The following is a 57,671-nucleotide window of genomic DNA, read 5'->3' as shown; positions in this document are numbered from 1 at the left end:
ATCGAGCTGCGCGGTATCGGTATCATCGACGTCAAGACACTGTTTGGTGTCGAGAGCGTAAAAGATACCCAGTCCATCGATCTTGTCATCAAGCTCGAGGAGTGGGACAAAGAGAAAGAATACGACCGTCTGGGCCTGGAAGAAGAGTATATTGAGTTCCTTGGAAACAAGGTTGTCTGCCATTCCCTTCCGATCCGTCCGGGCCGTAACCTGGCGATCATCGTAGAAACCGCTGCTGTCAACCACAGACAGAAGAAGATGGGCTACAATGCCGCACAGGAGCTGTACCGCCGTGTACAGGCTAACTTAGTGAAAAAAAGAGAGGAGAAGTAAGAAAATGGCAAACTATGTATTTGGAATCGATGTTGGGGGTACTTCAGTAAAATGCGGACTGTTCCAGACAGACGGAACTCTGTTGGAAAAATGGGAAATCCCGACCCGCACCGAAAACGGCGGAAGCGAAATTCTGCCGGATATCGCAAAAAGCGTAAAAGCAAAAATGGCTGAGAAGGGTATCGCGGCAGATGATGTTGCCGGTGTCGGCATTGACGTACCTGGCCCGGTTAATGACAAAGGTGAGCTTTCCATCGCAGTCAACCTGAACTGGGGATATAAAAATATCGTAAAAGAGCTTTCCGACGAACTCGGCGGAATGGCAGTAAAAGCAGCAAACGACGCAAACGCAGCAGCTCTCGGTGAGATGTGGGCAGGCGGCGGAAAGGGAAGCAAGAACCTGGTTATGGTTACCCTTGGAACCGGTGTCGGCGGCGGAATCATCGTGGACGGCAAGATCGTAGCAGGTGCTCACGGCGCAGGCGGCGAGGTTGGTCATGCATGTGTTGAGCCGGAAGAAGAAGCGGTCTGCAACTGCGGAAACCACGGATGCCTCGAGCAGATGACATCTGCAACCGGTATCGTTCGTCTGGCAAAGAAATATCTGGCATCCCATGATACTCCGTCTTCTTTAAGAGAAAGAGGAGAGTCCATCAGTGCAAAAGCTGTCTTTGATGCATTAAAAGAAGGCGATGCAGCAGCAGAAGCAATCGTTCAGGAGTTCTCCGAGTACCTCGGAAGAGCACTTGCAGTATTCGCATGCGTTGTTGACCCGGAAGTTATCGTAGTCGGCGGCGGTGTATCCAAAGCAGGCCAGATCCTGATCGACGGCGTAGCTAAATACTACCGTGAAGCAGCATTCATCGCATGCAAAGATACCCCGATCGTACTCGCTTCCCTTGGAAACGATGCTGGTATCTACGGCGCAGCAAAAATGCTGATTGACTAATTGATTCAGATGGAAAAAGAAGTATAGAAAAACCGGTCCTGCTGGCATATGCCAGAGGGCCGGTTTTTTGTGTATAGACTGACTGAAAAAGTTATTCGGAAGAGCCGCTCTCTTCGGACTGCGGCTGTACTTCCGATATCTCCGCCGGGGTATCCGGTTCTGACGGTGCATCAGGGGTCTCCGGTGTGTCAGGAGTCTCCGGTGTGTCAGGAGTCTCCGGTGTATTAGAAGGCGGATCGGCAGGTGTTTCGGTCGGAGCCGGAGTTTCCTGCGGTGCCTCCGTCGGTGTCGGGGTTGTCTGCGGAGTTGATGCTGCGGAAGGGGTTCTGGTCGGCGTCGGTGTTGAGGCCGGCGCGGTGTAGTGGCCCTTGCAACGCTCGGTCGGCAGATCGGATACCGCAAAGTATTCGGTGATGGACGGGCAGCTTGAGCGGGCGAGCAGGCCGGTCTTCGTACAGATCGTTGCCTCCTGTACTGTTGCGGAAGTTTCGAAATCCATATCGGCAAGGCCTTCGTGGATTTCATTCATGACCTTTGCCCAGAGACGTTTGTGGAATTCACGGTCGCTCTCCGGAAACTCCGCGTGTGTATCATACGTTGCCCAGATGGCAGCGGTATAATATGGTGTAAAGCCTGCAAAGACGAGATCCTTGGCCTCGTTCGTCGTACCGGTTTTTCCGGCTGCGTGCATATTGTCGAGGCGGGCGGCAACACCGGTACCTTTTTCCAGAACATCCTCCATGACATTGGTGAGGAGGGAGGCAGTGCTTGCCTTGAAGACCTGCGTTGCCTTGTTTTCTGTGTTGTCAATTAAAACATTTCCCTTGCTGTCGGTAACCTTTGTGTAGAACACCGGCTTGCGGTACTGGCCGCCGTCTGCGATTGCCGCGTAGGCTGCCGTCAGTTCGAGATCACTGACACCGTAGGTGATACCGCCGAGAGCCAGCGGCTGGATTATATCGTATTCCTCGGAGAGTTTGGAAAAACCAAGCTTCTTCAGATAATCAAAGCCGACCTTCGGCGTAAGCTCGGTCAGTACCTTGACGGCCGGGATATTGATGGAATTGATGATCGCCTGGCGGACGGTAACATCACCATGGTAGGTAAGATCCGAGTTCTGCAGCGGTGTGCCGTCACTGTAGTTGAACGGCTCATCCTTAATTACCGTAGCGAGTGTAATCTTTCCAAGGTCGAGCGCCGGTCCGTACGCGGAAAGAATCTTGAACGTGGAACCCGGCTGGGAATAATTATCGGTTGCGCGGTTGAAGGTAAGACTTGCTGTTTTTTCGCCGCGTCCGCCGACGATGGCTTTCACGTAACCGGTGCGCTGGTCCATAACGGTCATGCACGCCTGCGGCTGCGGGGTGAAGCTGCTGCGCTCGGCAACAATCGTATCGCCCTCCTGCATGATAGCGGCTTTGTACTGGTCGATATAGCTCTGTGCCTCCTCCTGGGAGTCAAAGAGCAGATCGAAATTCGGATCGCTGTTGCGGAAGTAGAGCTGCAGCATCTCTTTGCTGTAGTTCTGTACCTCGCCGTCTGCCTGCTCTACGGTGAGCGCCCAGTCGAGACCGATCTGCGTGTTCGCCGGGAAGTTCTCCGGATTCTGGAATTCCGTATCGAGGATTGACTGCATGTAGGAATCCTGTGTGGTATAAATTTTGAGGCCGCCGCTGTAGACAACGTTCTTTGCCTGCACTTCGGTGTAGCCTTTCTGTACCATCAGATCGTTGATCAGGTTGGTGATGACTTCATCGATAAAGTAGGAGTACGGCGCGCTCTCCGCCTGGGACTGCGTGTGCATGGCGATGCGGTCGTAAACGTTGTCGTTCATGGCAATGGTGTATTCTTCTTCGGTGATGTAGCCCTGCTCTTTCATGTTGTTCAGGATCTTGTCGCGGCGCTGCTGGTTTTTCTCCGGGTGGTTTTTCGGATTATATGCCGTCGGCGCCTTTGGAATTGCGGCAAGAACGGCGCATTCAGAGAGCGTCAGATCTTTTGCATCCTTTCCGAAATACGTCTGCGCTGCCGTCTGGACACCGTAGCAGCCGGAACCTAAGTTGATCGTATTCAGATAATTTTCCAGAATAACGTCTTTGGCGTTTTCACCCTCTGCGGTCAGTGTTTTTTCCAGCTTCAGCGCCAGGTACTGTTCCTGGATCTTCCGCTTGAAGCTCTGCATCCGCGTCTCTTCCATCCAGTCAGTGAAAACATTGTTTTTTAAGAGCTGCTGTGTGATCGTGCTGGCGCCCTCGGTAAAATGAAAGCCGTGGCTGACGCCGACAACGAAAGCACGGATGATACCGCTCGGATCGATGCCGTTGTGCTCATAAAAACGGGCATCCTCAACCGCGACGATCGCGTGCTGCATATCGAGCGGAATCTCCTCAATCGAAATCGAGACACGGTTTCCCTGAGCCCCGGTCAGCTTCTGTACCTGGTTGCCGTCAGCATCGTAGATAAACGACGCGTTGCCGAGCGGCATGATATTTGCCTCCGAGATATCAGGGGCACTGTCAATCACGCCGCGGACAGCGCCGATCACAAGCCCGGCACCGCAGACGAGAACGACAAGAAGAAGACAGAACGCGATGCGCAGCGCCGTCACGCCGGCCGTCTTTTCAATCTTTCCGTAATGGGACCGCAGATCTTCACGTTTGTCTTCCAGATGACTTTTTCCAAAGTGCATATAGAAAATCCTCCTTATGTCATGTTCCTGCAAAACTGATTTAGTTCAGTAATCAATGGTGTTCCTGCCCTGCAAAAAGCAGGGTATACTTATTTTTATTATACCAAATAAAGGGCTGGAATAAAAGTATTTCTGAAAAGAATGCTGATTTTTCAGAAATGATATGGTAAGATAGGTACATATTTGGATGAAGGAGTAAGGACATATGATCGATCAGTTTCGGACGGTTTACCGGGGTGGAACCGGGGAAATCGTGGAGAAGAAATCACGTTTTATTGCGACGGTGCGTCTGGTGGAATCTGAGGAGGAGGCACTTTCCTGCCTGGAAGCTCTGCGGAAAAAATACTGGGATGCGCGGCATAACTGTTTTGTGTATATTATTGGAGAAAATCAGGAGACGGTGCGCTGCAGCGATGACGGGGAGCCTTCCGGCACGGCAGGGCGGCCGATGCTCGATGTGGTACAGGGAGCAGGCCTCCGCAATGTGCTTGTTGTGGTGACGCGGTATTTCGGCGGTACGCTGCTGGGAACGGGCGGCCTGGTGCGCGCGTACTCGCAGGCGGTGCAGGAGGGGCTGGCAAACAGTGTTCTGATTGACGAGATCTGCGGCGTGCGGCTGTTGATTGAGACGGATTACAACGGCATCGGTAAAATCCAGTATCTGCTCGGCCAGCGGGGGATTCCGATTCTGGAATCCGAGTACACCGATCAGGTGAAAATCCGCGTTCTCGTTCCGAAAACGGAGGTGGACCGTCTCTGCGCGGAGATTACCGAGGGGACGAACGGAAAGGCAAAACTGGAAAAAGAAGAGGAGCTGTACTTTGCGCAGAACGACGGAGAGCTGATCTTCGGGGATGAGCTGACGCAGTATAAGAATCTGGAGGCAGAAGAATTAGGATAAAGGAGGATGCGACATGAGGTTTCCGGAAAATCTGAAAAAGGGCGGAACGATCGGCTTTGTGGCACCATCGTTTGGATGTACGACAGAGCCATACAAGTCCGCGTTTGCAAATGCACAGAAAAAATGGAAAGAGATGGGATATCAGCTGGATCTTGGGCCAAACTGCTATGCAGAGCACGGCATCGGAATCAGCGCGGCACCGGAGGAGTGCGGAAAAGAGCTGACGGAATATTATGTCAGTGAGAAGAATGACTGTCTGATTTCCTGCGGCGGCGGAGAGCTGATGTGCGAGGATCTCGATTACGTGGATTTTGAAAAGATCAGAAAGGCACCGGAGAAATGGTATCTCGGCTATTCTGACAATACGCATTTTACGTATCTTCTGCCGACCCTCTGCGATACGGCGGCTGTTTACGGTCCGTGTGCGAGTGATTTCGGCATGGAGCCGTGGCATAAATCCGTAGCGGATGCGTTTGGCGTACTGACGGGAGAAGTGCGTACCGTCCGCGGCTATGAGGGATGGGAAAGAGACGATGCGAAGGGCAGAAGCGAGGAAAATCCGTATCTGCCGTACCAGATTACAGAACCGCGCGTTCTGCGCCGCTTCCCGGATGCGGACAGTGCATTTGAGGGACGGCTCATCGGCGGCTGTCTCGACTGTCTCGTCAATATTCTTGGAACGAAGTACGACGGAACGGTTGATTTTGTGGAAAAATATAAAGAGGACGGTTTTGTCTGGTTTCTGGAAGCGTGCGATCTGAACGTCTTTGCGATCCGCCGCGCAATCTGGCAGATGGAGCACGCCGGCTGGTTCCAATATGTGAAAGGCTTTCTGATTGGCCGCCCGCTGCAGTTCGGACAGAAATTCGGGGAACTCGACCAGTACCGCGCCGTGACGGATCTGCTTGGAAAATACAACGTGCCGATCGTGATGGATCTCGACATCGGACACCTTCATCCGGCGATGCCGCTGATCGTCGGAAGTTATGCGAAGGTGGCCGTGGAAGGAAATGAGATTGAAATTAAGATGGAGTGCCGTTAGAACGCTTTTGAAAAATATTTTCTCGAGCGGCAGGGCAGAGCCTGTGGGAAAATGTCTGCGCGCGTAGAAGAACTATCGGCGCATCCGGCAGATGCCGCGGAGCTTTTTGACATCGAGAATCGTGACCGTGCCGCGGGAGAGTGCGACGATGCCGTCTTTCTCGAACGACTTTAAGGTGCGGGAAACGACCTCTCTGGCACTGCCGAGGTTCCGCGCGATCTGTTCGTGCGTGGTGGAGAGCACCGGGGAACCGGTGCGGATGCGTTCATCCTCGAGATATCCGGCAAGGCGCTGGTCAAGCCGCGTAAAGAGGAGCTGGCCCATCGCCCACATGACTTCGGAAAAATGCTCCGTTGTTTCCCGGTAAATGTAGTTTTCAACGTAAATATTCTGATTCAACAGTCTGCGGAACGTGCTGGCCGGAGTGATGAGAACTTTCGTCTCCTCCTCGGCCTCAATCAGAATATCAAAGCTGATTTCCTGCATCGCACAGGAGGCAGACAGCGTGCAGACTTCGCCGGGACCGGTGGTAAACAGGGTAATTTCCCGCTGCTCGCCGGACTGGATAAAGATGCGGAGCTTGCCGGAGAGGACAAGCAGAACGCCGAGACAGTCATCGTCACAGCTGTAGAGAAAATCGCCGCGCTGATACGTCGTCAAGACGGAAGAGAGCACGAGTGTCTGCTGTTCATCGGCGGTAAGCTTTGAATAAAATGGATAATGCTCCTGAAAACAGGATTCCAGAAAAGATGACATAAATAAAACTCCTTTCGGAAGAAAAACGTTCTTTTGTAAACTACGGCAGCAGCCGTTTCTTCCATGATAGAAAAGAACGGAAAGAAATGCAAGAAAAAACGTATCGGTTTTTGTGCCGATACGTTTTTTCTTGCATTTCCAATATTACGCTGTTTATTTTACAGAGTTAATCAGTTCTTCCAGCTCCTCATAGGAAACGGCGCCGACGTTTTTCTTTACGAGTTCGCCGTTTTTGAAGAAAGCGAGGGTCGGAACGCTCATGACTTTAAATGATCTTGCCAGCTCCGGTGCTTCGTCAACGTCTACTTTGTAGAACTGGATCTCCGGCATATCCTCAGCTGCCTCTTCGATGACCGGGGCGAGCATTTTGCACGGTCCGCACCAGGTAGCAAAGAAATCAACAACGGCAACGCCAGGTGCTGCCTGCAGAGCTTTTTCAAAGTTTTCGGATGTAACATGAATTAATGACATAATAGAAGTCCTCCTTTTTTAAAACGGGATTTTTTATTTCCCGGTAAGTGTTTTTCTGTTGTGACTGTAGAATACCACAGCAGAACGGGAAGTTCTGTGACTAAGTCACAAAATGATTTCTTATTTTTTATTTCGGTTCTTTTCCCTGGCGGAAGCATTCGATCATTTCACCGGTCAGACTGATGAAGTTCGGCGTCTCCGGAAGAGAATCGCGGTCAAACCATTCGGCAACGGAGAGTTCCTCGCGGTCGAGGGTAATGGACGGATCGCCGTCCACATCGCAGTAAAATCCGGCGAGCAGCGAGCCGCTGAAGGACCACGGCTGACTCTTATAGTATCTCAGATTTTTGACCTTTAATCCGACTTCTTCCATGACTTCACGGTGCACCGTCTGTTCCAGCGTCTCACCGACCTCGGTATAGCCGGCCACGAGGGCGTACTGGCGGTGGCTGCTGTGGGAAGGTGCGTACTTCGTGAGCAGCAGGCGGTCACCGTCGGTGATGGCAACGATGACGCTCGGGCAGATGACCGGATAGGAGAGCGCGCCGCAGGAAGGGCACTGCATCGCGCGTTCATTTCCAGGCGCATGCATCTTCGTTCCGCAGCGGCCGCAGTAGGTGTGGTCGGTGTACCAGGTGTGGATCTGGTAACCGGTGATACCGGCAAACCCGAGCCATCCCGGAACGGCGCTGCGAAGAATTAGTGTATTTTCGTATTTCCAGATGCCAAATTCCGGAAGCTGCGGACTGCGCAGTTCATAATAGTCCGTCTCATCAATGCGGAACAGAAATTTTGCCTTTTCTTTAATCTCCGGAAAAACAGCTGCAATTTCCGCAATGGAAGGGTAGCAGATCTCGGGATCTTCGAAATTGCACAGAATTGTATGATGACCGTAAATTAAAACAAGATCCGTATCGTTCGGAACAGAAGGCTGGTAATCTACATAATATTTATGCGGAGCAATGTCCTGAATCATAAGAATTCCTTTCTTTGGTAAAAAAGTTTTTGGAAAAACAAAAAACCGAAATTCCTGTGAAGAAATTTCGGTAATAAAAAGAGCGCGAGACGGGATTCGAACCCGCGACCCCAACCTTGGCAAGGTTGTACTCCACCCCTGAGCCACTCGCGCATATACATCCTTTTGGATGAAGCGGGTGATGGGAATCGAACCCACGTATCCAGCTTGGAAGGCTGGTGTTCTACCATTGAACTACACCCGCAGATGATGGGCACTGATTTTTTTTCTCTGTCTTGTTGACTGCCGTGCCTCACTGACAAAACGTATTCTACAGGAAAGCTGAGAAAAAGTCAACCCCTTTTTTGAAAAAAATTAAAAAATTTTCAAAACACTGAAAAAGGAGAAAATTCAGGGTGAAAGGGGCGTGAAAATGTCCGCAAAGATCAGCCTTGTTCCAGAACGGGAAATGTACTATAATAGAAAAACGGAAAAGCAAAAAAGGGGGAATTTCCCTATGCAGGAAAATGGAACAGAACTTCTGGTTTGCTGCACCGGTTGTCAGAGCTGTATGCCGTGCATGGTAAAAATCAACATCCCGGGTTTGTTTGCGCTTTACAACCGGACAGCGACGGAAGGCGTCGAAGCGGTTCGTGCAGAGTATGAGCGTCAGGACAAACGTGCCGATGACTGCATCAACTGTTATCGCTGTGAAAAGCAGTGCCCGCAGCACCTCGGGATCGGCATTCTGATGCAGGATATTGCGGAAACCTTCGGAGAATAGGAAAAAAGGAGCATCTGTGCAATTTAAAGAAGCATTCTAATCTTTCTATAAAATATTTTGGGAAAAACTGGACTTATCTGAAAAATTTGATATAATAGAAAGGTAGTGACAGGGAAATTTTATGCTAAAATCTGGAAAGAAGAGCCCTGTCAATTCTTATGGGAGGAAAAATACATGGATGCCATTGATTATAAGATTCTGAAGATATTGCAGAAAAATGCCCGCGAGACGGCTTCCAATATCAGCAAAGAGATTCATTTATCGGTTTCTGCAGTCATCGAGAGAATCCGTAAAATGGAAGAAACCGGAGTGATTAAAGAATACACCATTATTGTAGACGAAAAGAAAACGGGAAATGAGATGACCGCGCTGATGGAAGTCAGCCTGGAGCATCCGAAGTTCTTTGACAGTTTTGCAGATGCGATCCAGAAACTGGAGTACATCGTATCCTGCTATTATCAGACCGGAGATTTTGATTTGATTATCCGCATTTCCTGTCACTCATCCGACGAACTCGAAGAAATCCACCGCCAGGTGATGAGCCTTCCGGGCGTCGATGCGACAAGAACGCATGTAGTGCTGAAAAATGTAAAAAATATCTATTCCGCCATCCGCAGACCGGACAAATAAAAACCGGCACAGCCGGAATCTGATACGAGAGCGTGTCTGAAAATAATCCGAAAGAGTTTTCAGGCACGTTTTGGCGTCTCAGAAAAAGTACGGAAAGAAAGAAGGAAAAAAGTGAACAGATACTTACGCTGTTATGTAGAGATTTCACTCGAAGCGATCGGGCATAACATCAGAGAAGTGAAAAAAAGACTACCGGAGGGCGTGAAACTTCTTGGCGTTGTAAAAGCGAACGCCTACGGCCACGGTGCCGTTCCGGTAGCATCTTATCTGGAAAACCAGGTTGATTATTTTGCAACCGCAACCATCGAGGAGGCTGTCGAGCTCAGAGAAAACGGCATTTCCGCGCCGATCCTGATTCTCGGCTACGTGTCCCCGTCCCAGTACGGCGACCTTGTGGAATACGACATCACTCAGACGATCGACAGCTACGCACAGGCACTTGCCCTCGAAAAAGAGGCAGCACGCCAGAACCGGAAAGCAAAAGCACACCTTGCGGTCGATACCGGCATGACGCGGATCGGCTTCCAGGTGACGGAGCACGATGCGGATGAGGCGGCAAAAATCGCGGATCTTCCGCACATCGAGCTGGAAGGTATGTTTACGCATTTCTCCTGCGCCGATCAGGAAGACAAGACGTACTGTTCGATGCAGATGGAAAAATATGATAAGATGACGGCACTTTTAGCAGAGCGCGGCGTGACGATTCCGCTTCGCCATATCTGCAACTCCGCCGGAATCATGGAATTTGACGATCACCGCTTTGAGATGGTGCGTTCCGGTATCATCACCTACGGCATTTACCCATCCGAGGAGGTAAAAAAAGAGCGTCTCGATCTGATCCCGGCGCTTTCCTGGAAGAGCCATGTCATCCATGTGAAGGAAGTCGGCCCGGGCATCGGCGTCAGCTACGGTGCCACGTATGTGACCGAGAAACCGATGACACGGATCGCAACTGTTTCAGCCGGCTATGCAGACGGCTATCCGAGAGCTCTCTCGAACCAGGGCTGTGTGCTGATCCACGGGAAAAAAGCACCGATCATCGGAAGAATCTGTATGGATCAGATGATGGTGGACGTGACCGACATCCCGGATGTGCAGGTGGAGGACGTTGTAACGCTTGTCGGAACCGACGGGGATGAGACCATCACGATCGAAGAGATCGCCAATCCGGCGGCACGTTTCGATTACGAGATGCTCTGCGATATCAGCAGCCGTGTAACAAGGGTTTATAAATAGTTATCCAAAATAGAAAAATCAAAGTCTCCGAAGACGGAAAAAAGCAGAATCTGCTGACCGTTTCGGAGACTTTTTTGTGTTGGAACAGGTTTTCTGGATTATTTAACCGGTGCGGGTTGACAGGCGGTGCCGGAGTATGGTAGGATACCAATTAGTTTAGCGTAGTACAGTGATAGCATGATCACGTAGAAAAGGAGAAGATTATTATGAAAAAGAAAATGGTTAGCATTTTGACAGCAGCCTTTTGTGTATCTGCCCTGCTGGCTGGCTGCGGCTTTGCAGACACAGCAAAAACATCTGCCTCATCAGCAGGAGCAGCATCCTCTTCCGCAGACGGAACGACAACCTTTACCGTGGGCTTCGATGCAGAATACCCGCCGTATGGCTACATGGACGATGAGACCGGCGATTACACCGGATTTGACCTGGAGCTCGCCGAGGCAGTCTGCGAGATTTACGGCTGGAAGCTGGTAAAAACCCCGATCAACTGGGATGCGAAAGATACCGAGCTGAATTCTGGTGCGATTGACTGCATCTGGAACGGCTTTACCATGAACGGCAGAGAGGACGATTACACCTGGTCCGATCCGTACGTGGACAACAGCCAGGTGATGGTCGTATCCGAGAATTCCGGCATCAACAGCCTGTCCGATCTGGCAGGAAAGACGGTTGGTGTGCAGGCAGCATCCGCAGCACTCGATCTTTTACAGAGTGAGGAAGAAGGCGGTCAGAAAGAACTCGCCGATACTTTCGCCGCTCTGCAGCAGTTCCCGGATTACAACAATGCGTTTGTAGAGCTTCAGGCAGGTTCCATCGATGCGGTTGCCATGGATATCGGCGTTGCCAAATATCAGCTGGAAAGCCGCGGAGAAGGATACAAAATCCTCGACGAGCACCTGAACTCTGAGAAATATGCGATCGGATTCAAAAAAGGAAATACCGAGCTCTGCGATAAAGTAAACGAAGGCCTGCAGCAGGTTCTGGCCGACGGAACATTCGACAAGCTCGCAGAAAAATACGGAATCGCAGACATGGTGTGTCTGGAGAAAAAAGGAGAGTAAAGCAGCATGAAGTTGTCCATAATTCTATCACAGCTTAGTACCGGAATGGCGGGAACGATCTCGATATTTGTCCTGACGCTCGTATTTTCCCTGCCGCTCGGTCTGCTGATCGCCTTCGGGCGTATGTCGAAAAACCGGATTGTGAGCGGAATTTTCCGGCTCTATATCTCCCTGATGCGCGGCACGCCTCTGATGCTGCAGCTCATGGTGGTTTACTTCGGACCGTTCTATCTGTTCGGTATGAACATAGGAAAATGGCGCTTTCCGGCGATTATCACCGGATTTGCCTTAAACTACGGCGCCTATTTTGCAGAAATCTACCGCTCCGGCATCGTTTCGATGGATCGTGGACAGTACGAGGCAGCAAAGCTTCTTGGTTATTCGAAGGGACAGACGTTTGTCCGCATTATTCTGCCGCAGGTTGTGAAACGGATTCTGCCGGCGATCACCAATGAGGTGATTACGCTGGTCAAGGATACGTCGCTGGCCTTTTCCATTTCCTATGTGGAAATGTTCACGATCGCAAAACAGATCGCGGCGGCCAAGACCACGATGGTTCCGTTCGTCGCCGCCGGTATTTTCTACTACATCTTCAATTTTGTCGTGGCGTGGGTGATGGAACTTTTGGAAAAGAAATTTTCTTATTATCATTAACTATAGAAGAGAGCGGAAAACGATATGATTTATCTGGAAATGAACCATGTAAGAAAGAGCTTTGGGGATCTCGAAGTGTTAAAAGATATTTCCCTCAAAGTAGAAGAGGGCGAGGTGCTCTCGATCATCGGCCCGTCGGGATCGGGAAAATCGACGCTGCTGCGGTGTGCGGCGATGCTGGAGACGATGGAGGGCGGTGACCTGACATATCTTGGCGAGCAGGCAGTCACCATGCAAAATGGAAAATCCGTTTATGCAAAGCCGGCCGTGCTGCGGAAAATTCAGGAAAACTTTGGAATGGTATTCCAGAGCTTCCACCTGTTTCCACATTATGATGTGATGAAAAACCTCTGCGATGCGCCGATTCATGTGCAGAAACGCAATCGTGCGGAGGTGGAAGCACAGGCAGAAGAGCTGCTGCAGAAAATGGGACTCACAGGAAAAGAAAAGGCGTATCCGTGTCAGCTTTCCGGCGGTCAGTGTCAGAGGGTTGCGATTGCGCGTGCGCTGATGCTGAACCCGAAGGTGCTCTTTTTTGATGAGCCGACTTCGGCGCTCGACCCGGAGCTGACAGGCGAGGTGCTGAAGGTCATCAAATCCCTTGCGGAGATGAATATGACCATGGTGATCGTTACCCACGAGATGAATTTTGCCCGGGAGATTTCCAACCGCATCATCTTTATGGACCAGGGCGTGATCGCCGTGGAAGGAACGCCGGACGAAGTCTTCGATTCCGAAAATGCCAGAATGCAGGGCTTTTTGGGAAAATTTCGTGAGAAGTAACGACGTTGCACTTGCCTAAAAAAACAACATGCGTTATACTAGAGCGTGGTTGAAACGTATTTCAAACACGCTCTTTATACGCCCCGTTCTGTTTTTGGGGATGAAAAAGAGCGGGGATAAAAGAGAAACCGAATACACATTTTGACAAGAAAAGGAGAATCGTGTCTATGAGCGGAACTGACAGATATGTAAGCCCTCTTTCCGAACGTTATGCAAGCAAGGAGATGCAGTACATCTTCTCCCCGGATATGAAATTCCGTACCTGGAGAAAGTTATGGATTGCGCTGGCTGAGACAGAAAAAGAACTGGGACTTTCTATTACAGATGAGCAGATCGAAGAACTGAAAGCAAATGCCGAGAACATCAACTACGATGTGGCAAAAGAAAGAGAGAAAGTCTGCCGTCATGACGTAATGTCCCATGTGTATGCCTACGGCGTACAGTGTCCGAAAGCAAAAGGAATCATCCATCTGGGAGCAACCAGCTGCTACGTAGGCGACAATACCGATATCATTGTCATGAACGAAGCCTTAAAGCTGGTGAAGAAAAAACTGGTGAACGTTATCGCTGAGCTGGCAAAATTTGCGGATACCTACAAAGACCAGCCGACCCTTGCCTTCACCCACTTCCAGCCGGCACAGCCGACCACCGTCGGAAAACGTGCAACCCTGTGGATGCAGGAGTTCTTAATGGATCTTGAAGATCTCGAGTACGTACAGAGCACCTTAAAGCTGCTCGGCTCCAAAGGAACAACAGGCACACAGGCAAGCTTTTTAGAGCTGTTCGACGGAGATCAGGAGACCATCGACAAGATCGATCCGATGATCGCTGAGAAAATGGGCTTCAAGAACTGCTATCCTGTTTCCGGACAGACGTATTCCAGAAAAGTCGATACGAGAGTATTAAACGTTCTGGCAGGCATTGCGGCAAGCGCAACAAAATTCTCCAACGACATCCGTCTTCTGCAGCACTTAAAAGAAGTTGAGGAGCCGTTCGAGAAAGGACAGATCGGATCTTCCGCCATGGCATACAAGAGAAATCCGATGAGAAGCGAGCGTATCGCATCCCTGTCCCGTTATGTGATCACCGATGCATTAAATCCGGCCATCACCTCTTCTGTACAGTGGTTTGAGAGAACCCTCGATGACTCTGCAAACAAGAGACTTTCCATTCCGGAAGGCTTCCTTGCCATCGACGGTATCCTGGATCTGTGCATGAACGTCGTAGACGGACTTGTGGTTTATCCAAAGGTTATCTTAAAACACATGATGGCAGAGCTTCCGTTTATGGCAACTGAGAATATCATGATGGATGCGGTAAAAGCAGGCGGCGACCGTCAGGAGCTGCATGAGAGAATCCGCGAGCTGTCCATGATCGCCGGAAAACATGTCAAAGAGGAAGGCCGCGACAACGATCTTCTGGATCTGATCGCAGCGGATGAGATGTTCCATCTGACCAAAGAAGAGCTGGAAAAGACGATGGATCCGTCCAAATACACAGGCCGCGCATCCGTACAGGTTGACGCATTCCTGAAGAACGTAGTTAATCCGGTGCTTGAGGCAAACAAAGAGGCACTTGGCATGACTGCGGAAATCAACGTCTGATGCGTTTGATAAACAGAAATAATAAAAAAACAAATTTTATAAGTAATAATAAGTTTTACTTATGAAGAAAACATGGTATACTATGCATGAACGGCCGAAACAAAGAGGCCGCAAGTATACGTTGAATTAGGAGGATGTCACATGATTAAGGCAGTAGTAGGAGCAAACTGGGGAGACGAGGGAAAAGGTAAGATTACCGATATGCTCGCAAAAGAGGCAGACATTATTGTCCGTTTCCAGGGTGGTGCGAATGCAGGCCATACCATTGTAAACAACTATGGAAAGTTTGCACTTCATACCCTTCCATCCGGCGTATTTTACAGCCACACAACAAGCGTAATCGGAAACGGTGTTGCACTCAATATTCCGGTTCTGATCAAAGAGTTAAATGAGATCGTTTCGAAGGGAGTGCCGGCACCGAAGATCAAAATTTCCGACCGTGCACAGATGGTAATGCCGTACCACATCCTGTTCGATCAGTATGAGGAAGAGCGTCTGGGCGGAAAATCCTTTGGTTCCACCAAATCCGGTATCGCTCCGTTCTACTCAGATAAATATGCAAAAATCGGTTTCCAGGTAAACGAGTTGTTCGACGATGAGCACCTGAAAGAGAAACTGAAATCTGTATGCGAAACCAAGAACATTCTGCTCGAGCATCTGTATCACAAACCGCAGTTAAATCCGGATGAGATCTATGCAGAGCTGATGGAATACAAAAAAATGGTTGAGCCATACGTATGCGATACTTCCGCATTCCTGTGGAACGCGATTCAGGAAGGCAAGGAGATCCTGCTTGAGGGTCAGCTTGGTTCCTTAAAAGACCCGGATCACGGAATTTACCCGATGGTAACTTCTTCTTCCACACTGGCCGGCTACGGCGCAGTAGGAGCAGGTGTTCCGCCATATGAAATCAAGAAAATCGTAACCGTATGCAAAGCTTACTCCAGCGCAGTAGGAGCAGGTGCTTTCGTTTCCGAGATCTTCGGCGATGAGGCAGATGAGCTCAGAAGACGCGGCGGAGACGGCGGAGAGTTCGGTGCAACCACAGGCCGCCCGAGACGTATGGGATGGTTCGACTGTGTTGCTTCCCGTTACGGCTGCAGAATGCAGGGTACCACCGATGTAGCATTTACTGTACTTGACGTTCTCGGATATCTGGACGAGATTCCGGTTTGCGTAGCATACGAAGTAGACGGAAAAGAAATCCACGATTTCCCGAACACCAGCATTCTTGAGAAAGCAAAACCGGTTCTGAAAACCCTTCCGGGATGGAAATGCGATATCCGCGGCATCAAGAAATACGAGGAGCTGCCGGAGAACTGCAGAAACTACATCGAGTTTGTAGAGAAAGAAATCGGATTCCCGATCACCATGATCTCCAACGGGCCGGGAAGAGACGATATCATTTACCGCAACAAATAATTCAGGCGGTTTTTAGAGGATTTTTATGAAAAAAGCAGGACAGCTTCTCGCAGTTCTGACAGCGGCTTCCGTGCTGCTGTCGGGCTGTGAGAAGTTAAAAGATGTGACAACGACATCTGTCTATGTGAGCAAAAATGGTGTTGTGACAGAAGCCATTGTGGAAGATTACAGCAAAGACGATGATTACACGGAAGACGAACTGAAGGTCTTTGTGGAGGATGACATCAAAAAATTCACAGAGGAGCGCGGCGATGCGGATTCCGTGAAGCTGGAAAAATGCCAGATCAAAGAGGACAAGGTGGAGATCCGGATGGAATACGGAGATTACCAGTCCTACGCGGATTATCACGGAGCAGAATTTTTCGCAGGCACGCTGGATGAGGCAGAAGAAGCGGGATATGATTTTTCCGCTTCCTTTGTCGATTCTAAAGGCAATGAGGTTTCAGTCGAAGATGCGGTCAAAGGCGTTAAGCATGTACGCGTGATTGTCTGCGAGGAGCCGCTGGAAATCGTAACGGAAGATCCGGTGCTCTGCGTTTCCGGTACAGCCGTGATCAAAGGAAAAAACACGGTGGATACGGCCGGCGAGTGGACCACAAAGTCCACAGAGAGTGCTTCTGCGTCATCATCAGAGCAGACTAAGACAGAAGAAACAGAGCAGGAATATGAGCAGGACGTTCTTCTTGCCAGTCCTGTTATTGTTGTTTATGGTAAGTAAACAAATAAAATAGAGGAGTAACTAACTATGGAAAAGACAATGGACAAAATTGTGGCAGTAGCAAAATCCAGAGGTTTTGTATATCCGGGTTCCGAAATCTACGGCGGCCTGGCAAATACCTGGGATTACGGCCCGCTCGGTGTTGAGCTGAAAAACAACGTGAAAAAAGCATGGTGGCAGAAATTCGTGATGGAGAGCCCGCACAACGTAGGTGTTGACTGCGCGATCCTGATGAACCCGCAGACATGGGTAGCTTCCGGTCATCTCGGCGGATTTTCCGATCCTCTGATGGACTGTAAAGAGTGCCACGAGCGTTTCCGTGCAGACAAGCTGATCGAAGACTTCTGCGAGGAAAAAGGCATTGAAATCGAAGGCGGCAGTGTAGACGCATGGTCCCAGGAAGAGATGAAGAACTTCATCGAGGAGCATCAGATTCCGTGTCCGTCCTGCGGAAAACATAACTTTACCGATATCCGTCAGTTCAACCTGATGTTCAAAACCTTCCAGGGTGTTACAGAGGATGCGAAGAACACCGTATATCTTCGTCCTGAGACTGCACAGGGTATCTTCGTAAACTTCAAAAACGTACAGCGTACTTCCAGAAAGAAAATTCCGTTCGGAATCGGCCAGATCGGTAAATCTTTCCGTAACGAGATTACACCGGGTAACTTCACCTTCCGTACCCGTGAGTTCGAGCAGATGGAGCTGGAGTTCTTCTGCGAGCCTGGCACCGATCTTGACTGGTTCCAGTACTGGAGAGGCTTCTGCATCAACTGGCTGAAGAGCCTCGGCATGAAAGACGAAGAGATGCGTGCAAGAGACCATTCTCCGGAAGAGCTGTGCTTCTACAGCAAGGGAACAACCGATATCGAGTTCCTGTTCCCGTTCGGATGGGGCGAGCTGTGGGGAATCGCAGACCGTACCGATTACGACCTGACCCAGCATCAGAATGTATCCGGACAGGATATGACCTATTTCGATCCAGAGAAGAACGAGAAATACATCCCGTATGTTATCGAGCCGTCTCTTGGTGCTGACCGTGTCGTTCTGGCATTCCTGTGCAGCGCTTATGACGAGGAAGTTCTCGACGCAGAGAAGAATGATGTTCGTACCGTGATGCATTTCCATCCGGCACTGGCACCGGTAAAAATCGGTGTGCTTCCGCTTTCCAAGAAGCTGAACGAGGGCGCTGAGAAAGTCTTTGCAGAGCTGTCCAAGAAATACAACTGCGAGTTTGATGACCGTGGAAATATCGGAAAACGGTATCGCCGTCAGGATGAGATCGGTACTCCGTACTGCATCACCTACGACTTCGATTCCGAGACCGATGGTGCTGTTACCGTCCGTGACCGTGACACCATGGAGCAGGAGAGAATTAAAATTGAGGATCTCGATGCTTACTTTGCAGATAAATTTACTTTCTAATCTGGCTTTTTAGTCCGGAAAAAGAGTAGAAAAAAAGGATTCCCACTCGCGGGAATCCTTTTTTGTATACTTTGTATTACTCGATAATCGTACCTGTTTTTCCCTGGAATCCGGCGAGTGCAGAATCAATGGAAGTGATGACTGCGGTACGGCCGATGCCTTTCTCGAGGAAAGAAACAGCTGCTTCCATCTTCGGCAGCATGGAGTTTTCTCCGAACTGGCCTTCTGCGATGTATTTCTTCGCGTCAGCAACGGTGATGTGCTCCAGCGGTTTTTCGTCCGGGGTACCGTAGTTGATGGAAACGTTTTCCACGCTGGTCAGGATCATCAGCATGTCTGCGTTCAGCATTTCTGCCATCAGGCCGCTGGTGAGGTCTTTTTCGATGACTGCGGATGCACCCTTTAACTCTTCATTCTGCGGGAGAACCGGGATTCCGCCGCCGCCTGCTGCGATGACAACCTGTCCGGCATCGAGAAGAAGACGGATGGAGTCGATCTCTACGATATCCTGCGGCTTCGGAGCAGCAACGATTCGGCGGTAGCCGTCCTCGGTTTTCGTTACGTAGTTTCCTTTTTCTTCCTCTGCGTCAGCCTCCTCTTTGGTAAGCGTACGGCCGATCAGTTTGACCGGATTGTTGAAGGCATCGTCGTACGGATCTACTTCAACCTGTGTAAGAATCGTGGATGTGGTTTTGAAGATTCCTCTGCGGAGAAGCTCAGCACGGATGGCGTTCTGCAGGTCGTAGCCGATGTAGCCTTCGCTCATAGCGGAGCAGACAGACATCGGGGCTGCGCTGTAGGCGGTGTGCATTTTGCCGAATTCATTCATCGCCATGTGGATCATGCCGACCTGCGGCGCATTGCTGTGGGTGATGACAACATCAGCACCGGCAGCAACGAGATCTGCGATTACTTTTGCGGAACGTTTTACGGCTGCTTTCTGTTCCGGCAGCGTCGTTCCAAGAGCTTTGTGTCCTAGTGCAACAACTATTTTTTTTCTTTTCATTGGAAGATACCTCTCTTTGCAGTTCATAGATTTTGATACGAAAAAACCAGGCATCAATATAGAACTATTATAAAGTTTATGGGGGCAAAAATCAAGAAGAAACCGACATTGCGCACATTGAAATGTTTTTCGGACTATGGTATTCTATAAAAGTATCTGAGTCGTAGGGATTTGAAACGTGAAAGGGAGGTCCCGGCATGAAAAACATGCGCACGTTACAAAAACGGATCGCATATCAGCTCCAGCAGGGCAGTCTGGATGCGGAAGTTACAGGAATCACATGCGACAGCAGAAAAGTACAGCCGCAGAACGTGTTTGTCTGCATCCGCGGAAACAGGATGGACGGGCACGTATATGCAGAAGAAGCAGTCGAGAGGGGCGCTGCTGTCCTGGTTGCGGAGCGGGAACTGGAAGGGATTCCGGAAAAGGTAACCGTACTCGTAGTAAAGGACAGCAGAGAAGCACTCGCACAGCTTTCCTGTGCCTGGGAGGACGATCCGGCGCAGCACCTTGTGACAATCGGAGTGACCGGCACGAAGGGAAAGACGACGACTGCATATATGATTTACGAAATCCTGCGAAAAGCAGGGATCCACGCAGGACTCATCGGAACGATCGAGACGAGGATCGGGGAAAAAAGCATTCCGTCAGAAAATACAACGCCGGAGCCGGTTGTGCTGCAGAAGCTGTTTTCTGAAATGATGCGGGAGGGCTGCACCCATGTTGTGATGGAGGTTTCCTCGCAGGCGGAAAAACAGCACCGGTGTGATGGAATTACGTTTGATTACGGTGTGTTCACCAACATTGGAAACGACCACATCGGCGCCGGGGAGCATGCATCGTTTGCAGAATATCTGTCCTGCAAAAAGAAGCTGCTTCGCACCTGCAGAACCGGAATTGTAAACCGGGATGACAAAAGGTTTCCGGAGATCATAAGGCAGAGCACCTGCCGTCTGGTGACATTCGGATGCAGGGAAAAAGCTGATTTTATGGCAGCAGATGCAGCACTCGATCAGGCGCCCGGCGTGCTCGGTGTCTCATACCGGGTGCAGGGCGCAGCGGATTTTCCGGTACGGGTAGATCTGCCGGGTCTGTTTTCCGTTTCCAACTCGCTTGCCGCCATTGCGGTCTGCGCGCAGATGGGAATCCCGGAAAAGGCGATGCAGGAGGCACTTTCCGCAGTCCGCGTCCGTGGGCGGTGTGAGGCAGTTCCGGTGTATCCGGAAATGACGCTTCTCATTGACTACGCACACAATGCGATGAGCCTCGAAAGCCTGTTAAAGACACTGCAGAAGTACCATCCGAAGCGCCTGATCTGTCTCTTCGGCTGCGGCGGAAACCGCGCGCGGGACCGGAGATTCCAGATGGGAGAGGTGTCGGGGCGTCTGGCGGATCTGACCGTCATCACCTCGGACAATCCGCGGGATGAGGAACCACAGGCGATTCTGGACGATATCCGGACGGGAATCGGGAAGACAGAAGGCGCTTTCGTTGAGATTGCAGACCGTAAGGAGGCGATCCGGTATGTGATCGAAAACCGGCAGCCGGGCGATCTCGTGGTGCTCGCGGGAAAAGGCCACGAAACGTATCAGATCCGGAAGGGGAAACGGTACGAGATGGATGAGCGCGTGCTGATCCGGGAAATACTGGAAGAAAGTAAGGGGAATGTATGAGCAGCGTTTACGCTGATGTAATCGTAGACATCACAAATGAAAAACTGGACCGGACCTTTCAGTACAAGGTTCCGCCGGAACTGACAGGGGAGATCAGTCCGGGAACGGCGGTACAGATTCCGTTTGGAAACGGAAACCGCACGATCACCGGCTATGTGCTTTCCGTCGGAAACGAGCCGAAATATCCGCAGGACCGGATGAAGGCCATCCTCGCGGTACAAAAGGATGCGGCGACCGTAGAGACGAAGCTCATCGCGCTCGCCGCGTGGATGCGTCATACGTACGGATCGACGATGATCCAGGCGTTAAAGACGGTGCTTCCGGTCAAAGTAAAGGCGCGCGGGAAAGAAACCCGCGAAATTGCGCTTCTTGCAGATCCTGCGAGATGTGAGGAGCTGCTGGAAAACTACAGAAAGAAAAATTATAAAGCGAGAATCCGTCTCTTAAACGCGCTGCTGGCCCAGCCGGTTCTTCCAGGGCCGGTTGTGAGCAAGAAACTGAAAATCACGGCAGATACGCTGCACGTGATGGAAGAGCAGGGCGTGTTGGAAATCCGCCGTACGAGCACCTGGAGAAATCCGGTATCTGATGCGGCAGGAAGAACAACTGCGGGAAAACCAAACGAACAGCAGCAGGCCGTGGTGGACGGCATTCGAAAGGAATGGGAAGGACAGAACCGCCCCTGCCTGATCCGCGGTGTGACGGGAAGCGGCAAAACGCTCGTCTATATGGAGCTGATGGAGCGAGTGCTGAAGGAAGGAAAACAGGTGATCGTGCTGATCCCGGAGATTGCGCTGACGTATCAGAACGTGGAGCGGTTCTGCGCACGGTTTGGAACAAGGGTCACGGTGGTCAACTCGCGGATGACACCGTCCGAGCGCGCCGACCAGATGGAGCGCGCGCGGCGCGGGGAGGTCAGTATTATGATCGGTCCGCGTTCCGCACTCTTTGCACCGTTTCCGGATCTGGGGCTGATCGTAATCGATGAGGAGCATGAAACCTCCTATAAAAGTGAAGTGACGCCGCGCTACCATGCAAGGGAGACCGCTGTGCGCCGTGCCGGGCTGGAGCATGCCCATGTGGTGATGGGTTCGGCAACGCCGTCGGTGGATGCTTCTTACGCCTGCGAGACGGGAGCGTACGCGCTGTTCCGGATGGATGCGCGGTACGGAAATGCAGCACTTCCGTCCGTATGGATCGCGGATATGCGGGAAGAATTACAGATGGGAAACCGTTCGATTCTGTCCGGAAAACTGCGGGAAGAGATCGAAAAACGGCTTGAAAAAAAGGAACAGGTTGTACTGTTTCTGAACCGCAGAGGCTATGCGGGCTTCGTCTCATGCCGTGCATGCGGCCATGTGATGAAATGCCCGCACTGCGATGTATCACTGACAGCACACAATAACGGAAAGCTCGTCTGCCATTACTGCGGTTATGAAACACCGCAGGTACATGCGTGCCCGTCGTGCGGTTCCCCGTACATCGGCGGCTTCCGTGCCGGCACACAGCAGATCGAGCAGAACGTGAAAAAGCTGTTTCCAAAGGCACGCGTTCTTAGGATGGACGGCGACACGACAAAAACGAAAAACAGTTATGAAGAAATCCTGTCCTCATTTGCGGCGGGGGAGGCCGATATCCTGATTGGAACCCAGATGATCGTAAAAGGCCACGATTTCCCGAATGTCACGCTGGTGGGAGCGCTGGCGGCGGATCTCTCCCTGAATGCAGTCGATTACCGTGCCGGGGAGCGTACGTTCCAGCTGCTGACGCAGGCAGTCGGCCGCGCCGGAAGAGGCGAAAAGCCGGGAATGGCAGTCATTCAGACGTACCATCCCGAACATTACAGCATTCAGACGGCGGCAGAGCAGGATTACGGGACATTTTATGAGAAAGAAATGGACTACCGCCGTCTGATGGGATATCCACCGGCGGCGGAGCTTCTGGCGATCCACGGAGCCGGGGAGGATGAAGCGCATCTGACGCAGGCGATGGAATACATTCGCAGATATCTCATCCGCATCCGGGGAAACCGCGAAGTCCAGATCATCGGCCCGGCAAGTGAGGCAGTGTCGAAAATCAATGACCTGTACCGCATGGCCGTGTATGTACGCGCGCCGCAGGAAGAGGTGCTGGCAGAGCTGCGGGAAAAACTGGAGCGGTATATCGAGATTAACAAAGGCTTCCGTACCGTTTATTTACAGTTTGACTTCAGCAGAAAGTATTAGTTTTTTCATACTATTTACACATAGATTATTTATAATAGAAGAGCAAAAGAAAGGAAAAGAATTATGGCAATCAGAGAAATCAGAGTCGTAGGCGACCGCGTATTAACGAAAAAATGCAGACCGGTGGAGAAGATGACACCAAGAATCAGCGAGCTGATCGACGACATGTTTGACACCATGTATGAGGCAAACGGTGTCGGCCTTGCCGCACCGCAGGTCGGCATCTTAAAGAGAATCGTAGTCATGGATGTGGATGGAACCCCACATCTTCTGATCAATCCGGAAATCCTGGAGACTTCCGGAAGCCAGACAGGAGCAGAAGGCTGCTTAAGCCTTCCGGGAAAATCCGGTACAGTAACCCGTCCGAATTACGTAAAGGTAAGAGCGCTGGACCGCGACATGCAGCCGTTTGAACTGGAGGGAACCGAACTTCTTGCTCGCTGCATCTGCCACGAGTGCGATCACCTCGATGGACATATGTATACAGAAAAAGTAGAAGGCGAACTCTGGGACAACACGTACGATGAGTATGAGGAGTACGAGGACGAAGAGTAAGTCTTAAAATAAAGGAGATGACTTCAGATGAAAGTGGTATTTATGGGAACCCCGGATTTCTCCGTGGGAACACTTGAGGCACTCGTGGAGGCCGGTTATGAGATCACAGGCGTTGTGACCCAGCCGGACAAACCGAAGGGCCGCGGAAAACAGATGATGCCGACACCGGTGAAAGAGGCAGCCGAAAAACACGGCCTTCCGGTCTATCAGCCGCGCCGCGTGCGGGATGCAGAGGCGATCGAGGAGATTCGGAAAATGGAGCCGGATGTGATCGTTGTCGTTGCATTCGGCCAGATTATTCCAAAAGAGATTTTGGACATGCCGAAATACGGATGCATCAACGTTCATGCATCCCTGCTTCCGGCTTACCGCGGAGCAGCGCCGATCCAGTGGGCTGTCATGAACGGCGATGAAGTGAGCGGCGTAACCATTATGAAGATGGATGAAGGCCTCGACACAGGCGATATGCTGACGAAAGTGGAAGTTCCGCTTGCAGCAGATGAGACCGGCGGCAGTCTCTTTGACAAGCTCGCTGCAGCCGGAGCAAAACTTCTGGTGGAGACACTTCCAAAACTTGAAAAAGGCGAAGTGACACCGGAAAAACAGCCGGAGATAAGCACCACAGAGTATGCGCGGATGATCAAAAAAGAAGACGGAAAGATCGACTGGACGAAGAGTGCCGTTGAGATCGAACGTCAGATCCGTGCGATGAGCCCGTGGCCGAGTGCTTTTACAAAAGTAAACGGAAAGAACCTGAAAATCTGGGATGCCAAAGTCATTGCCATGTTCGGCGGCGATCTGTTCTCGAAAATTCCGGGACAGAATCCGACGAAGAGTGCCGGAAAAGTCTGGGTGGCAGATGAGACAGGCCTCCATGTAAAGACGGGAGACGGCATTCTGGTGATCGAGGAGCTGCAGCTCGAAGGAAAGAAACGGATGAAGACCGCCGATTTCCTGCGCGGCTATGCGATCGAGCCGGGTACCAGACTTGGCGAATAAAAGAGAAAAAGCAACCTGAAGTTAAGGCGGGGAACTGCACAGCGGTGTGATGGCTGCTGTGCCTGAGAAAAAAGGAGAAAAACGATATGGGACTTTTTTATGACAGTACGTATCTGCTGGTGATTCTTGCCGCACTGATTTCCATGGCGGTATCCGCCCGCATGAACACGATTTTCAGCAAATATCAGACCGTCCGCTCGTACAGCGGCATGACGGGACGCGAGGCGGCGATGCGCATTCTGCATCAGGCCGGCATCTACGATGTGACCGTCCGCCACGTATCCGGTAAACTGACCGATCACTATGATCCGCGGACAAAAACCGTGAATTTATCGGATGCGGTTTACGATTCAACCTCGGTCGCAGCGATCGGCGTCGCAGCGCATGAGTGCGGCCATGCCGTACAGCATAATACGGATTACGTGCCGCTGAAAGTAAGAAGCGCCATTGTTCCGGCAGCGAACCTTGGATCCCAGCTTTTCTGGCCGCTGTTCCTGATCGGACTGATTTTCAGCCTTCCAATGCTGGTGAAAGCCGGTATCTGGCTGTTTGTGCTGGCACTGGCATTCCAGGTGGTAACACTTCCGGTCGAGTTCGATGCGTCGAGAAGAGCATTAAAAATGCTCAGTGAGGGCGGTATGGTGACAGAGACGGAACACGACGGAGTCAAGAAAGTACTCTGGGCTGCAGCCATGACATACGTGGCAGCGGTGATCGGTTCTCTGCTGCAGCTGCTCCGGCTGCTGATTTTATCCGGAGCATTTAGGAGAAATGATGACTGATACAATCAATACAAGAGAGCTGATTATGAACATTCTGCTTGAGATGGACAGGGAGAAAACGCCCTGCCATCTTGCTGTAAGGGACGCCCTCGATAAATACCAGTTCCTGCCGCGGCAGGACCGTGCGTTTATCAAGCGGGTCTGCGAGGGAACCGTGGAATACGGCATCCAGAATGACTACATCATCAATCAGTATTCCAAAATCAAGATCAACAAATGCAAGCCGGTGATTCGTGCGATCTTACGGATGTCGGTGTACCAGATCCGTTTTCTTGACGCAGTACCGGATTCGGCAGTCGTCAATGAGGCGGTGAAACTGGCGGAAAAGAAGCATTTTTACAACTTAAAGGGCTTTGTCAACGGCGTTCTGCGCACGATCGTGCGGGAGAAAGATCATCTGCCGATGCCGAAGGAGAACAATACTACGCAGTATCTTTCCGTGAAATACTCCATGCCGGAATTTCTGGTTGAGGAGTTCGTATCCCAGTACGGAAAAGAAACGGCAGAAACGATGATGGCGGATTTCCTGAAAGAAAAACAGGTGACGATCCGTATCAACCGCTGGAACAATACGATCGAGGAGACGAAGAAAAGCCTGGAAAGCCAGGGGGCAGAGCTGGAAAAAGCGCCGTATCTTGGCGAGGCGTTCTATTTGAAAAACTTTGAGACGATCGCATCACTGAATGCCTTCCAGGAAGGCCGGTTCCAGATTCAGGATGTGAGCTCCATGATGGCGGCGCATCTGGCGGATCCAAAGCCGGGTGACCAGGTGCTGGATCTCTGCGCGGCACCGGGCGGAAAGAGCCTCCATGCAGCAGATAAAATGAGAAATCAGGGATGCGTGGAAGCGCGTGATCTCACCGAATACAAGGTCGATCTGATCCGGGAAAATGTGCAGAGAGTAGGTGTTTCCTGCGTCGTGCCGAAGGTAAAAGATGCGGAACAGCTCGATGCGGAATGGATCGGAAAAGCGGACGTTGTGATTGCAGACCTGCCGTGCACCGGATACGGCGTCATCGGCAGAAAGCCGGATATCAAATATTACGCTTCAAAAGAAAAAGAAGAGGAGCTGGTACGGATTCAGCGGGCAATCCTTGCAAATGCCGCATCGTACGTAAAGCCGGGCGGCACACTGTTGTACAGCACATGTACCGTCAACAGAAAAGAAAACGGCGAGAATGCCGCATGGTTTCTGGAACAGTTCCCGTTTGAAGCAGTCAGTCTGGATGAACTGCTGCCGGATGAGCTGAAAAGCGGAGAAACGGCCGAAGGACAGCTGCAGCTGATCCCGGGGGTACACAAGACAGACGGATTTTTCCTTGCAAAATTCCGGAAAACAGAGGAAGGACGGGCGTAACAGATGGATATTAAATCAATGACCTTAGACGAATTAAAGGACGCCTGCCAGCAGATGGGAGAAAAGCCATTCCGTTCCAAACAGTTATACGACTGGATGCATCATCGTCTGGCGGGCAGCTACGATGAGATGACGAATCTCTCGCTTGCCTTCCGGGAAAAATTAAAGGAACAGTATCCGCTTACCTGTCTCGAAAAAGTGCAGGTGCAGGAGTCTAAAATCGACGGAACGAGAAAATACCTGTTCCGCCTTAGCGACGGCAACGTGATCGAGAGCGTCTGGATGAAGTACTACCACGGAAATTCCGTCTGCATCTCATCCCAGGTCGGCTGCCGGATGGGCTGCCGCTTCTGCGCGTCCACAATCGGCGGACTGGTGCGGTGTCTGACACCGTCGGAGATGCTGGATCAGATTTACCGGATTCAGGAGGACACAGGGGAGCGGGTCTCCAATCTGGTTGTGATGGGGACGGGAGAGCCGATGGATAATTACGACAATCTGGTGCGTTTTGTGCGACTGCTTTCCAGCCCGGAGGGTCTCAATATCAGCCAGCGGAATATCACGGTTTCAACCTGTGGAATTGTACCGAATATGTATAAACTGGCGGATGAGGGACTCCAGATTACCCTGGCACTTTCCCTCCATGCACCAAACGATGAGAAGCGCCGTGAGCTGATGCCGATCGCCAATAAATATTCCATTGATGAGGTACTTGATGCGTGTCGCAATTACTTTGCAAAAACAGGACGCAGGATTACATTTGAATATTCTCTTGTTGGTGGAAAAAATGACAGCGAGGCTGATGCAAAAGAGCTTTCCTCGCGTATTTCGGATATCAACTGCCACGTAAATCTGATCCCGGTCAACCCGATCAAAGAGCGCGATTACGTGAAATCAACGAAAAAAGTCGTAGAGAATTTCAAAAATAAACTTGAAAAATACGGAATTAATGTTACTATTAGAAGGGAAATGGGCGCTGATATTGACGGAGCCTGTGGACAGTTAAGAAAAAGTTTTATTGATAAATCAAACGAACAGCCGTAAAAAAGCGGCTGTCAATACAGGAGAAAAAGCATGAAGGTATTTTCTGCAACCGATATCGGACAGAAACGGACGATGAACCAGGATTTTGTGTTTGCCTCCGCCTCTCCGGTCGGAAACCTTCCGAACCTCTTTGTCGTTGCAGACGGCATGGGAGGCCATAACGCGGGCGATTTTGCTTCGCGTTACGGTGTTTCTGTACTGGTGGAATCTGTAAAAAGGGATACGAATTTCAACCCGGTGCGGATCATTCGGCATGGAATTGAAGCAGCAAACAGCCAGATTTTTGAGCAGGCAAAACGAGATATATCCATGGAAGGCATGGGTACGACGATGGTAGTAGCTACGGTTGTCGGCAACTATGCCTACGTTGCAAACGTAGGAGACAGCAGGCTGTATCTGGCAGCAGATGGCACGTTTGACCAGGTGACGCAGGACCATTCCCTGATCGCAGAGATGGTGCGCCTTGGAGAACTCACTCCCGAGCAGGCGCGGAATCACCCGGACAAAAACATTATTACCAGAGCAGTAGGCACACAGGATACCGTAAAGATTGATTTCTTTGACATTCAGCTTGAAGAGGGCAATCAATTGGTGATGTGCTCGGACGGCCTTTCCAACATGGTAACGGATGAGGAGATTTTCGAACTCATCTGCCGAGAAGACGGTGAGGACAAGGCGAAACGTTTAATTGATAAAGCAAATGCAAATGGCGGCAGAGACAATATCGCAGTCATTGTCGTTGAACCATTTACAAACGAGGTGAAAGAATGTTAAAAGAGGGCGTTATTTTAGGAGAACGATATGAGATCATAAGCCGGATCGGTTCCGGCGGTATGGCTGATGTCTACAAAGCAAAAGACCACAAGCTGAACCGCATGGTGGCCGTCAAGGTTTTAAAACCGGAATTCCGGGAGGATAAAACCTTTATCCGCAAGTTCCGCACGGAGGCACAGGCCGCAGCAGGACTGTCCCATCCGAATATTGTAAACGTGTACGATGTCGGGGAGGACCGCGGCGTTTACTATATCGTCATGGAGCTTGTCGAGGGAATTACTCTGAAGGATTACATTGACCGCAAAGGAAAACTGAGCGTAAAAGAGGCAACCAGCATCGCCATTCAGGTTTCCCTTGGTCTTGAAGCAGCACACAACCGCAATATTGTACACCGCGATGTCAAACCGCAGAACATCATCATTTCCACAGACGGAAAAGTAAAACTTTCCGACTTTGGTATTGCAAAGGCAACTTCTTCCAATACGATCAGTTCGAACGTTATGGGAAGCGTACATTACAGCTCTCCGGAGCAGGTGCGCGGCGGATATTCGGACTATAAGAGTGATATCTATTCCCTTGGTATCACCATGTACGAGATGGTAACCGGAAGAGTGCCGTTTGACGGCGACACCACCGTTGCCATCGCAATCAAGCATCTGCAGGAGGAGATTGAATCTCCATCCAAATATACCCCGAACCTTCCGTTCGCACTGGAGCAGATTATCTTAAAATGTACCCAGAAGAGCCCGGACCGCCGTTACAATAACATGGCGGAGCTGATCGACGACTTGAAGCATTCGCTGATGGAGCCGCAGGGCAATTTCGTAAAAGTAACTCCGTTAAGCTCTCACGCCGAGACTGTTATGGTATCCGCAGAGGAGTTAAGCCAGATCCGTTCCGGCGCAGCAGCAAAGGCAAATGCGCAGACGGCAGAGGAGCCGGCCCGCAAGCGCTACAGCAAGATCGAGGATGAGGAAGAGGACGAAGATTACAGCTACGAGGACGAAGAAGACGAGGATGAGGACGAAGAAGAGGATGACCGCGATTCCTACGATGAGGATGACGACGATTCCTACTACGACGATGACGACGACGATGACAAAGCCGGAAACAAACTCGAAAAGATCATCACAATCGGCGGTTTTGCGATTGCAGCCATCATCATCTGCATGCTGATCTACTTTATTGCACAGGCAGCCGGCATTGTCGGCGGAAAAGGACCGACCGCAGCCTCTTCCAGTTCCGCATCATCTTCGAGCAGCACGGAAGTTGTTTCTTCCAGCAGCAAAGAAGAGGAAAAAGTAACCGTTCCGGATCTGACCAATAAAACCGAGGCAGATGCAACCACACTGGCAAACAGCCTGAAACTTGGTGTGGTCAACGGCGGAACCGAGGCATCGGATGTCATTGAGGCAGGAAAGATCTGCCGCCAGGATCTGAAACCGGGAACGAAAGTCGATAAAAATGCAACGATTACGTATTATGTAAGCTCCGGAAAAGAAACCGTAACGATTCCGACCGGCATTGTGGGAACACAGAAAGACGCTGCAAGCGCTGCTCTGACCCAGCTTGGACTTCAGGTTTCTACCACAGAGGATTTCAGCGATACCGTTGCCGAAGGATACGTAATTTCCGTTGATCCGGCCGAAGGAAGCCAGGTTGCACCGGAATCCACCGTTACCCTCGTTGTCAGCAAGGGATCAAAGGACGCGGAAGAAATTGCAATCCGTGATGTAATTGGTCTGGATGAGGAAACTGCAAAATCAATCCTGAGCGATTTCAATATTATTGTAAAAACAGGAACCAGCAGCAAGGTGGCCGAGGGTGAAGTCATGGAGGTTGACCCGGCAATCGGAACCAAAGTGAAGAAAGGTTCGGACGTTACGATTTATGTCAACAGCCCAAGTGCACAGCCAACGACGCCGGATGAGAATACACCGACCCCGACACCGGCCGAGCCGGGCGCAAATACCGCTACGGATGTTACCTGGTCCTGCAGCCAGACCTTAAGTGCGCCGGATCAGTATCAGGGTGGTATTGCAAAAATTGAGCTGATCCAGGATGATGGAAACGGAAACGAAACCTCCATCACCATCATGGACGGACAGGCCATTACGAGCTGGCCGTATTCTGTCAACACCAACTGGAGTGCTTCATCGTCTGCTTCTTCTACCGGAAGAATCGTCTTCTATGAGATGGATTCGAGCGGAAGTTATCAGGCAATTGCACAGTACCCATCGGTTCCGTTGAGTGAAGGGTGAGTATGACAGGAAAGATTATGAAAGGAATTGCCGGATTCTACTACGTAGACGTAGAAGAATCCGGCATTTATGAGTGCAAAGCAAAAGGAATTTTCCGAAAGGAAGGCCAGAAACCGCTCGTCGGAGATCTTGTGGAAATCGAGATTCTGGATGAAGCGGAAAAAACAGGAAATATGACCCGGATTCTGCCGCGAAAAAATGAACTGATCCGTCCGGCAGTGGCCAATATCGATCAGGCGCTTGTGATTTTTGCGCTGGAAAATCCGACCCCGAACCTGACGCTTCTGGACCGTTTTCTTGTGATGATGGAACAGCAGAACGTTCCGACGGCAATCTGTTTCAATAAAAGAGATCTTGCGGGGGAAGATTACACAGACCATCTGCGAAGCGTCTATGAGAACTGCGGTTACCGTGTCTTTACGGTGAGTGCAGCGAAAGAGCAGGGCATGCAGGAAGTGGAAGCATACCTGAAAGGGAAAACAACGGTGGTAGCCGGTCCGTCCGGCGTCGGAAAATCTTCGATCACAAACCGGATGCAGAAAGAAATCCAGATGGAGACCGGAGAGATCAGCAAAAAGCTGAAAAAAGGAAAACACACGACGCGCCATTCCCAGATGATCCCGATCGACCATGAGACGTATCTGTGCGATACGCCGGGGTTCAGCTCGCTTTATACAACCGATATGGAAAAAGAGGAGCTGAAAAACTTTTTCCCGGAATTTCATCCGTACGAAGGAAAATGCCGTTTCCTCGGCTGCATCCACGGAAAAGAGCCGGGCTGTGCCGTCAAAGAGGCACTGGAACAGGGAAATATCAGCAAAGAAAGATTTGAAAACTATACCATGTTCTATGAAGAACTGAAAGAACAGGAAAAGAGGAGATACTAGCATGAGCCGAGTATATCAGTTGGCACCTTCTATTTTATCCGCAGACTTCAACCGTCTCGGAGAACAGATCCAAAGGGTAGAGAAAGCAGAGTGCCGGTGGCTTCATATCGATATTATGGATGGAATGTTTGTACCATCCATTTCGTTTGGAATGCCGGTGGTAAAGTCGATCCGAAAAGAAAGCAGTCTGTATTTTGATGTTCATATGATGGTAAAGGACCCGGAGCGGTACGTAGAAGAATTTCAAAGCTGCGGGGCGGATATGATCACGGTTCACGCGGAGGCATGCCGCGATCTGGCAGAAACCGTGAAAAAGATTCATGAAACAGGCGCAGATGCCGGAGTTGCCGTAAATCCGGATACGCCGCTTTCTGCGGTTACGGACGTGATGGATCAGGTAGAAATGATTCTGATTATGAGCGTTTATCCTGGCTTCGGCGGCCAGAAGTATATCCCGGAGTCGACGGAGAGGATCCGTACGCTCCGCAGAATGCTGGATGAAAAGGGACTGGAGCATGTGCACATTCAGGTCGATGGCGGCATCAACCGCGCGACCATCGATGAAGTCCTTGCGGCAGGTGCCAACATCATCGTGGCAGGCTCTGCTGTATTTGGCAGCAACATCGAGCAGAACGTGCGCGAGCTGCAGGAAAAAATTTCTTTATACAGCAAAAAGGCAGAATAAGATACAAAAAGACAGAAAAAAGAGGCAGGGAAACGTGAGAACATGTATTATTTCGGGAGGGATGATCGAACCGGATTTTGCCTTCCCATATCTTCAGAAACAGCAGTTTGATATTATCCTGGCAGCAGACCGGGGACTGGAGTTCTGCTACCATTACCAGATTATGCCGACGTATATTCTGGGAGATTTTGACAGTTTATCTCCGGAGATTTTAAATTATTACAAGGAGAACCATGTCGCACCGATCCGGGAATTTAATCCCATGAAGGACAATACGGACACGGACATCGCATTTCAGCAGGCGATTGTTCTGGGAAGCAGTGAAATCACGATCCTCGGAGCAACAGGAGGAAGACTCGACCATTTCTTAAGTATTGTGCAGAACCTGAAAACGGCATGGGAGAAGAAAATTCCGGCTTACATCGTGGACAGCCGCAATCTGATTACGATTCCGGTGGAAACTTCGTTTGAAATCCGGAAAGAAGATCAGTTCGGAAAGTACGTTTCGTTCTTCCCGCTGGAAAAGGAAGTCGCATCCATCACCCTGGAGGGCTTCGCCTACCCGCTCGACCATCACTATCTGCCGAATACTTCGGGTGGTCTGTGCGTGAGCAATGAGATCGTCGAGGAGACCGCGCATGTATCGTACGAGGGCGGCATTCTTCTGATGGTACAGTCAAGAGATTAAAATCCATTGAAATCAAAGAGCCCGTGTGCTATAATTTATAGTTGCATTGGGCTCTTTTTGTGCATAAAAAGAACCCGAACAGAAAAAGAAGCGAAAAATAAAAACAAAGGAGATATAGATTACTATGAAATTAGGTATCGTGGGCCTTCCGAACGTCGGAAAAAGTACACTTTTCAATTCCCTGACCAAAGCAGGAGCAGAGAGCGCAAACTATCCGTTCTGTACCATTGACCCGAATGTCGGCATCGTGCCGGTTCCGGACAAGCGTCTGCAGCAGCTCGGAGATTTCTATCAGTCCAAGAAAGTAACACCGGCTGTCATCGAGTTCGTTGACATCGCAGGTCTTGTAAAAGGTGCATCCAAAGGAGAGGGACTTGGAAACCAGTTCCTTGCCAATATCCGTGAGGTAGACGCTATCGTTCACGTTGTCAGATGCTTCGAGGATCCGAACGTTATCCACGTAGACGGCAGCATTGATCCGCTCCGTGATATCGAGACCATCGACCTTGAGCTGATCTTCGCCGACCTTGAGGTACTCGAGCGCCGTATTTCCAAAACTGCAAAATCTGCAAGAATGGACAAAGAGGCAGCAAAAGAGCTCGAATTCCAGGAGCGTCTGAAAAAACTGCTCGAGGACGGAAAAGATGCCATCCTGATGGAGCTGCAGAACGAGGACGAGGAGAAATGGATCGCAGAGTACAACCTGCTGACCAGCAAACCGGTCATCTACGCAGCAAACGTAGCAGAGGATGATCTCGCTGACGACGGCGCAAACAACTCCTATGTACAGTCCGTCCGCGAATATGCAAAAGAGCACAACAGCGAAGTATTCGTTATCTGCGCCGAGATCGAGGCAGAAATCTCCGAACTCGAAGAGGATGAGAAAAAAATGTTCCTCGAGGATCTTGGTCTTACCGAGTCCGGCCTGGAAAAACTGATCGCAGCAAGCTACCGTCTGCTCGGCCTCATGAGCTTCCTTACAGCAGGAGAGGATGAGACCCGTGCATGGACCATCAAAGTCGGAACAAAAGCACCGCAGGCAGCCGGAAAAATCCACACCGATTTCGAGCGCGGATTCATCAAAGCCGAGGTTGTCAATTATCAGGATCTGCTCGACTGCGGTTCCTACGCAGGAGCAAGAGAGAAAGGCCTTGTGCGTATGGAAGGAAAAGATTACATTGTCCGCGACGGCGATGTCATCCTGTTCCGTTTCAACGTTTGATAAGTAATAATAAGAGAGAATATAAGTTATGGATATGGAAATTAATTTTCCCAATCTCGGGATCTATCTCGACCATGTGGGAAAAAACATCAGTATTTTCGGATTTTCCATTGCCTATTACGGCATCGTGATCGTAACCGGTATGATGATTGCGATCTGGATTGCCCAAAGAGAGGCAAAGCGGACGGGGCAGAACCCGGAGCAGTACCTCGATCTTGCGATGATCGGCATCGCAGCCGGTATTCTCGGGGCGCGGATTTACTACGTTATATTTGCCTGGGACTATTATAAGGATGATCTTTTGAGTATTTTCAACATCCGCCAGGGCGGACTTGCCATCTACGGCGGTATCATCGGTGCCTGCATTGCGGTGGTGATTTACAGCAGAAAGAAGAAACAGAACTTCAGCCTTCTGATGGATACCGCGAGCATGAGCATCGTGTTCGGTCAGATTATGGGACGGTGGGGAAACTTCTTTAACCGTGAGGCATTCGGTGACTACACTAACAACCTGTTTGCGATGCAGCTTCCGGTTTCCGCGGTCCGTGCCAATGAAATCACACAGAAAATGTGGGATCATGTGGTGACGGTAAACGGCGTCGAGTATATTCAGGTGCATCCCACCTTTTTATATGAAAGTTTATGGAATGTGGGTGTCCTGCTTTTTCTTTTCTGGTTTCGGAAAAGAAAAAAATTTAACGGCGAAGTGTTCCTGATGTATCTGATAGGATATGGCCTTGGAAGAATCTGGATCGAGGGACTCCGCACCGACCAGCTTCTGCTTCCGGTGGTGGGACTTCCGGTTTCCCAGCTCCTTTCGGGGTGCCTTGTGGTGGGATGTACCATCTTGGTGGTATGGAAACGAAAAAAATTATCATCCGGTGGGGAGACAGCCCATTCTTAAGGATAAAACCAGTGAAAAAAACAGAATAAAAATACAGAAAAGGGGAAAACTGGCAAAAAAGGTTTTCTCTTTTTTTGATACAAAATTGGTATAAAAAAGGCGGAAAATGCGCATAAAAATGTTGCATTTTGGGGAAAATCTTAAAAATGAAATAGAAAAAAGACCTTGCTATTTTCCCTGAGTTGATATAGAATAAAAATATAAGTGGTAGAAAGTGGTGAAAAGTGGTGCGTTGTGGAGCGGATGTGGCAGTCCGGCTGCGGCGCGATACATGAAGTGGTGCGTGGGGAGACCGCCATTTCAGGTGATAAGAGGGTTTTCATTATGTTCATGGGAGAGTACAGTCATACGATTGACGCGAAGGGAAGATTGATCATACCGTCCAAGTTCAGAGAACAGCTGGGAGAAGAGTTTGTACTGACGAAGGGATTGGACGGATGCCTTTCCATTTACCCAAACGACGAATGGGCTGCCTTTGAAGAGAAGCTGAGAGCCTTACCACTTACAAACAAAAACGCCAGAACTTTTTCCCGTTTCTTTGTAGCAGGTGCTACGTCATGTGAACTGGACAAGCAGGGGAGGATTCTCGTACCGGCAACGCTGCGGGAATTTGCTGGTCTGGAAAAAGATGTAGTCCTTACCGGAAATATCAACCGGATTGAAATCTGGAGCAAGGAAAAATGGAACGAAAACAGCAATTATGATGATATGGATGCCATCGCCGAATCAATGGAAGAGATGGGCATTGTGATCTGATCTGTTTCGTTGGGATACAGGAGATGACCATGGAATTTTCGCATACATCAGTATTACTGAAGGAAACCATTGAAAACCTTAAGATAAAACCGGACGGAATCTACGTGGACGGGACGTTGGGAGGCGCTGGACATTCCAGTCATATATGTGAGCGCTTATCTGCCACGGGGAGATTAATAGGCATAGATCAGGACGAAGCTGCGATAGCTGCTGCGGGTAAACGCCTGGAACCATTTCAGAACCAGGTCACGATTATCCGCAGCAATTATTGCGATATGGTTCCGCGTCTTGCCGAAATCGGAGTCACCGGGGTAGACGGAATCCTGCTGGATCTTGGAGTTTCATCCTATCAGCTGGATAATGCAGAGCGTGGATTCACATACCGTGAGGATGTTCCGCTGGATATGCGGATGGATCAGAGAAATGCTCTTTCCGCGTACGAAGTCGTGAACGATTACAGTGAAGAGAATCTTTCGCGTATTCTCCATGAATATGGAGAAGAGCGTTTTGCAAGAAAAATTGCACACAATATATGCGTAAGCCGGCAGCAGGCGCCGATTCGAACAACTGGGGAGTTAATCGAAATCATCAAGCGCTCGATTCCGGCAAAAATAAGGGCGACGGGCGGCCATCCGGCCAAGAGAACCTTTCAGGCAATCCGTATCGAAGTGAACCAGGAACTTACCGTTCTGTCGGAGTCACTGGACGGCATGATTGATCTCTTAAATGACGGTGGAAGACTTTGTGTCATCACCTTTCATTCTCTGGAAGACCGTATCGTAAAAAACATTTTCAGAAAAAACGAGCATCCATGTACGTGTCCGCCGGAATTTCCGGTCTGTGTATGCGGAAAGAAGTCCAAGGGAACCGTAGTAACTCGGAAACCGATCTTGCCGGGAGAAGAGGAAATGGAAACAAATCCCCGTTCCAAGAGCGCAAAACTGCGCGTCTTTGAACGAAAAGTGTGACGGCTCGGCACGAAGGAGACAGAGAAGTTATGGCCAGACGGGCAGATGGAAGGGTAAATTCGACAGATAGAACGAAACGTTATACGCCAGATACGTTTGAGGACGGAAGTGCGGTACGGCGTCTTGCAGCACAGCCGCAGGAAGCACCAAAAGAAGCACGGCCTCTGAAATCGGGTGTGAGCAGCCAGACAAGAAGAAACCGGGCACGGGCGACACAGATCAGCGCGGGCTACGCTGTTTTTCTTGCCATTGTCTGCACACTGTGTATCGCGGCGTGTGTTGCGTATGTCAAGTTGCAGACCGTGGTTACCACGCAGGCGGAAGACATTACCAGCAAAGAAAAAGAATTGAGCGATCTGAAGGCGGACAATGACGCCTATTACAATACAACGGTTGCCTCCGAAGATCTTGAGGCAGTCAAAGAAGCAGCACAGAACCGGCTCGGCATGAAATATGCAGATGAGTCCCAGGTAATTTATTTCGATGATTCAGAAAACAGCTATGTGAGACAGTATCAGGATGTTCCGGATGCGAAATAGGTGAAAACGTGAGTAAACAGAAAAAAAATAAAAAACGAAGCGGGGCATTCCGGAGACGGAAGACAAGTGGGCGTATGAGCAGAAAACTGGTAGCACTCTTTTTGGGAGTGATGCTGGTTTTTGTTGCTTTAGCGATTGACATTACGTATGTGAATGCCACAAAGGGAGAAAAATACGAAAGACAGGTTTTAAGCCAGACGCAGCAGTCCTACGACAGCAGGACAATTCCATTCCAGCGGGGAAGTATTACCGACCGGAACGGAACGATTCTGGCAACGAGTGAGAAGGTTTACAACGTTATTCTCGACTGTAAACTTGCCAATACGACGGTAAAAGATGAAGAAAAGAACGATACCCATCCGTACGTCGATCCGACCGTAGCAGCACTGGTTGAATACTTCGGACTCGACGAGACGGATATCCGGGATCGTCTGACCGGCGAAACGACAAAAGAAAGCCAGTACCAGGTTCTCGCCAGAGAGGTCTCGATGGACGCGAAAAAAGCGTTTGAGGCCTATGTGGACGAGTACGCGGACAAAAAGAACAAGGAGCTCGATGAGAACGAGCAGGCGGAAAAAGCATACCGTGCCAACATCCGCGGCGTCTGGTTCGAGGAATCCTACCACAGAACGTATCCGTTAAATTCACTTGCCTGCGATCTGATCGGCTTTACGTATTCAGGAGACACGGCAGACTGGGGAATCGAAGGGTATTATTCCAGTATCTTAAATGGCGTGAATGGCCGCCAGTTCGGCTATTACAACGAAGATGCGGATATGGAACAGACGATCATCGAGGCGCAGCCGGGCAAAAACGTGGTTACGACGATTGATGTAAATATTCAGAAGATCATCCGCACGGCGATCGAGAATTACAATGAGCGGATTCATGTCCAGAACGGCGCGGACGAATCGGACACTGAGACGAACCGTCAGACAAAAGCGGCAAAGAATATCGGCGTTGTCGTGATGGATCCGAACAATGGAGAGATTCTTGGTATGGATTCTTCCGACTGGTATGACCTGAACAATCCAAGAGATCTGACACCGTTCTATTCGCAGGAAGAAATTGATGCGATGAACGATAACGAGACAATGGAGGCTTTGAGTGCCATCTGGAAAAACTACTGTATTTCCGATGCATATGAGCCAGGTTCCACGGCAAAACCGATGAACGTGGCGGCGGCATATTCCCTCGATGTAATCGATGATGATACCCTGTTTGACTGTGAGGGGTTTGAGACGATTGCAGGGCAGATGATCCGCTGCGGAGCTTATCCGGGAACACATGGCGTACAGACACCGGCCGATGTACTGAAAAACTCCTGCAACGCTGGTATGATGCAGATCGGACAGAAGATGGGAGCAGCGGAATTTCTCCGCTATCAGGATATTTTCGGTTTCGGCAGTCTGACAGGAATTGACCTGCCGGGTGAGGCGTACGGCCTGGTTCACACGGAGGATACTATGGGACCGACCGAGCTTGCAACGAGTACATTCGGACAGGGCTATACCGTGACGATGGTACAGCAGGCAGCTGCGTTTTCCTCTCTGATCAACGGAGGCAATTATTACCAGCCGCATGTGATGAAGACGATCACGGACAGCACAGGAGCTGTTGTTGAGAGCAATGAGCCGAATCTGGTGCGTCAGACGGTTTCCGCGGAAATCAGCGATAAAATGAGAAGTTTCCTCCAGGGAGTCGTGACCGATGGAAGCGGCCAGAGTGCAAAGGTTGCCAGTTACACGATGGGAGGAAAAACAGGTACTGCACAGAAGTATCCGCGAGGCAATGGAAAATATCTCGTTTCCTTTATCGGATTTGCACCGGTAGAAAACCCGAAAGCTGTTGTTTACGCGATTGTGGACGAGCCGGATGTAGAAAATCAGGCGAACAGTGTGCTGGCACAGGAGATCGTAAAAGAGATCTACACAGAACTGCTGCCGTATTTGAACGTATTCCCGGATGATACGGACGGTGTGACGGGCGAAGGCTCCGAGACCGGAACGGATGATCCAAACGTAGCGGCACCGGTGCAGGAAGACGATACGGAAAACAGTGCTGAAAACAGTAATATCGAGAACGGCGGTCTGACAAACGCCGAGCTGGATCTCATCAATGAAGAGTAAAAAAACATAAAAAACAAAAGACATAACCCCATAGCAGTTTCCATATAGTGTTATCATAATGGATTCGGCTATGGGGTATTCTATGCGTAAAAACAAAACGTATCACCGGAAAAAGACGGTTCTTCTGTGGGTACTCTGCATGGGAATGATGGTCGGACTTGCCGGGCGGCTGGTGTATCTGTGTGTGTTCCGGTCCGTCTATTATTCCGAGAAGGCGGATGATCTGCACGAGCGGGAGCGCGGGATCAAGGCGGCGCGCGGCCGGATTCTTGATGCAAACGGGGAAGTTCTCGCGGCAAACCGCACGGTCTGTACGATTTCCGTGATCCACAGCCAGATTGAGGAGCCGGAGGCGGTGATCGCGATGCTGGTAAAAGAGCTTGGAATTTCGGAGGAGACGGCGCGGAAACGCGTGGAGAAGCGGTCTTCAATCGAGCGTGTCAAGACGAATGTGGACAAGAAGACGGGTGATACCATCCGGTCGTACGGATACGCGGGGGTAAAAGTGGATGAGGATTTCAAGCGGTATTACCCCAAAGGGAAGCTGGCGTCGCGCGTTATCGGCTTCACCGGAGGCGATAATCAGGGCATCATCGGACTGGAGGTGGAATATGAGGAAATTTTAAAAGGAATCAACGGAAAAATCCTGACGACAACGGATGCGCGCGGGATTGAGCAGAACGGCATCGGGGAGAGCCGCCAGGAGCCGGTGGCGGGAAGGGACTTAAAGGTCAGCCTGGATGTCAATATCCAGGCGTACTGCCAGCAGGCGGCGGAAAAGGCGATGGCAGAAAAACAGGCGGACAGCGTCTCGATTCTTCTTATGAATCCGCAGAACGGAGAAATCTATGCCTGTGTCAATGTGCCGGAGTTCGACCTCAACGATCCGTTCACGCTGCAGCAGGATACAACGGGACTTTCGGAAAAAGAAATTCAGGATCTGCTGAACCAGATGTGGCGGAATGCCTGCATCAACGATACGTACGAGCCGGGATCTACCTTTAAGATCATCACGATGTCGGCGGGACTTTCGGAGGGCGTTGTGTCGCCGAACGATTCGTTTTTCTGTCCCGGCTACAAAATCGTGGAGGACCGCCGGATCCACTGCCACAAGCGGACGGGACACGGAGCCGAAAACTTCGTGCAGGGCGCGCAGAACTCGTGCAACCCGGTGTTCATTGAAGTGGGGCTGCGGCTCGGTGTGGAAAAGTTCTGTGATTACTTCCGGAATTTCGGTCTGATGGAAAAGACGGGGATCGATCTGCCGGGCGAGGCATCGACGATTATGCACAAGGAGGAAAACATCGGAGAGGTTGAGCTTGCGACGATGGCATTCGGCCAGTCCTTCCAGATCACGCCGATCCGCCTGGCGGCGACGGTCTCTGCGCTCGTCAACGGCGGAAAAATGGTGACGCCGCATGTCGCAACGGATGTGCTCGATGAAGAAAGAAATGTTGTAAAGCATCTGAATTTTCCGAAAAAAGAAGGGGTTCTTTCGGAAGAAACTTCCAGGACGGTGCGCGAAATTCTGGAAAGCGTCGTTTCAGAAGGGTCTGGAAAGAATGCGTACATCGAGGGATATTCCATCGGCGGAAAGACGGCAACTTCGCAGACACTTCCGCGGAGCGCCAACCGCTATATTTCCTCATTCCTCGGCTTCACCCCGGCGGAGCATCCGACGGTGCTGGGGCTTTGCATTATCCGCAATCCGCAGGGCGTCTACTACGGCGGAACGATCTGCGCGCCGGTGATCCGCGATATCTTTTCCAATGTACTTCCGTATCTCGGTATTGGGCACAATTCTCAGGAAACCTGAGAATTGTGTCCTTCGCAGCCCTCATTTAAAGTTTTGCTTCGCAAAAGGAGGGCTGCTCACACCTGAATCACTTTCTTACGCAGCGAAACAGCAAGTGTTTCACTGCTGAGCGAACCGTAACTTGGATTATAAAAGAAGGTTGCGAAACAGAACAAAAAGCTATATACTGAATAGGCTGGAGAAAATATTTTGACATGCCTGTTCCGTACACAATCCGTACAAAAAGGAAGAGGTGCGTCTATGAAAAGAGAAATGATCCTGCCGGTTCTTCTTTCCTTTGGCATCAGCCTGGCGCTGGGGCCGGTTCTGATCCCGTTTCTGCGAAAAGTCAAAGCGGGGCAGAAGGAGCGGGAAGAGGGTGTGCCGAGCCACCAGAAAAAAGCGGGAACCCCGACGATGGGCGGCGTGATGTTTCTGGCGGCGTTTACCGCAGTTTCCCTCCTTTTCCGGAAAGAGGGAGCGGAAGTGGTTCCGGTGCTGTTTCTGACGCTTGGTTTTGGCCTGATCGGCTTTCTCGATGACTATCTGAAAGTCGTGCTGCACCGCAGCGACGGGCTGTACCCGAAGCAGAAAATGGCACTGCAGGCAGTGATTACAGCAGTCTTTCTGTGGTATTTGGCGCGTTTTTCCGGAATTTCCCTCCGGATGCGCATTCCGTTCTTTCCAGGCAAAGAGCTGGACGCAGGGATTTTTACGATTCCGTTTCTCGCCTTTGTGATTCTTGGAACGGTCAACGGTGTCAACTTTACCGACGGCCTTGACGGGCTGGCGGCGAGTGTGACGATTTTAAATGCTGTTTTCTTTTCCGTGGCATCGATCGGCCTCGGAAACGGTGTTTCCCCGTCCCCGCTTGCGGTTATCGGGAGTCTGCTGGGGTTTCTGGTATTCAATGTATTTCCTGCCCGCGTCTTTATGGGCGATACAGGAAGTCTGGCACTCGGCGGTTTCGTCTCGGGAATGGCGTGTTTCTTACGTCTCCCCTTATTTCTGCCGCTTGTGGGATTCATTTATATGATGGAGATTCTCTCTGTGATCCTGCAGGTGTCATTCTTCAAACTGACGAAGGGAAAACGGATCTTCAAGATGACGCCGATCCATCACCATTTCGAGCTGATGGGCTGGTCGGAGACACAGATTGTGACGGTGTTTGCTACAATCACAGCGATACTATGCCTGATCGCATTGATGGGGCTTTAAAATATGGAGGTAATCAAACATGATTTTCACAGGAAAAAAAGTACTGGTTTTCGGAACCGGAAAGAGTGGAATTGCAGCGGAGGAGCTGCTGCACAAGAAAGGTGCTTCTGTCGTTCTTTACGATGGAAATGACAAACTCGAAAAAGAAGAAATCTTAAAAAAATTAGAGAGCCGTGACAGCGTGGAAGTTGTCTTAGGCGAGCTCCCGGAGGAGATGCTCGACAGCCTTGATCTTGTCGTTTTAAGCCCGGGTGTTCCGACGGATCTGCCGGTTGTCCTTAAAATGAAAGAAAAAGAGATCCCGGTCATCGGTGAAGTGGAGCTGGCGTATCAGGTAAGCCGCGGAAAAGTGCTTGCGATTACCGGTACTAACGGAAAGACCACCACAACATCGCTGCTCGGCGAGATCATGAAAGCATATCAGCCGGAAGTAAAAGTGGTCGGAAACATCGGAACCCCGTACACATCCGCGGCACTCGACACGACAGATGATACCGTAACGGTTGCCGAGATCAGCAGCTTCCAGCTGGAAACCATCAAAGAGTTCCATCCGGCGGCAAGTGCGATCACAAACATTACCGAGGATCATCTGAACCGCCATCACACGATGGAAGAGTATATCCGCGTGAAAGAGTGTATCACCGAAAATCAGACGATGGATGATCTCTGTGTGCTGAATTATGAGGACGAAATCCTGCGCCCGTTCGGCGAGAAACTGATGGCAGAGAAGAAAGTACAGGTGATGTACTTCTCGAGTCTGCGTGCGTTAAAGGACGGCATCTATTATCAGGACGGCGAAATCCGCATTGCAAAGAACGGCGAGACGGAGCTTCTGACCAGAACCGACGACTTAAAACTGCTCGGCCTACATAATTTTGAAAACGTCATGGTTGCTTCTGCGATGGCACTTCATGCAGGCGTGCCGATGGAAACTGTCCGCAAAGTCATTCAGGAGTTTGCAGGGGTAGAGCACCGCATCGAGTATGTCTGCGAGAAGGACGGCGTGGCATATTACAACGATTCCAAGGGAACGAATCCGGATGCGGCCATCAAAGGCATCCAGGCGATGAACCGCCCGACTCTGCTGATCGGCGGCGGCTACGACAAGCAGTCCACCTACGAAGAGTGGATTCAGGCATTCGATGGAAAGGTACGTTTCCTGGTTTTGATCGGAGATACGAAAGAGAAGATCGCAAAAGCGGCAAGAAACGTCGGATTCAACGACATTATCATGGCAGACAACTTAAAAGAAGCCGTACAGATCTGCCACGACAAGGCAAATGCAGGGGATGCGGTTCTTCTTTCCCCGGCCTGCGCAAGCTGGGATCAGTTTAAGAGCTATGAGCAGCGCGGTGAGCTGTTTAAGGAGTACGTAAGAGCACTGTAAAAACGTCATATCAGGAAACTATCCCGCATAAGCTGAAAAAGAGCGAACGGCGGGTGTGGCGCGGATGCGGAAGGAAAAAGAGAAAAAAATAGATGGGACGCTGCTGGTGACGGTATGGATTCTGCTTGGCCTTGGCCTTGTGATTCTGTACAGCGCCAGCGCGTATAACGGCCGGGTCAGATTCCATGACCCGGCTTATTATTTCAAGAAGCAGCTCTTTGCAAGTGCGCTCGGTGTGATCGGTATGTATGCGGTTGCAAAAATAGATTACCGGCGGCTGTTTGCACTGGCACCGTGGTTTTATGCGGCTTCCCTTGCGCTCTCGACGGCGGTGCTCTTTTTCGGAAGTGAGTACAACGGCTCGAAGCGGTGGTTAAAGCTTGGCCCCTTATCGTTCCAGCCCTCGGAATTTGCCAAGATGGCGGTGATTCTCTTCCTGCCCTGGGTGATGGAGCACACGAAAGGCCGGTCCGACAGTCTCTGGTTTATGACAAAGGCGGTGCTGTGCACCCTGCCGATTGCAGCGCTTGTCGGAAGCAATAACTTAAGTACGGCGATTATTTTGCTCGGAATCTGTGCGTTTCTGATCTTTATTTCACATCCGGGCTACCTGCCGTTTCTCGGAATCGGAGGCGCCGGCATCGGGTTTATTGCCGTTTTTCTAATGATGGAGAGCTACCGCCTTGAACGCCTTGCCATCTGGCGCAACCCGGAGGCGTACGAGAAGGGGTTCCAGACCATTCAGGGACTCTATGCGATCGGCAGCGGGAGAATCTTTGGCTGCGGGCTTGGAAAAGGCCTGCAGAAGCTTGGCTTTGTGCCGGAAGCGCAGAATGATATGATCTTTTCGATTATCTGTGAGGAGGGCGGACTGTTCGGCGCCTGCCTGGTGATCGCCGTGTTTGCGGTGCTGATCTGGCGCTTGATGGTCATTTCGATCCATGCGCGGGATCTTGGCGGAGCACTGATTGCGGGCGGAATTATGGGGCATATTGCGCTTCAGGTGATCCTGAACATCGCGGTTGTGACAAATACGATTCCGAATACCGGCATTACGCTGCCTTTTATCAGTTACGGCGGCACCTCCGTGCTGTTTCTGCTCGGCGAGATGGGGCTTGCCCTGTCGGTCTCGAGGGACACCGATTAAAAAGGCGGAAAAGCGCTGCAGAACGGGAACAAAACGGGAGTGTAATGCATACCGTAAAAAGAGAGGCCGGATGGGAGAGAACAGGTGGGAGTATATCAGATTCTCGGCGGAAGGCGGCTTTGCGGAACGGTAACAGTCCAGGGTTCCAAAAATGCCGTTCTTCCCATGATCGCGGCGGCGGTTCTGACAAAAGAGGAGGTCGTGCTGGAAGGCTGCCCGAAGATTTCCGATGTGGAGGATATGGCGGAGATTGTAAGAAGCCTTGGCGGAACAGTCTGGTGGGAGAGGAATGCGCTCCACCTGAACTGTGAAAAGATCGAAAAAAGCCGTGTGGAGGGAGCGCTTTCGAAGAGACTGCGCGCCTCTCTTTTGTTTCTGGGAAGTCTTCTTGCAAGGACAGGGGAGGCATACCTTGCAGGGGCCGGCGGCTGCCGGATCGGAAAGCGGCCGACGGACCTGCATCAGAGGGCAATGGAGCTTCTGGGAGCCGAGGTCTTCGAGGAGGACGGCACCATTCGGGCAAAGGCAGATCATCCGAAAGGAGCCGTGCTCTGCTTTCCGAAAAAGAGCGTCGGGGCGACGGAAAATGCGGTTCTTTTTGCTGTCGGAGCGGAAGGTGCAACAAGGCTGGAGCACTGTGCGCGGGAGCCGGAAGTGGTTCATCTCTGCCGGTTTCTTAAGGCCATGGGAGCGGAGATTACCGGCGAGGGGACGGAGCAGATTACCGTTTACGGAAGGCGGGGAAAGAGACTGCTGTCCGGCTGCCGGTATCGTGTTCCGGGTGACCGGATCGCGGCAGGGACGTATCTTCTGATGGGCGCGGCGACGCGGGGGCACCTGACGCTTTCCGGCGCGCCGCTGGACGAAATGGGGGCGGTTCTGTCCCTCTATCAGAAAATAGGTGGACAATATACAAGGAAGAGTGGTACACTGGTAGCAGACAGCAAAAACGTGCAGCATGCTGTTCCGTACGTGGAGACAGAGGAATATCCCGGTTTTCCGACGGATCTGCAGTCGCTGTATCTGGCGGCAGCGATGACGCTGGAAGGAAAGAGCTGTATCTGTGAAAATGTATTTGAGGACCGCCTCCGGACGGCAGAGGAGCTGCAGAAAATGGGCGGTACGCTGCAGATCTACGGAAAATGGCTGATGGCCGAAAAAAGCCGTCTGCACGGTGCAGAAGTTGTTTCCCAGGATCTTCGGGGCGGCGCGGCACTCGTATCGGCGGCGCTTGCCGCAGAAGGATTTTCCACAATCCGGCAGACAGAACTGATTGAGCGGGGGTATGAACGGTTTCCAGAAACGCTCCGGGAACTCGGAGCCAAGATTATCGTAGAAAAAGAAATATGAGACAGAAAAAAAACAGAAAAAAGAAGAAAAACAGAAAAATACGGATTCTGACCGGGGTGGTGCTTGGCGTCGGCCTTGCAGGTGCCTTGTTTTTTAATGTGTTCAAAATCCGCAATATCCAGGTGGCGGGGAACACCCGGTATACAAAAGATGAAATCAAAGAGATGGTCGCGGGCGACAAGTGGATGAAAAACACGGTGCTTCTTACGACGTTTCATTCGAAGGTTGATATGAGCGATATTCCTTTTATGAACTCCGTGGAGTTTACGTTTGTAAGCTATGACACCATCTGCATCCAGGTAAATGAGAAAAAAGTGGTCGGTTATGTCGAGTACGAAGGCCAGAAGGTCTATTTTGACAAGAACGGCATCGTGCTGGAGTGCGTGGACGAGGAGCAGGAAACACCTGCGGAGGGTGAGTCTTCCGACGGAACTGCCTCCGATGGAACGAGTGCGGATGGATCCCTTACGAGTGAGCCGCTTGCATCCGAAAGCAGTACGTCCGACGGTGCGCTCTCGGCGGATACGATTAAAAGTGCACGTGTGACAACGACAGACTTTCAGCCTACCCTTTCCGATGTTCCGCTTGTAACAGGACTTACGTTTGACTATGTGACCGTGAACGAGCAGCTCCCGGTTGAAAAACCGGCAGTTTTCCGCACCATGCTCGCACTTACGAGAATGACGGAGAAATACAATATCACGCCGGACAGTGTGGAATTTAATGAGAACAGCGAAATTATTCTGCATTACTATGATACCGTGCGGATTCTGCTTGGAACCGATACGGCGTTAGAAGAAAAGATGACGCGCGTAGCAGCAATCCTGCCGAGCCTTTCCGGTCTTTCCGGAGAACTCCATATGGAGGATTACAAGGACGGCGACAGCAGCTTTGTCTTCTCGAAAGATGTATAAGAGGAAAGGAAAGCCGTCAAAAAAACGCAATAATCCTGAATTTTTTATGAAATACGAAAAAAACAGTTGATTATTTTCCGAAGAAATTATATTATATCTTTATGTATGACCATCAGAATATCAGACTATTTTGAGATAGACAGCAGTTCATAATCAAAAGGAGGAAGTTGAAATTGTTAGAGATCATGACAAATGAGGCAGAATCATCTGCAAAGATTATCGTAATCGGTGTAGGTGGTGCAGGAAATAATGCTGTAAATAGAATGGTGGAGGAATCCATCGGCGGCGTTGAATTCGTTGGAATCAACACCGATAAACAGGCGCTGACCCTCTGTAAGGCACCTACCATTCTCCAGATCGGCGAGAAGCTGACCAAGGGACTGGGCGCAGGAGCAAAACCTGAGGTTGGAGAGAAAGCAGCCGAGGAGAGCATCGAAGAGCTCAAACAGATCATGGAAGGCGCTGATATGGTATTCGTCACCTGCGGTATGGGCGGCGGAACCGGAACAGGTGCAGCACCGGTTGTAGCAGGCGTTGCAAAAGAAATGGGCATTCTGACTGTCGGCGTTGTAACAAAACCGTTCAAATTCGAGGCAAGAACCCGTATGAGCAATGCGCTGATGGGAATCGAAAAACTCGAGGAAAACGTAGATACCCTGATCGTGATCCCGAACGACAAACTTCTTGAAATCGTAGACCGCCGGACAACCATGCCGGAGGCATTAAAGAAAGCAGACGAGGTTCTGCAGCAGGCCGTACAGGGCATCACAGACCTGATCAACCTGCCGGCACTCATCAACCTCGACTTCGCAGATGTTCAGACCGTTATGACCGACAAGGGTATCGCCCACATCGGTATCGGCGAGGCAAAGGGCGACGACAAAGCGCTCGAGGCTGTACAGCAGGCTGTTTCCAGTCCGCTGCTTGAGACCACCATCGAGGGTGCAAGCCACGTTATCATCAACATTTCCGGAGATATCTCCCTTATGGATGCAAATGATGCTGCAAGTTACGTACAGAATCTGGCTGGAGAGGATGCAAACATCATCTTCGGTGCTATGTATGATGATTCTGTTACCGATACAGCGAAGATCACCGTTATCGCAACAGGCCTCAACGATGCAACGGCGAAACAGGCAAGCGTATCCCGCAAAGAGCCGGCAGATGCAAGAAAGAGCGCATTTTCCAGCAGCAGCTTCTCTGCACAGGCAGCCGCTCCGGTACACACTGCTCCGAAAGCTTCCGCTCCGGTACAGCCGCAGCCACAGGTTCAGGTGCAGCCGCAGGTACAGGCTCAGCAGACCATGACAAGCAATGTTCCGAAAAAGGACATCCAGATCCCGGATTTCTTAAGAAACCGCAGATAAGCAAAGAATAATAAGCAAATAACGAATTTACCTCGACACGCCGCAGACCGAAAATGTTGCGGCGTGTCGAAGTTTGTTGATCAAAAAAGAAGGTCATTCTTCCGAAAACGACAAAAAATTCACCCCCTTCCGTCTATAATAGGGTCTGTTAGAAATTCAGACCATGCAAAAGGCGCAGGGGGTGTTTTTTTGCACTATGAGATCTTTCTGGATCTTCTCTTTGCAGAGAATCTTCTGCTGAATTATACTATTCTGCGCCTTTCCTCCTTTCTTCTGAAACGATCTGCCACGCGAAGAAGGAGTTTTGCGGCAGCCGCGCTCGGCGCCGGTTATGCGGTGCTGTATGCCGTGTTTGCACGGTATCTGCCGGGTGCGCTGCTCGCCCTGGTCGGAATCGGAATTACAACAGGGATGGTGAAATCTGGCTGCAGAATCACGACAGTACGGGATCTTGTGGTGGGAATGGCAGGCTATATACTGTCCGGTTTTCTGATCGGCAGTGCATACCGCCTGTTCCGGGAGCTGATGCCGGGAAGGGGAATTTTTCTTTTTCTTCTTTCCGGGAGTGCCGCATATGCGGGAACACTCCTCCTGCTGAAGATCCGAAAGGAGATGCTCCTGGAACACGCCAGGCAGGTTACGGTACAGCTTGTGCAGAATGGGAAATGGAAAAAAGTAAAAGGACTGTACGACACGGGCAATACTTTGCGGGATGCCACAACCAAAAAGCCGGTCTCGGTCGTACCGTACACTGTGATACTCGAATTGTTCCCGGACGAAATGCGGACAGGGATTGCGGCGCTTGCAAGGCACGAGACGGTGCCGGAGCCGGAACGGCTTCTTGCGCTGCAGCCCCGTTACATACCGTTTCGCGGACTGGAAGGCCGGGGCTTTCTGCCGGTGATCCGGATCTCGGAAATGATTCTTGTGACAGAACATACAGCCAGGCACATAAGCGGACCGCTGATTGCGCTTGGCGGAGAAAATAGTTCATCTCCCAGGGGCTATGAAATAATTTTGCATCCAGATCTCATGGAAGGACAGGAGGAATGAAGTATGCTGCAGGCTGCACTGCCAAACGGATTCCGGCTTCGTATGCTGCCGCGGTCCGTGCCGGCTGTATTTCGTCAGACAGGAGAAATTTTTTATATCGGGGGCACAGATGTTCTCCCGGCGCCTTTGGAAGGACAGGAGGAGGCCGATGCGATTGCGGGGCTTTCCGATCCGGAAAACGAGACGGCAAGGAGCGAGCTGATCGAACACAACCTGCGTCTCGTCGTCTACATTGCACAGAAATTTGATAATACAGGAGTTGGTGTGGAGGATCTGATTTCGATTGGAACCATCGGCCTCATCAAGGCAATTAACACGTTCAATCCGGAAAAAAAGATCAAGCTTGCCACGTACGCGTCCCGGTGCATTGAGAACGAGATTCTGATGTATCTGCGGAGAAATAACAAGACACGGATGGAGGTCTCGATCGATGAGCCGCTCAATGTAGACTGGGATGGAAATGAGCTTCTTTTGTCGGATATCCTCGGAACGGAGGAGGATGTGATCTATCAGGGGCTCGAGCAGGAGGCGGAACACCGCGTGCTGGGAAGCGCAATCAGCAAGCTCTCTGAGCGGGAGCAGGTGATCGTGAAACTCCGGTTTGGCATCAATATGCCAGAGGGGCGGGAGAAAACGCAGAAAGAAGTCGCGGATCTTCTTGGAATTTCACAGTCGTATATTTCGCGGCTGGAAAAACGGATTATGAAACGGCTGCGGAAAGAGATTGCGCGGTATGAATAGAGCATAAAAATGCCCTGCCCGGAGGAAAAACCATTGTTTTGGTCCCGGGCAGGACATGATTTGCTGCTTGTCTTAAGAAATGATCGTTTTATCGTGTTTCAAAACGGCATACGCTGCAGGCGTGCGGAGCAAGAGAAGCAGAAAAACCGCCGTTTAAAGAAAGTGCTTTACCGCTCCAGAGTTCTTTCGCCGCAACAGACTCCAGTGGGCAGTCTGCATCGGCAAGTGTGGAAGAAACCGTCTGCGGTGCATCCGAAAGATTAAAAAGTGCAACGTAGGTTGTTCCGGTTGTGTCATCCTTTGCATACCACACAGCTTCATTGTCTGTACGCGTGATCTGATGCGGACGAACGGACGGAGGCAGCATCGCGAGAATATCCGTGTTCGTAAGAAGTGCCAGTGTATCGTCATCGAGAAGCGTCATTTCGGCACCGAGCATCAGTGGAGAGCCGAAGAGACACCAGAGTGTCATCATCGTTTTCTGCTCATCCGGGGTAAAATACGTATGATGTTCTGTAGCAAAACCTTTTCCGAGTTCGCCAAGCGGCAGCATATCACAGTCCGGATAACAGCCGGCAGAGACGTGGCTCTGCCAGAGCTCGCAATGCTGGAACATATCCTTTAACTGTGCCCAGTTGTCCCAGAAATCATCGGTGATGCGCCAGAGATTCGCGTGCTTTTCATAGAACCATGCTTTCTCTATGAGCGCAGGTCCCGGAGACAGAGAGAGGACGATCGGCCGTCCGCATTTTTGGATGGCATTCGAGAGCATCTCGATCTCATGCGCAGCTGCAAACGGATTTTTGTGCATGTTGGTATTACAGATATCATCGCATTTAATGTAATCAACACCCCAGGAAGCGTAGAGCTCCAGCAGGGAATCATAGTAAAGCTGTCCTTCCGGAAGATCGCGTACACCGTACATATCCGGATTCCAGCCGCAGATGACCGTAGGATCGACAACGTGTTCAGCACCAAGAGAACTGTTCTTGATCTTTCCGTGATGATGTGCAGCGATTCGCGGAATACCGCGCATGATGTGAATTCCGAATTTCAGCCCCAGACTGTGTACATAGTCGGCAAGTGGTTTAAAGCCGGAACCGTCTGCAGAAGATGGAAAACGTTCGGGATCCGGCAGCAGACGGGAGTATTCGTCCATTTCCAGTTCAGAGAATGGAATATACTGATACCGGTCGCGCATGGAACCGGCCTTTTTTGCATACCACTGGATATCCACTACAATATACTCCCAGCCATATGCTTTTAAGTGCTTTGCCATATAGTCGGCATTTGCCTTTACCGCAGCCTCGTCCACGGTTGTATCATAGTAATCGTAGCTGTTCCAGCCCATCGGTGGGGTTGGTGCACATGTATTTTTGTTTGTCAGATGCATAAGAAAAAACTCCTTTCTAAAGCAATGCTTGTTTTTTTCTGATAAGAAAAGTATAATAAAGGACATAGTGCAAAACAAGAAGACAAACCGGATAAAAGAGGTAATTTTTTGATGGAAGATCTGATCGGAGTATATGGAATCCTGGATCTGGATCACTGGCCGAACGCTCCGTTTTTGCTGCTGGACGGCGGGGTGGAAAAGAGATGGAAGGAACCGTATGCATTTCATAATACAGACCGCGGAACATATTCCGGATGGCTGATGCAGTATACGCTTTCGGGAACAGGATGGTTTGAAAAAAACGGAAAAACGTATGAAATGCGTCCCGGGAGAGGATTTTTGTGTCAGATTCCGGAGAATAGCAGATATTATCTGCATCCGGAATCCGAAGAACCATGGATTTTTCTGTATTTTCATTTTCGTGGAAGTGCAGTGTCCTATGCGGCAGAACGACTGTTTGAAAAAACAGGAGATGTTTTTTATGCGGATGCAGATAGCGAGCCAATTCGGACTGCACTGCAGATGCATCGAAAACTGAAAAACGGTTACCGGTCGGAACCGTATGAATGCGGTGTGTTTTTGTATCAGTTTTTTTGTTCTCTTCTGCGGGAGGTACAGCGTCCGGAGCGGAAGCAGACACATTTTTTTGTTCGGGAAGCGATACGGCAGATGGATACCGACTGCGCATCTGTGCAGGGGATTGAACAGCTGGCAGAACAGAGCCGGGTTTCCTTTGCCCATTTTACGAGATGCTTCCGGGAGGAAACAGGCGTTTCTCCCATGCAGTATCTTCAGGAAGCGAGAATTCGCAAAGCGATGACGCTGCTCTTGAATACCGGAAAGAGTGTGGAAGAGATTGCAGCAGAAACCGGATTTTCCAGTGGAAACTATTTTGGAAAAGTATTCCGTCACCATATGGGAATCTCGCCGTCGGCATACCGGAAAGAACGGCAGAACGGTGCTGTCTGAAGTCTTGGTTTTGTACGAAGATGTACTTGCGGAGAAATTCCGGGAGTATGGAAGAAAAAAGGGAGGAACAAAAAGAAATGGAACGAGAAACATTCCAATCGCGCCTTGGCTTTCTTCTGCTTTCGGCAGGATGTGCCATCGGCATCGGAAATGTATGGAAATTTCCGTATATGGTAGGAAACAACGGAGGCGGCATTTTCGTGCTGTTTTACCTGCTGTTCCTTGCCATCATGGGAGTTCCGATTCTGTCGATGGAGCTTGCCATCGGAAGAGGAAGCAAAAAGAGTACCGTGCGCGCGTATGGGGAACTGGAAAAGAAAGGGCAGAAGTGGCATATCCACGGATACGTTGCCCTCATCGGAAACTATCTGCTGATGATGTTCTACACCGTCGTTGCAGGCTGGATGCTGTACTATTTCTACAGCTTTTTAATCGGAAAATTCAGCGGCCTGACAGGCGACGCCGTAACCGGAAAATTCAACGAGATGCTTTCATCTCCGTCGATTCTTGTCATTACCATGCTGATTATTACAATTGCAGGCTTTCTGATCTGTTCGGTGGGTCTGCAGAACGGCGTGGAGCGTGTTACAAAGGTGATGATGATCGTGCTGATGGTCATCATGATTTTCCTTGCGGTTTACAGCTTTACGATGCCGGGTGCCAAAGAGGGACTGAAATTCTATCTGGTGCCGGATATGCAGCAGATCGAACAGGTGGGACTGTTCCACATTATCACAAACGCGATGAGCCAGGCATTTTTTACGCTGAGCCTTGGTATCGGCGCGATGCTGATTTTCGGCAGCTACTTAAACGGCGGAAAATCCCTGCTCGGCGAGGCAGTCAGCATTGCAGCGCTCGATACGTTTGTAGCGATTACCGCAGGCCTCATCATTTTCCCGGCGTGCTTCTCCTACAACGTACAGCCGGACAGCGGCCCGAAGCTGATCTTTATGACGCTGCCGCACATTTTCACCTCGATGAAGGGCGGACGGATTTTCGGAAGCTTCTTCTTCCTGTTCCTGTTCTTTGCGGCGCTGTCTACCATCATTGCTGTATTTGAGAATATCATGTGCTGTTTTTCTGAGATTTTCGGCGTTTCCAGAAAACAGTCAGCCATCATCAACTGCATTCTGGTGATCTTAGGATCCCTGCCGTGTGCACTCGGCTACAATGTGTGGTCCGGATTCCAGCCGCTCGGCGCAGGAAGCACCGTTCTTGATCTTGAGGACTTTATCGTCAGCAACCTTCTGCTGCCGGTCGGCTCTCTGATTTACCTTCTGTTCTGTACTTCAAAATGGGGCTGGGGCTTCAAAAACTACCAGGCAGAGGCAAATAAGGGCGGGGGCCTGAAAGTGCCGGACTGGGTACGGGTTTATCTTTCTTATATTCTGCCGTTGCTGCTTCTGGTATTAATTGTCCAGGGACTGATCGGATAAGACAGGAACAAAAAGGTCAATATCAGACGAAAAAAAGATAAGAAAAGAACTGGAAAAAAAGCCAGGAATACGAGATAATAAAAGACAAGAGACCAGAACAGGTGCCGGGACCCGGAAGTATCAGGTGTCCCGGCACTTGTCGGATCAGAAAGGATACAGGAGAAAGGGGAACAAAATGGGAAAATTTACACCACTGGATTTCAACAAATATGCAGCACTGGCCCGTCAGGCAGCGGCAGAAGGCTGTGTACTTCTGAAAAACGAAAATGAGGCACTCCCGCTTCGAAAAGGAGACAAAGTGGCTGTTTTCGGAAGAATTGCATTCCACTATTATAAGAGCGGACTTGGCTCCGGCGGTCTTGTCAATACGAAATACGTTGTCGGTATTCTGGATGCCTTAAAAGAAGAAAAAGACATTACACTCGACGAGAATCTTCTTGGAACATACGAAAAATGGATCGAGAAAAATCCGTACGACGAAGGACAGGGCTGGGGCAAGGTGCCGTGGTCCCAAAAAGAGATGGAGCTGACCGACGAGATCGTGGAGAGTGCAAAAGGCGCCGATGCAGCCATCGTTGTTGTAGGCCGTACCGCAGGTGAGGATCAGGACAACAAAAATGAGGCAGGCAGCTATCTCTTAACCGATACTGAAAAAGAGATGGTAGAAAAAGTCAGCAAAGCATTTGCAAGAACAATCGTTGTGCTGAACGTCGGAAACATTATCGACATGAAATGGGTGAAAGAGTGCAATCCGGCAGCTGTTCTCTATGTATGGCAGGGTGGTCAGGAAGGCGGAAACGGTGTTGCCGATGTACTGATGGGAAGAGTCAATCCGTGCGGTAAGCTGACCGACACGATTGCAGAGAATATCGAGGACTATCCGTCCCAAAGCTGCTTCGGCGATCTGACCCGCAATGAGTACAAAGAGGATATCTACGTCGGATACCGCTACTTTGAGACCTTTGCAAAAGAGAAAGTATTGTATCCGTTCGGTTTTGGTCTTTCCTATACGACATTTGCCGTGACCGCAGAGGCAGAAGAGAAAGATGTTGACAATGTAACCGTGACGGCAACCGTTGAAAATACCGGCAAAACGGATGGTAAAGAGGTTGTTCAGGTTTATGTAAAAGCTCCGCAGGGTGTTCTTGGAAAACCATCCCGCGCACTCGTCGGTTTTGCAAAGACCGGTGTTCTTGCACCAGGCGCAAAAGAGACGCTGACGATCGATGTGACCAAAGAGAGCTTTGCATCCTACGATGACAGCGGTGCAACCGGCCACAAATCCTGCTACGTACTCGAAGAGGGCAGTTATGAGTTCTACGTCGGAAGCGATGTCAGAAGCGCAGCCTTTGCCGGTGCATACGAGCAGCCGTTCAAAGTGGTTGAGATCCTGACCGAGGCTATGGCTCCGGTAGAAGCATTTGAGCGCATGAAAGCTGTTCCGGGCGAAGACGGAACGTTAAAACCGGGATATGAGGCAGCTCCTCTGCGCACCGTAGATCCGATCGAGCGCATGAAAGAAAACCGCATGGAGCCGATCACCTATACCGGTGACAAAGGCTACAAGCTCGGTGATGTCCTGGATAAGAAAGTAACGATGGAAGAGTTCGTGGCACAGCTTTCCGATGAAGATCTGATCTGCATCTTCCGCGGCGAGGGCATGTGCAGCCCGAAGGTTACTCCGGGAACCGCAGCAGCATTCGGCGGCCTGACACCGGAACTGCAGGAATTCGGTATTCCGGCAGCCTGCTGTACCGACGGCCCGTCCGGACTCCGCTTTGACTGCGGAACGAGAGCCTTCTCCATGCCGAACGGAACCCTGCTTGGCTGTACGTTTGACCTTCCGCTGGTAGAAGATCTGTACGAGATGGCAGGACGCGAGATGAGACAGAACCGTGTCGATGCCTTGCTCGGACCTGGTATGAATATTCACAGAAACCCGCTGAACGGCCGTAACTTTGAGTATATCTCCGAGGATCCGTACCTGACCGGATGGATCAGTGCCGTACAGATTCTTGGTATGGAAAAATCCGATGTAACCGGAACCATCAAACATTTCTGTGCAAATAACCAGGAGTCCAACCGACATCATGTGGACGCCGTTGTTTCCGAGCGTGCCCTGCGTGAAATCTATCTGAAGGGATATGAAATCGCAGTCAAAGAAGGCGGCGCAAGATCCATCATGAGCACTTACGGACCGGTCAACGGCATCTGGACTGCAGGAAATTACGATCTTCTGACCACGATTCTGCGCGGCGAGTGGAACTACGACGGCTTCGTTATGACTGACTGGTGGGCAATGTCAAACCGTGAGGGATATGAAGCAACCAAAACAACCCATGCACCGATGGTATCTGCCGGAAACGATGTCTTCATGGTATGCACCGACTGCTCCGATATGGGACAGGACGATGTGAAAGAGGCACTGGAAAACGGCGAGATCACAAGAGGCGACCTGCAGAGAAATGCGATGAATGTCCTGCATTTCATCCTTGGAACTCCAAGCATCTTACAGTTCCTGGACCGCATCAGCGAGGAAGAGAAAGAAGCACAGGAGCAGATGGGCGACAACGATTTCGTTGCAGCAGATCTTGTAACATACGAGGCAGATCCGGCAACGGGAGATGTTGTGATTGACGCATCCGCATGGAACACGAAAAAAGGAAACAGTGAAGTATGCGGTGTTACGATTCTGGCTGACAAGATGGGAACGTACGATATCGAAATCGAGATGAAATCCGATCTGGAAGACCTCGCACAGCTGCCGGTAACCGTGTACATCGACAATATCGTAAAAACTATAATCAGCATCCGCGGAACAAAAGGTGAGTGGATCAAAGAGACGAGAGACCTTGGCTTCTTCTTCGGCCCGAACCACTACCTGAAGCTGTACTTCGGCGCAAATGGTCTGGAGCTTGGAAAGATCCGCCTGAAGTTAAGAGAAGGCATGGAAGTACTGAGCAAACACGAGGAATAAATAAAAAAAGAAATACAGAGAAAAACCGGAACCCGGGAGCTGCTGTTTGAAAGCGGT

50 protein-coding genes and 2 tRNA genes (1 of these 52 only partly in view) are annotated in these 57,671 nt (G+C 50.6%); 44 read left to right on the top strand and 8 right to left on the bottom strand.

All coding sequences use genetic code 11. From position 1 onward, the window contains the following. Both hprK and DW769_RS02215 read left to right on the top strand, forming a co-directional pair. Positions 1 to 333: the 3' portion of an HPr(Ser) kinase/phosphatase gene (hprK, locus tag DW769_RS02220; RefSeq protein ID WP_118749902.1), read on the top strand. Its footprint begins 603 nt before the window's first position; 333 of the gene's 936 nt are visible here — the last part of the coding sequence; the start codon falls outside the window, past its left edge; it ends in the stop codon at positions 331 to 333. Between the two features lie 4 nt (positions 334 to 337). Then, a complete protein-coding gene (locus DW769_RS02215) occupies positions 338 to 1,282 on the top strand; it encodes an ROK family glucokinase (protein ID WP_117509663.1) in 945 nt (314 codons plus the stop codon). A 91-nt stretch (positions 1,283 to 1,373) separates the two neighbouring features. Here the strand turns inward: DW769_RS02215 and DW769_RS02210 are convergent, their stop codons facing one another. Next, positions 1,374 to 3,971: a transglycosylase domain-containing protein gene (locus tag DW769_RS02210; protein ID WP_118749901.1), complete on the bottom strand. Its 2,598-nt coding sequence runs from the start codon at positions 3,969 to 3,971 to the stop codon at positions 1,374 to 1,376. Between the two features lie 205 nt (positions 3,972 to 4,176). On the opposite strand from DW769_RS02210, the gene DW769_RS02205 reads away from it, so the two are divergent. Next, complete coding sequence (locus tag DW769_RS02205; protein WP_117760495.1) at positions 4,177 to 4,872, top strand: YigZ family protein; 696 nt, start codon at positions 4,177 to 4,179, stop codon at positions 4,870 to 4,872. Between the two features lie 13 nt (positions 4,873 to 4,885). Continuing rightward, positions 4,886 to 5,914: a S66 family peptidase gene (locus DW769_RS02200; protein WP_118749900.1), complete on the top strand. Its 1,029-nt coding sequence runs from the start codon at positions 4,886 to 4,888 to the stop codon at positions 5,912 to 5,914. Positions 5,915 to 5,986: 72 nt separating this feature from the next. On the opposite strand, the gene DW769_RS02195 is transcribed toward DW769_RS02200, so the two are convergent. From DW769_RS02195 to DW769_RS02175, 5 genes are all read right to left on the bottom strand, one after another. After that, positions 5,987 to 6,670, bottom strand: coding sequence for a Crp/Fnr family transcriptional regulator (locus DW769_RS02195; protein ID WP_117509659.1), 684 nt, complete (start codon positions 6,668 to 6,670; stop codon positions 5,987 to 5,989). Between the two features lie 153 nt (positions 6,671 to 6,823). Beyond that, positions 6,824 to 7,141, bottom strand: coding sequence for a thioredoxin (gene trxA, locus DW769_RS02190; protein ID WP_117509658.1), 318 nt, complete (start codon positions 7,139 to 7,141; stop codon positions 6,824 to 6,826). A gap of 127 nt (positions 7,142 to 7,268) precedes the next feature. Continuing rightward, on the bottom strand, positions 7,269 to 8,117 hold the full coding sequence (gene nudC / locus DW769_RS02185) for an NAD(+) diphosphatase (protein ID WP_118749899.1): 849 nt from the start codon (positions 8,115 to 8,117) through the stop codon (positions 7,269 to 7,271). Positions 8,118 to 8,198: 81 nt separating this feature from the next. Beyond that, positions 8,199 to 8,270, bottom strand: a tRNA-Gly gene (locus DW769_RS02180). 20 nt (positions 8,271 to 8,290) lie between these two features. Beyond that, positions 8,291 to 8,361 (bottom strand) — tRNA-Gly (locus DW769_RS02175). 252 nt (positions 8,362 to 8,613) lie between these two features. Between DW769_RS02175 and DW769_RS02170 the strand changes: the two genes are divergently transcribed. The 10 genes from DW769_RS02170 to DW769_RS02125 all read left to right on the top strand — a co-directional run bounded on the left by DW769_RS02170 (position 8,614) and on the right by DW769_RS02125 (position 18,413). Further along, positions 8,614 to 8,880 carry a 4Fe-4S dicluster domain-containing protein gene (locus DW769_RS02170; RefSeq protein ID WP_158554987.1) on the top strand — a complete coding sequence of 89 codons (267 nt, stop codon included), beginning with the start codon at positions 8,614 to 8,616 and terminating at the stop codon, positions 8,878 to 8,880. 174 nt (positions 8,881 to 9,054) lie between these two features. After that, positions 9,055 to 9,510, top strand: coding sequence for an Lrp/AsnC family transcriptional regulator (locus tag DW769_RS02165; RefSeq protein ID WP_022463135.1), 456 nt, complete (start codon positions 9,055 to 9,057; stop codon positions 9,508 to 9,510). Between the two features lie 111 nt (positions 9,511 to 9,621). Further along, positions 9,622 to 10,746, top strand: coding sequence for an alanine racemase (gene alr / locus DW769_RS02160; protein WP_118700332.1), 1,125 nt, complete (start codon positions 9,622 to 9,624; stop codon positions 10,744 to 10,746). Between the two features lie 206 nt (positions 10,747 to 10,952). Then, entirely contained in the window at positions 10,953 to 11,807 is an 855-nt protein-coding gene (locus DW769_RS02155; RefSeq protein ID WP_117509655.1) for an amino acid ABC transporter substrate-binding protein, read from the top strand. A gap of 6 nt (positions 11,808 to 11,813) precedes the next feature. Beyond that, entirely contained in the window at positions 11,814 to 12,461 is a 648-nt protein-coding gene (locus DW769_RS02150; RefSeq protein ID WP_055226988.1) for an amino acid ABC transporter permease, read from the top strand. 24 nt (positions 12,462 to 12,485) lie between these two features. Further along, complete coding sequence (locus DW769_RS02145; protein ID WP_118666753.1) at positions 12,486 to 13,244, top strand: amino acid ABC transporter ATP-binding protein; 759 nt, start codon at positions 12,486 to 12,488, stop codon at positions 13,242 to 13,244. A 167-nt stretch (positions 13,245 to 13,411) separates the two neighbouring features. After that, a complete protein-coding gene (gene purB, locus DW769_RS02140; protein WP_022463140.1) occupies positions 13,412 to 14,848 on the top strand; it encodes an adenylosuccinate lyase in 1,437 nt (478 codons plus the stop codon). Positions 14,849 to 14,989: 141 nt separating this feature from the next. Continuing rightward, positions 14,990 to 16,270 carry an adenylosuccinate synthase gene (locus DW769_RS02135; RefSeq protein ID WP_118749898.1) on the top strand — a complete coding sequence of 427 codons (1,281 nt, stop codon included), beginning with the start codon at positions 14,990 to 14,992 and terminating at the stop codon, positions 16,268 to 16,270. A gap of 25 nt (positions 16,271 to 16,295) precedes the next feature. Then, positions 16,296 to 16,988 carry a hypothetical protein gene (locus DW769_RS02130; RefSeq protein ID WP_022463142.1) on the top strand — a complete coding sequence of 231 codons (693 nt, stop codon included), beginning with the start codon at positions 16,296 to 16,298 and terminating at the stop codon, positions 16,986 to 16,988. A 27-nt stretch (positions 16,989 to 17,015) separates the two neighbouring features. After that, positions 17,016 to 18,413: a glycine--tRNA ligase gene (locus DW769_RS02125; RefSeq protein WP_055265793.1), complete on the top strand. Its 1,398-nt coding sequence runs from the start codon at positions 17,016 to 17,018 to the stop codon at positions 18,411 to 18,413. 76 nt (positions 18,414 to 18,489) lie between these two features. On the opposite strand, the gene arcC is transcribed toward DW769_RS02125, so the two are convergent. Next, positions 18,490 to 19,419, bottom strand: a complete 930-nt coding sequence (gene arcC / locus DW769_RS02120; RefSeq protein WP_118749897.1) for a carbamate kinase — start codon at positions 19,417 to 19,419, stop codon at positions 18,490 to 18,492. Between the two features lie 197 nt (positions 19,420 to 19,616). On the opposite strand from arcC, the gene DW769_RS02115 reads away from it, so the two are divergent. The 27 genes from DW769_RS02115 (at position 19,617) to sigE (ending at position 50,839) form a co-directional block, all read left to right on the top strand. Next, positions 19,617 to 21,092, top strand: coding sequence for a UDP-N-acetylmuramoyl-L-alanyl-D-glutamate--2,6-diaminopimelate ligase (locus DW769_RS02115; RefSeq protein ID WP_118749896.1), 1,476 nt, complete (start codon positions 19,617 to 19,619; stop codon positions 21,090 to 21,092). After that, positions 21,089 to 23,317: a replication restart helicase PriA gene (gene priA / locus DW769_RS02110; protein WP_118749895.1), complete on the top strand. Its 2,229-nt coding sequence runs from the start codon at positions 21,089 to 21,091 to the stop codon at positions 23,315 to 23,317. The genes DW769_RS02115 and priA overlap by 4 nt, the downstream gene beginning before the upstream one ends. 63 nt (positions 23,318 to 23,380) lie before the next feature. Beyond that, positions 23,381 to 23,872 carry a peptide deformylase gene (gene def / locus DW769_RS02105; protein ID WP_055219778.1) on the top strand — a complete coding sequence of 164 codons (492 nt, stop codon included), beginning with the start codon at positions 23,381 to 23,383 and terminating at the stop codon, positions 23,870 to 23,872. A 27-nt stretch (positions 23,873 to 23,899) separates the two neighbouring features. Further along, positions 23,900 to 24,871, top strand: coding sequence for a methionyl-tRNA formyltransferase (fmt, locus tag DW769_RS02100; RefSeq protein ID WP_055219781.1), 972 nt, complete (start codon positions 23,900 to 23,902; stop codon positions 24,869 to 24,871). 86 nt (positions 24,872 to 24,957) lie between these two features. Continuing rightward, on the top strand, positions 24,958 to 25,653 hold the full coding sequence (locus DW769_RS02095) for a zinc metallopeptidase (RefSeq protein WP_022463149.1): 696 nt from the start codon (positions 24,958 to 24,960) through the stop codon (positions 25,651 to 25,653). Then, positions 25,646 to 27,010, top strand: a complete 1,365-nt coding sequence (rsmB, locus tag DW769_RS02090) for a 16S rRNA (cytosine(967)-C(5))-methyltransferase RsmB (protein ID WP_117509650.1) — start codon at positions 25,646 to 25,648, stop codon at positions 27,008 to 27,010. Before DW769_RS02095 ends, rsmB begins: the two co-directional genes overlap by 8 nt. A 3-nt stretch (positions 27,011 to 27,013) precedes the next feature. Beyond that, complete coding sequence (rlmN, locus tag DW769_RS02085) at positions 27,014 to 28,054, top strand: 23S rRNA (adenine(2503)-C(2))-methyltransferase RlmN (protein ID WP_117509649.1); 1,041 nt, start codon at positions 27,014 to 27,016, stop codon at positions 28,052 to 28,054. A 30-nt stretch (positions 28,055 to 28,084) separates the two neighbouring features. Further along, a complete protein-coding gene (locus DW769_RS02080; RefSeq protein WP_022463152.1) occupies positions 28,085 to 28,828 on the top strand; it encodes a Stp1/IreP family PP2C-type Ser/Thr phosphatase in 744 nt (247 codons plus the stop codon). After that, positions 28,822 to 31,089 carry a Stk1 family PASTA domain-containing Ser/Thr kinase gene (gene pknB / locus DW769_RS02075; protein WP_117509648.1) on the top strand — a complete coding sequence of 756 codons (2,268 nt, stop codon included), beginning with the start codon at positions 28,822 to 28,824 and terminating at the stop codon, positions 31,087 to 31,089. The genes DW769_RS02080 and pknB overlap by 7 nt, the downstream gene beginning before the upstream one ends. A gap of 2 nt (positions 31,090 to 31,091) precedes the next feature. Continuing rightward, positions 31,092 to 31,976 (top strand): ribosome small subunit-dependent GTPase A, encoded by an 885-nt coding sequence (rsgA, locus tag DW769_RS02070; RefSeq protein ID WP_055219788.1) that lies wholly within the window; start codon positions 31,092 to 31,094, stop codon positions 31,974 to 31,976. Between the two features lies 1 nt (position 31,977). Continuing rightward, positions 31,978 to 32,661, top strand: coding sequence for a ribulose-phosphate 3-epimerase (gene rpe / locus DW769_RS02065; RefSeq protein ID WP_117509647.1), 684 nt, complete (start codon positions 31,978 to 31,980; stop codon positions 32,659 to 32,661). A gap of 34 nt (positions 32,662 to 32,695) precedes the next feature. Further along, on the top strand, positions 32,696 to 33,349 hold the full coding sequence (locus DW769_RS02060; protein ID WP_147326103.1) for a thiamine diphosphokinase: 654 nt from the start codon (positions 32,696 to 32,698) through the stop codon (positions 33,347 to 33,349). A 124-nt stretch (positions 33,350 to 33,473) separates the two neighbouring features. Then, positions 33,474 to 34,571: a redox-regulated ATPase YchF gene (gene ychF / locus DW769_RS02055; RefSeq protein WP_022461456.1), complete on the top strand. Its 1,098-nt coding sequence runs from the start codon at positions 33,474 to 33,476 to the stop codon at positions 34,569 to 34,571. A 28-nt stretch (positions 34,572 to 34,599) separates the two neighbouring features. Continuing rightward, the gene (lgt, locus tag DW769_RS02050; protein WP_022461071.1) at positions 34,600 to 35,475 is read left to right on the top strand and encodes a prolipoprotein diacylglyceryl transferase; all 876 of its coding nucleotides are present in this window, start codon (positions 34,600 to 34,602) and stop codon (positions 35,473 to 35,475) included. A gap of 324 nt (positions 35,476 to 35,799) precedes the next feature. Further along, on the top strand, positions 35,800 to 36,231 hold the full coding sequence (gene mraZ, locus DW769_RS02045; protein ID WP_022461070.1) for a division/cell wall cluster transcriptional repressor MraZ: 432 nt from the start codon (positions 35,800 to 35,802) through the stop codon (positions 36,229 to 36,231). A 29-nt stretch (positions 36,232 to 36,260) separates the two neighbouring features. After that, positions 36,261 to 37,199 (top strand): 16S rRNA (cytosine(1402)-N(4))-methyltransferase RsmH, encoded by a 939-nt coding sequence (gene rsmH, locus DW769_RS02040; RefSeq protein ID WP_055265773.1) that lies wholly within the window; start codon positions 36,261 to 36,263, stop codon positions 37,197 to 37,199. Positions 37,200 to 37,228: 29 nt separating this feature from the next. Continuing rightward, the gene (locus DW769_RS02035; RefSeq protein WP_022461068.1) at positions 37,229 to 37,738 is read left to right on the top strand and encodes a hypothetical protein; all 510 of its coding nucleotides are present in this window, start codon (positions 37,229 to 37,231) and stop codon (positions 37,736 to 37,738) included. 74 nt (positions 37,739 to 37,812) lie between these two features. Next, positions 37,813 to 39,867, top strand: a complete 2,055-nt coding sequence (locus DW769_RS02030) for a peptidoglycan D,D-transpeptidase FtsI family protein (RefSeq protein ID WP_117509645.1) — start codon at positions 37,813 to 37,815, stop codon at positions 39,865 to 39,867. A gap of 82 nt (positions 39,868 to 39,949) precedes the next feature. Further along, on the top strand, positions 39,950 to 41,683 hold the full coding sequence (locus tag DW769_RS02025; RefSeq protein ID WP_117509644.1) for a peptidoglycan D,D-transpeptidase FtsI family protein: 1,734 nt from the start codon (positions 39,950 to 39,952) through the stop codon (positions 41,681 to 41,683). Positions 41,684 to 41,923: 240 nt separating this feature from the next. Further along, on the top strand, positions 41,924 to 42,880 hold the full coding sequence (gene mraY / locus DW769_RS02020; protein ID WP_117509643.1) for a phospho-N-acetylmuramoyl-pentapeptide-transferase: 957 nt from the start codon (positions 41,924 to 41,926) through the stop codon (positions 42,878 to 42,880). Positions 42,881 to 42,899: 19 nt separating this feature from the next. Continuing rightward, entirely contained in the window at positions 42,900 to 44,267 is a 1,368-nt protein-coding gene (murD, locus tag DW769_RS02015) for a UDP-N-acetylmuramoyl-L-alanine--D-glutamate ligase (protein ID WP_118749894.1), read from the top strand. A 64-nt stretch (positions 44,268 to 44,331) separates the two neighbouring features. Then, entirely contained in the window at positions 44,332 to 45,414 is a 1,083-nt protein-coding gene (locus tag DW769_RS02010) for an FtsW/RodA/SpoVE family cell cycle protein (protein WP_117509641.1), read from the top strand. Positions 45,415 to 45,498: 84 nt separating this feature from the next. Beyond that, positions 45,499 to 46,764 carry a UDP-N-acetylglucosamine 1-carboxyvinyltransferase gene (gene murA / locus DW769_RS02005; protein WP_117509640.1) on the top strand — a complete coding sequence of 422 codons (1,266 nt, stop codon included), beginning with the start codon at positions 45,499 to 45,501 and terminating at the stop codon, positions 46,762 to 46,764. Next, on the top strand, positions 46,761 to 47,678 hold the full coding sequence (locus DW769_RS02000) for a cell division protein FtsQ/DivIB (RefSeq protein ID WP_117509639.1): 918 nt from the start codon (positions 46,761 to 46,763) through the stop codon (positions 47,676 to 47,678). The genes murA and DW769_RS02000 overlap by 4 nt, the downstream gene beginning before the upstream one ends. Before the next feature lie 185 nt (positions 47,679 to 47,863). After that, the gene (gene ftsZ, locus DW769_RS01995; protein WP_055219889.1) at positions 47,864 to 49,045 is read left to right on the top strand and encodes a cell division protein FtsZ; all 1,182 of its coding nucleotides are present in this window, start codon (positions 47,864 to 47,866) and stop codon (positions 49,043 to 49,045) included. A 189-nt stretch (positions 49,046 to 49,234) separates the two neighbouring features. Further along, positions 49,235 to 50,098 (top strand): sigma-E processing peptidase SpoIIGA, encoded by an 864-nt coding sequence (locus DW769_RS01990; protein WP_158554986.1) that lies wholly within the window; start codon positions 49,235 to 49,237, stop codon positions 50,096 to 50,098. A 42-nt stretch (positions 50,099 to 50,140) separates the two neighbouring features. Next, positions 50,141 to 50,839 carry an RNA polymerase sporulation sigma factor SigE gene (sigE, locus tag DW769_RS01985; protein WP_330377007.1) on the top strand — a complete coding sequence of 233 codons (699 nt, stop codon included), beginning with the start codon at positions 50,141 to 50,143 and terminating at the stop codon, positions 50,837 to 50,839. Between the two features lie 88 nt (positions 50,840 to 50,927). Here sigE and DW769_RS01980 read toward each other — a convergent pair whose 3' ends face one another. Continuing rightward, on the bottom strand, positions 50,928 to 52,232 hold the full coding sequence (locus DW769_RS01980) for a glycoside hydrolase family 27 protein (RefSeq protein ID WP_117509637.1): 1,305 nt from the start codon (positions 52,230 to 52,232) through the stop codon (positions 50,928 to 50,930). Between the two features lie 111 nt (positions 52,233 to 52,343). Between DW769_RS01980 and DW769_RS01975 the strand changes: the two genes are divergently transcribed. From DW769_RS01975 to DW769_RS01965, 3 genes are all read left to right on the top strand, one after another. Beyond that, entirely contained in the window at positions 52,344 to 53,201 is an 858-nt protein-coding gene (locus DW769_RS01975; RefSeq protein WP_117509636.1) for an AraC family transcriptional regulator, read from the top strand. Positions 53,202 to 53,278: 77 nt separating this feature from the next. Beyond that, a complete protein-coding gene (locus tag DW769_RS01970) occupies positions 53,279 to 54,637 on the top strand; it encodes a sodium-dependent transporter (RefSeq protein ID WP_055226948.1) in 1,359 nt (452 codons plus the stop codon). Between the two features lie 175 nt (positions 54,638 to 54,812). After that, positions 54,813 to 57,614, top strand: a complete 2,802-nt coding sequence (locus DW769_RS01965; RefSeq protein WP_117509635.1) for a glycoside hydrolase family 3 protein — start codon at positions 54,813 to 54,815, stop codon at positions 57,612 to 57,614. Positions 57,615 to 57,671 lie beyond the last annotated feature (57 nt).

The organism is Blautia sp. AM29-29 (genome assembly GCF_003480555.1).
In the GTDB taxonomy this organism is placed as follows: Bacteria; Bacillota; Clostridia; order Lachnospirales; family Lachnospiraceae; genus Fusicatenibacter; species Fusicatenibacter saccharivorans.
Note: the sequence above shows the minus strand (reverse complement) of the source record. Positions and strands in the feature narration are given on the sequence as shown.

What these genes read in the sequence shown, in the direction of transcription:
- DW769_RS02215 (WP_117509663.1), top strand. Translation starts at nt 338, where the DNA reads ATGGCAAACTATGTATTTGGAATCGATGTTGGGGGTACTTCAGTAAAA.
- DW769_RS02210 (WP_118749901.1), bottom strand. Translation starts at nt 3,971, where the DNA reads ATGCACTTTGGAAAAAGTCATCTGGAAGACAAACGTGAAGATCTGCGG.
- DW769_RS02205 (WP_117760495.1), top strand. Translation starts at nt 4,177, where the DNA reads ATGATCGATCAGTTTCGGACGGTTTACCGGGGTGGAACCGGGGAAATC.
- DW769_RS02200 (WP_118749900.1), top strand. Translation starts at nt 4,886, where the DNA reads ATGAGGTTTCCGGAAAATCTGAAAAAGGGCGGAACGATCGGCTTTGTG.
- DW769_RS02195 (WP_117509659.1), bottom strand. Translation starts at nt 6,670, where the DNA reads ATGTCATCTTTTCTGGAATCCTGTTTTCAGGAGCATTATCCATTTTAT.
- trxA (WP_117509658.1), bottom strand. Translation starts at nt 7,141, where the DNA reads ATGTCATTAATTCATGTTACATCCGAAAACTTTGAAAAAGCTCTGCAG.
- nudC (WP_118749899.1), bottom strand. Translation starts at nt 8,117, where the DNA reads ATGATTCAGGACATTGCTCCGCATAAATATTATGTAGATTACCAGCCT.
- DW769_RS02170 (WP_158554987.1), top strand. Translation starts at nt 8,614, where the DNA reads ATGCAGGAAAATGGAACAGAACTTCTGGTTTGCTGCACCGGTTGTCAG.
- DW769_RS02165 (WP_022463135.1), top strand. Translation starts at nt 9,055, where the DNA reads ATGGATGCCATTGATTATAAGATTCTGAAGATATTGCAGAAAAATGCC.
- DW769_RS02155 (WP_117509655.1), top strand. Translation starts at nt 10,953, where the DNA reads ATGAAAAAGAAAATGGTTAGCATTTTGACAGCAGCCTTTTGTGTATCT.
- DW769_RS02150 (WP_055226988.1), top strand. Translation starts at nt 11,814, where the DNA reads ATGAAGTTGTCCATAATTCTATCACAGCTTAGTACCGGAATGGCGGGA.
- DW769_RS02145 (WP_118666753.1), top strand. Translation starts at nt 12,486, where the DNA reads ATGATTTATCTGGAAATGAACCATGTAAGAAAGAGCTTTGGGGATCTC.
- purB (WP_022463140.1), top strand. Translation starts at nt 13,412, where the DNA reads ATGAGCGGAACTGACAGATATGTAAGCCCTCTTTCCGAACGTTATGCA.
- DW769_RS02135 (WP_118749898.1), top strand. Translation starts at nt 14,990, where the DNA reads ATGATTAAGGCAGTAGTAGGAGCAAACTGGGGAGACGAGGGAAAAGGT.
- DW769_RS02130 (WP_022463142.1), top strand. Translation starts at nt 16,296, where the DNA reads ATGAAAAAAGCAGGACAGCTTCTCGCAGTTCTGACAGCGGCTTCCGTG.
- DW769_RS02125 (WP_055265793.1), top strand. Translation starts at nt 17,016, where the DNA reads ATGGAAAAGACAATGGACAAAATTGTGGCAGTAGCAAAATCCAGAGGT.
- arcC (WP_118749897.1), bottom strand. Translation starts at nt 19,419, where the DNA reads ATGAAAAGAAAAAAAATAGTTGTTGCACTAGGACACAAAGCTCTTGGA.
- DW769_RS02115 (WP_118749896.1), top strand. Translation starts at nt 19,617, where the DNA reads ATGAAAAACATGCGCACGTTACAAAAACGGATCGCATATCAGCTCCAG.
- priA (WP_118749895.1), top strand. Translation starts at nt 21,089, where the DNA reads ATGAGCAGCGTTTACGCTGATGTAATCGTAGACATCACAAATGAAAAA.
- def (WP_055219778.1), top strand. Translation starts at nt 23,381, where the DNA reads ATGGCAATCAGAGAAATCAGAGTCGTAGGCGACCGCGTATTAACGAAA.
- fmt (WP_055219781.1), top strand. Translation starts at nt 23,900, where the DNA reads ATGAAAGTGGTATTTATGGGAACCCCGGATTTCTCCGTGGGAACACTT.
- DW769_RS02095 (WP_022463149.1), top strand. Translation starts at nt 24,958, where the DNA reads ATGGGACTTTTTTATGACAGTACGTATCTGCTGGTGATTCTTGCCGCA.
- rsmB (WP_117509650.1), top strand. Translation starts at nt 25,646, where the DNA reads ATGACTGATACAATCAATACAAGAGAGCTGATTATGAACATTCTGCTT.
- rlmN (WP_117509649.1), top strand. Translation starts at nt 27,014, where the DNA reads ATGGATATTAAATCAATGACCTTAGACGAATTAAAGGACGCCTGCCAG.
- DW769_RS02080 (WP_022463152.1), top strand. Translation starts at nt 28,085, where the DNA reads ATGAAGGTATTTTCTGCAACCGATATCGGACAGAAACGGACGATGAAC.
- pknB (WP_117509648.1), top strand. Translation starts at nt 28,822, where the DNA reads ATGTTAAAAGAGGGCGTTATTTTAGGAGAACGATATGAGATCATAAGC.
- rsgA (WP_055219788.1), top strand. Translation starts at nt 31,092, where the DNA reads ATGACAGGAAAGATTATGAAAGGAATTGCCGGATTCTACTACGTAGAC.
- rpe (WP_117509647.1), top strand. Translation starts at nt 31,978, where the DNA reads ATGAGCCGAGTATATCAGTTGGCACCTTCTATTTTATCCGCAGACTTC.
- ychF (WP_022461456.1), top strand. Translation starts at nt 33,474, where the DNA reads ATGAAATTAGGTATCGTGGGCCTTCCGAACGTCGGAAAAAGTACACTT.
- lgt (WP_022461071.1), top strand. Translation starts at nt 34,600, where the DNA reads ATGGATATGGAAATTAATTTTCCCAATCTCGGGATCTATCTCGACCAT.
- mraZ (WP_022461070.1), top strand. Translation starts at nt 35,800, where the DNA reads ATGTTCATGGGAGAGTACAGTCATACGATTGACGCGAAGGGAAGATTG.
- rsmH (WP_055265773.1), top strand. Translation starts at nt 36,261, where the DNA reads ATGGAATTTTCGCATACATCAGTATTACTGAAGGAAACCATTGAAAAC.
- DW769_RS02035 (WP_022461068.1), top strand. Translation starts at nt 37,229, where the DNA reads ATGGCCAGACGGGCAGATGGAAGGGTAAATTCGACAGATAGAACGAAA.
- DW769_RS02030 (WP_117509645.1), top strand. Translation starts at nt 37,813, where the DNA reads ATGAGCAGAAAACTGGTAGCACTCTTTTTGGGAGTGATGCTGGTTTTT.
- DW769_RS02025 (WP_117509644.1), top strand. Translation starts at nt 39,950, where the DNA reads ATGCGTAAAAACAAAACGTATCACCGGAAAAAGACGGTTCTTCTGTGG.
- mraY (WP_117509643.1), top strand. Translation starts at nt 41,924, where the DNA reads ATGAAAAGAGAAATGATCCTGCCGGTTCTTCTTTCCTTTGGCATCAGC.
- murD (WP_118749894.1), top strand. Translation starts at nt 42,900, where the DNA reads ATGATTTTCACAGGAAAAAAAGTACTGGTTTTCGGAACCGGAAAGAGT.
- DW769_RS02010 (WP_117509641.1), top strand. Translation starts at nt 44,332, where the DNA reads ATGCGGAAGGAAAAAGAGAAAAAAATAGATGGGACGCTGCTGGTGACG.
- DW769_RS02000 (WP_117509639.1), top strand. Translation starts at nt 46,761, where the DNA reads ATGAGACAGAAAAAAAACAGAAAAAAGAAGAAAAACAGAAAAATACGG.
- ftsZ (WP_055219889.1), top strand. Translation starts at nt 47,864, where the DNA reads ATGACAAATGAGGCAGAATCATCTGCAAAGATTATCGTAATCGGTGTA.
- sigE (WP_330377007.1), top strand. Translation starts at nt 50,141, where the DNA reads ATGCTGCCGCGGTCCGTGCCGGCTGTATTTCGTCAGACAGGAGAAATT.
- DW769_RS01980 (WP_117509637.1), bottom strand. Translation starts at nt 52,232, where the DNA reads ATGCATCTGACAAACAAAAATACATGTGCACCAACCCCACCGATGGGC.
- DW769_RS01975 (WP_117509636.1), top strand. Translation starts at nt 52,344, where the DNA reads ATGGAAGATCTGATCGGAGTATATGGAATCCTGGATCTGGATCACTGG.
- DW769_RS01970 (WP_055226948.1), top strand. Translation starts at nt 53,279, where the DNA reads ATGGAACGAGAAACATTCCAATCGCGCCTTGGCTTTCTTCTGCTTTCG.
- DW769_RS01965 (WP_117509635.1), top strand. Translation starts at nt 54,813, where the DNA reads ATGGGAAAATTTACACCACTGGATTTCAACAAATATGCAGCACTGGCC.